This window comes from Kineococcus gynurae (genome assembly GCF_042433995.1).
Lineage (GTDB): Bacteria > Actinomycetota > Actinomycetes > Actinomycetales > Kineococcaceae > Kineococcus > Kineococcus gynurae.
Genome location: NZ_JBHLUI010000008.1, coordinates 944,885 through 1,002,555, shown reverse-complemented (window position 1 = coordinate 1,002,555; position 57,671 = coordinate 944,885). Strand labels below are relative to the sequence as shown.

Genomic DNA, 57,671 nt, shown 5'->3' with positions numbered 1-57,671 from the left:
AGTCGATCCGCCGCGGCCCCGCCCGGCTGCCGAGCGTGCTGACCCCCTCCGTCCTGGGGCTCGGCGTCGCCGGGGTCGGCGCGGTGATGCTGGTGGCCGGGCACCTGCCCGGCACCCGCGGCCTGGACCTCTCCTCGATCACCATCGGTCTCGCGGGTCTGGCCGCGCTGCCCCTGGCCCACGGCCTGCACCGGCGGTTGAAGGGCGCCTGGGCGGCCACCCTCGGGCTGCTCGGCCTGGTCACCATCGTGGCCGCCGGTCACGGTGACGTCGCCATCGCCCTGGTCACCGCCGGCTCCGCCGGACTGCTCCTGCTGGCCCGTCCCGCGTTCTACCGCGGGGTCCTGCTGACCTGGCCCCGCGACCGGGTGTCGCCCGTGGTGGCCGTGGTCCTCGTCGGGGTCTCCCTGTGGTGGCTGGAGCTGAGCGGGTTGTGCGCCCCGGGCGACCGACCGCTGTGGGCCGCCTCCATCGCCGCGCAGACGTCGGGGCCGGACCGGCTGGCCATCCTCGCCGGGATCGTGGGCATCGTCGTCGGCGGACGCTGGATCGTCTCCCCCCGCGCCCGGACCGCCCCCACCACCGACGGCGAGCAGCTGGCCCGGGTCGACGACATCGTCGCCCGCTCCGGCCGGTGCCTCTCCCACCTCGCCTTCACCGGTGACAAGCAGTTCCACTTCAGCCCGACCGGCGGCGCGTTCCTGATGTACCAGGTCGAGGGCCGCAGCTGGGTCGTCATGGGCGACCCGGTCGGCGAACCCGACGACTTCCGCGATCTCGTCTGGAGTTTCGTGGACGAGGTCGACCGCCACGGCGGGCGGCCGGTGTTCTACAACGTGATGGCCGACCACGCCGAGCTCTACCGCAGCTGCGGGCTGAGCCTGGCCAAGCTCGGTGAGGAGGCGGTCGTGCACCTCGAGCCGTTCTCGTTGGCCGGCAAGGCCCGCATGGGTCTGCGCAACTGCCGCAACAAGTCCCAGAAGCTCGGCCTGACCGTCGACTTCGTCCCCGCCTCCGACGTCGACCCGCTGCTCCCGGAGCTGCGCGAGGTGTCGGCCGCCTGGCTGGAGCACCGCAACGGCAAGGAGAAGCGCTTCTCCCTCGGCGCCTTCGACGACGAGTACGTCCGCCGGTTCCCGCTCATCGTCGTCCGCCAGGAGGGTCGCGTCATCGCCTTCGCGACGCTCTGGATCGACGCCGACGACCGCGAGGTCCAGGTCGACATCATGCGGCGCCTGCCCGACGGCCCCCGCACCGTCATGACGTACCTGTTCGTGGAGTGCATCCTCTGGGCCAAGGAGAACGGGTTCAGCGCGTTCAACCTCGGCATGGCCCCGCTGTCCGGTCTGCGGACCGACGCCACCGCCCCGTTCTGGGACCGCATCGGCAACCTGCTCTGGAAGCACGGCGAGCAGTTCTACAACTTCAAGGGGTTGCGGACCTTCAAGCAGGGTTTCGACCCCGAGTGGCGCACCTGCTACGTCGCGGCCCCCGGCGGCCCGGCGCTGCCCACCGCCATGATGAACGTGGCGACCCTCGTCGGCGGCGGGATCCGCGGGGTCGTCCGCGGCTGAGTCCTCGCCGGGGCACCCCGGGATCTCCCCGGGGTGACCCTGCGGTGGGTCGGCCTGGCGTCGGGTCACGACCCGACCAGCGAGGACCCCATGCCCGACACCTACGACGTCACGAGTCTGCCGCGCCGCGCCCCGCGAGAGGGGGCCGTCGGCGGCGCCGGCTTCTCGTGGCGCGCGGGTTCTGCCTCGCGCTCGCAGTCGTCGTCTGGTGGTGCTCCTCCGCGTGCCGTCCGGCGAGGACGTCCCGGTGGGCGACGGCATGATCGATCTCGTCCCGCCCACCAGGGCCGCGCCGGCCGTGGAACCCCGCGTCGCCGCGACGGGCGCGCCGGCCTGCAGCACCCGACCCGACGGGCGCGACGACGCCGGCACGCCGGTCTCCTACCCCGCCTCGGCGGTGCTCGACGACGCCGCGGTCGCCCAGACCTTGACCGACGGCACCCGGGACCTCCAGCTCCTCGACATCCAGCCCCGTGAGGTGACGGTCGTGCGACTCCGCATCACCGGCACCTACCCGGGTCCCGCCCCCTCCGACCAGGTCGCGATCAGCACCCTGCACCTCGGCTCGGGGGACGACGGGCAGGTGCCGCTGCTGCCGACGCGTCCCTGACCCCACGGGTCATCCCACGACGAGGACGAGGTCACCGCCCTCGACCTGCTGGATGCCGCCGAGGGCGAGCCGTTGCACGGTCCCGGAGATCGGGGCGGTGATCGCGGCCTCCATCTTCATGGCCTCGATGGTCGCGACGGTGTCACCGGCCTCGACGGCCTGCCCCTCCTCGACCGCGACGGTGACGGCGCCGGCGTAGGGGGCCGGGACCTGCCCGGCCACGGAGGGATCGGCCTTCTCCGCGGCCTTGACGGCCACGTCGATGCTGCGGTCGCGGACCCGCACCGGGCGCAGCTGCCCGTTGAGGATGGTCATGACCGTCCGCTGCCCGCGTTCGTCGGCCTCCCCGATCGCCTCCAGCTCGGCCAGCAGCGTGACGCCGCGGTCGAGGGTGAACACGTGCTCGTTGCCGGCCCGCAGGCCGTAGAGGAAGTCGCGGGTGTCGAGGACCGACACGTCGCCGTAGGTCTCCCGTACCTGGGCGAACTCCTTGGCCGGGCCGGGGAACAGGAGTTCGTTCAACCGGCGGCGACGCGCGAGGCCGCTGCCGGCCAGCACGGAACGGTCGTCGTCGGTGAGGTCGGCCGTGGGCGCGGGCCGGCGCCGTCCCTGCAACGCCCTGGTGCGGAACGGTTCGGGCCACCCGCCGGGCGGGTCGCCGAGGTCGCCGGAGAGGAACCCGACCACGGAGTCGGGCACGTCGTAGTCCTGCGGGTTGTCGGCGAACTCGCCCGGGTCGGCGCCGGCGGCGACCAGGGACAGGGCCAGGTCCCCGACCACCTTGGAGGAGGGGGTGACCTTCACCAGCCGGCCGAGGATCCGATCGGCCGCGGCGTACATGTCCTCGATCAGCTCGAACTTCGACCCCAACCCCAGCGCGATGGCCTGCTGACGCAGGTTGGACAGCTGCCCGCCGGGGATCTCGTGGTCGTAGACCCGCCCGGTCGGGGCGGGCAGACCGGACTCGAAGGGGGCGTAGACCTGACGCACCGCCTCCCAGTAGGGCTCCAGGTCCATCACCGCCCGCAGGTCCAGACCGGGGTCGCGGTCGGTGTGCTGCAACGCCGCCACCAGCGAGGAGGCGGGCGGCTGCGACGTCGTCCCGGCCATCGCCGCGCTCGCGACGTCGACGGCGTCCACCCCGGCCGCCGAGGCCGCGAGCAGCGTGGCCAGCTGCCCCCCGGCGGTGTCGTGGGTGTGCAGGTGCACCGGCAGGTCGAACCGTTCCCGCAACGCCGTCACCAACCGCACCGCGGCCGGGGCCCGCAACAACCCGGCCATGTCCTTGATGGCCAGGACGTGCGCGCCGGACTCCACGATCTGCTCGGCCAGGCGCAGGTAGTAGTCGAGGGTGTACAACCGCTCCTCGGGCGAGCTCAGGTCCCCGGTGTAGCAGAGGGCGACCTCGGCCACCGCCGACCCCGTCTCCAGGACCGCCTCGACCGCCGGGCGCATCTGCGAGACGTCGTTGAGGGCGTCGAAGATGCGGAACACGTCGATCCCGGTCCCCGCGGCCTCGGCGACGAACGCCGAGGTCACCTCCGTCGGGTAGGGGGTGTAGCCGACGGTGTTGCGCCCCCGCAGCAGCATCTGCAGGTTGGTGCGCGGCATGGCCTCCCGCAACGCCGCGAGCCGTTCCCACGGGTCCTCACCGAGGAACCGCAGGGCCACGTCGTAGGTCGCCCCGCCCCAGCACTCCACGCTCAACAGTTCCGGCAGCAACGCGTCCACGTGCGGGGCCACCGCGAGCAGGTCCCGCGTCCGCACCCGCGTCGCCAGCAGCGACTGGTGCGCGTCGCGGAACGTGGTGTCGGTCACCGCCAGCGGGGTCTGCGCCCGCAGTCGCGCCGCCCACGCCGCCGGCCCCAGCTCCCGCAGGCGTTCCCGCTGCGTCCCCCCCTCGACACCGCGCCGCGGACCAGCCCCCGTCCCTGTCCCCGGCCCGGGCAGGGCCGGGAGTTTCACCGCCGGGTCGATGAGGGTCCGGGCCGGACCGTGGGGTTCGTTGACGGTCACGTCGGCCAGGTAGCGCAGCAGTTTCGTACCCCGGTCACCCGGGGTGCGGGCGGTGAGCAGGTGCGGCCGTTCCTCGATGAACGACGTCGCGACGTCACCGGCCGCGAACGCCTCGTCCTCCAGGACCGACTGCAGGAACGGGATGTTGGTCGACACCCCCCGGATGCGGAACTCCGCCAGCGCCCGCGAGGCCCGCCGCACCGCCAACGGGAAACTTCGCCCCCGGCAGGTCAGCTTCACCAGCATCGAGTCGAAGTGCGCCGAGATCTCCGCGCCCGTGTCCGCGGTCCCCCCGTCCAGGCGGACCCCGGCCCCACCCGCGGTGCGGTAGGCGGTGATCCGCCCCGTGTCCGGGCGGAACCCGTTGGCCGGGTCCTCCGTCGTGATCCGGCACTGCAACGCCGCGCCGTTCACCCGGATCCCGGCCTGCGACAGGCCCAGGTCGGCCAGGGTCTCCCCCGCCGCGATCCGCAGCTGCGACTGCACCAGGTCCACGTCGGTCACCTCCTCGGTGACCGTGTGCTCGACCTGGATGCGCGGGTTCATCTCGATGAACACGTGCTGCCCGGCCCGCTCCCCCGTCGTCTCGACCAGGAACTCCACCGTCCCCGCGTTCACGTAACCGATCGAGCGGGCGAACGCGACCGCGTCGGCGGTCAACGCCTCCCGCAGGCCCGGGTCGAGGTTCGGCGCCGGCGCGATCTCCACGACCTTCTGGTGCCGACGCTGCACCGAGCAGTCCCGCTCGAACAGGTGCACCGTCTCCCCGGCCGCATCCGCCAGGATCTGCACCTCGATGTGACGGGGCCGCAGCACCGCCTGCTCCAGGAACACCGTCGGATCCCCGAACGCGCTCTCGGCCTCCCGCATCGCCGTCGCCAACGCCTCCGGCAACGCGGCCGCGTCATCGACGCGGCGCATCCCGCGCCCGCCCCCACCGGCCACCGCCTTCACGAACACCGGGAACCCGATGCCCTCCGCCGCGGCGACCAACGTGTCCACGTCGTCCGACGGAGCGGAGGAGGCCAGCACCGGCAAGCCCGCGGCCCGCGCCGCCCCGATCGCCCGGACCTTGTTCCCCGCCAGTTCCAGCACCTCCGGCGGCGGCCCCACGAAGGCGATCCCCGCCTCCGCGCACGCCTGCGCCAACCGCGGGTTCTCCGAGAGGAACCCGTACCCCGGGTACACCGCGTCCGCCCCCGCGTGCCGGGCCACCCGCACGATCTCGTCCACGTCGAGGTAGGCCCGGACCGGGTGCCCCTCCTCCCCGATCAGGTAGGACTCGTCCGCCTTGATGCGGTGCACCGCGTTGCGGTCCTCCACCGGGAACACCGCGACCGTCCGCGCCCCCAGTTCGTACGCCGCGCGGAACGCCCGCACCGCGATCTCGCCCCGGTTGGCCACCAGCACCTTTGCGAACACGACCTCGCCCTCCGTTGGGATCAGTGGGCGGCAACGTACCGGTTCTCGGGCCCCGGGCGGGACCCAGGTGCGCGAGCGCGACGTCGACGCCGTGATCGGGGCCCCGCCCGTCCGGGCGCGGTCGGACGCGGAGCAGGAGTCGTCATGAGCTCGTCCAGCACCATCATCGCCGTGCAGATCGTCGTGGTCGTCCTCGTGATCGCCGTGGTCGTGGGCCTGCTGCTGCGGCGTCGGCGGCGCTGACCCGGGCGTCGTCGTGCGACTGTCGGAGGTCCTGGCCGGGCTCACCGACGATCTCGAGCTGCGGGCGCTGGTCGCCGACCTCGGCATCCTGCCGCCGCGCTTCCTGGACCTCGACGGCCTCCGTCGTCGCCGCGCCCGGAACCTGACCCCGCGGGAGGCCCTCACCCTGAGCAGGCGCGGGCATCCCGCCCTGCTGCTCACCTTCGGCCTGTGCAGCGGGCTCACGGTGGAGCAGCTGGCCGCGCTTCTCGCCGCCCCCGAGGTCGCCGGGGCCGCGGCCGTCGGCGAAGCGGACCTCCGCCTCTACGGGCGTGCGGCCACCCGGGTCGTCGTCGTCTCGCTTGCCTCCTGGGACGGGTGAGCGGTTCCCCGTCCGCTTCCCGGAGCCCCCTCCCCCGTCGGATCCCCGACGACCCCCACCGGCTCGGGCGGTACGCAGAGGGCCGCCACCCCCCATCCCCCCGTGATCAAGGAATTTCCCTGCACGCCCCACGCCCCAGGGTCTGTCGGCCGGGTCGGGCGGGCGCCACGACCACGCGAGAACCCGCATCCGGTCTTGACCGAACCCCCCGATCGTCCGCACACTTATGGAGCGCGCAAGTTACTTCCATACTGTGAAACTACGAAGGAGTAGTCCATGACCACCGTCGCCGTCCTCGGCCTGGGTGAAGCGGGCACCCTGTACGCCCGCGCGTTCCTCGACGCCGGCCACGACGTCGTCGGCGTCGACCCGGCCGACGTCCCGACCCCCGACGGGGTCCGCCGGTCCCCGTCGCCGGCCGCCGCGGTGGCCGGGGCCGACGTCGTCCTCTGCCTCACCGGCGCCCGGCACGCGCAGACCGTGCTGGAGCAGGCCCGGTCAGGGCTGCGACCCGGCACCGTCGTCGCGGAGATGAACTCCGCCTCGCCCGAGCTCAAGGAGCGCCTGGCCGACGTGCTCGCGAGCAGCGGTGCGCTGTTCGGCGACGTCGCGGTCATCGGTTCCGTCCCCGACCACGGGGCCCGCACCGCCCTCGTCGTCTCCGGACCGGGGGCCCCGGTCACCGCCGAGCTGTTCCGTGGTCTCGGGGCGTCCGTCGAGGTCCTCGACGCTCCCGCGGGCGCCGCCGCCCGTCGCAAGCTCCTGCGCAGCGTGTTCCTCAAGGGACTGGGGGCCCTGATCGTGGAGACCCTCGCGGCCGGGGACGCGGCCGGGGACCTGGACTGGGTCCACGGGCAGGTGTCCGCGCAGCTCGCGGGGGGCGGGGCCTGGACCGACCGGCTGGCCGCCGGCACCGTCAAGCACGGCCTCCGGCGCAGCGCGGAGTCGCAGGCCGCGGCGGAGATGCTGCGCGCCCTCGGCGTCACCCCGACCATGACGCTGGCCGCCGCCGACGTGCACCGGACCGCCGCGAGCGACCCGGGTCTGCTCGAGGACGAGCTCCTCGCGGCCTACGCCCGCGTCCCGGTCGCCAACGTCGGTGACGCCCGCGAGCGCACCGGTGTCCTGGCCGGTCGGATCCGGGCCGTCTGGCCCGGGGCCACCGTGGTCGGGCGGGCCCTGCCCGTCTACTGCAGCCAGGGCGAGAACAGCGGGATCCACGCCGCCCTCGACCGGGCCCGCCCCGGTGACGTGCTCGTGATCGACGGTCACGGCGACCCGGACCGGGCGCTCATGGGCGAACTCATCGCCGAACGGGCCAAGGCCCTCGGGGTGCGCGGCATGGTGATCGACGGGGCCGTGCGCGACGTCGACGTCCTGCGGGAGATCGGATTCCCGGTCTGGGCGATCGGTTCCTCGCCCGCCGGGCCGTACAAGCACGGCCCCAGCCGGGTCGGGCGTCCCGTGTCCGTCGGCGGGGTCGTCGTCACCGCCGGGGACCTCGTGGTCGCCGACGCCGACGGCGTGGCCATCGTCCCCGCCGCGGAGGCCCGGGCCACGCTGGAGGCCGCCCTCGCGATCCAGGCCGACGAGACCCGCCGTCGGCAGCTCATCCTCGACGGGGCGGTGGCCCGGTGATCGCCATCTGGGCCCTGCTGGCCTACATCACCTCGATCATCGTGTGGAACGCGGTGCTCAAGCGGAACATCGGCGAGGCCATGATCGTCGGGCTGCTCGTCAGCGTGGCCTTCGCCGGGGCGCACGCCCCCGCCGTCCTGGTCGAGTCGGTGAGCGAGGCCATGCAGGAGCAGGTCACCTACGCGGCGATCGCCTTCGTCGTGGCCAGCCACCTGATGGGGCGGACCCCGCTGCTGACCCGCCTCATCGACATCCTCAACTCGATGCTCGGACGGGTCCGCGGCGGCCCCGTCTACACGTCCATCCTCGGCGGCGGCGCGTTCGCCTCCATCGCCCACATCGGGGCCGCGGTCACCGCCGCGGTCGGCTCCATCACCGTGCCGTGGATGAAGCGCTCGGGCGTCAGCCCGGCCATGTCGGCCACCGTCGTCGCGGGCTGCGCCGGGATGGGGATCACCTTCCCGTTCAGCGGCACCATGTTCATCCTGGTCGGGTCGGCCGGTGTGTCGCAGCTGATGTCGGCCGAGGAGATCGTCATCCCGCTGCTGGTGGCCGGACTCTGGTGCCTGCTCTACCGGTTGGTCGCGGCCTTCATCATCGTGCGTCGGCACGGCATCCAGGCGATGGACCCGGCCGACCTCCGACCCGCCCGGCAGACCTTCCGCGCGGGCTGGACGTCGCTCCTGCTCCTCGTCGCCATCGCGGTGCCGGTGCTTCTCACGCTCGGGCCGACCGGTCGCGCGCTGGCCGGGTGGGCCGGGGTCGACGTCGCCGACAGCGTCAGCCTGGTCGTCTGGATCCCCGTCCTGCTCGTCGGCCTCGTCGCCTACCTCGGCCGCGACGTCCTGCCGAAGCGGCCGGCGCAGTGGTGGTCGCTGCTCGGCAGCAGCGCGCCCCGCATCGGTGTCGTCGGGGTGACCATCGTCGGCGCGTTCTCCGCCTCGGAGGCCCTGGCCGCGCTGGGCCTGCCCGCCCAGCTGAGCTCGCTGCTCGGTCGGATCGACGCCCCGCTGTGGTTGCTCGCCCTCGCCGTCGGCGTCCTCGTCGTCGCCGTGGCCATCCCGCTGACCGGGTCTGCGACCATGGCCGCCATCGGCCCGGTCGCCGTCGCCACCCTCGTCGGGGCCGGCGTGCCCGCGCCGGTCGCGGCCTCCGCCGTCCTGGTCTTCGCCTCCACCGAGGGCGCCTCGCCGCCCTCGGCCGCGCCGATCTACGTGGCCAGCGGGATCGCCGGGGTCGACCCGGCCAAGACCTTCAAGCCGTTGATCGGCTACTTCTGCCTGCCGATCCTCGCGATCGGCGTGCTCATCACCCTCGGCGTCCTGCCGGTCTGACCTCCGCCCCTCTTCTCGAAGGCGAGAAACCCATGAGATCCGTCGTGCAGTTCATCTTCACCCTGTCGGTCGCCCTCCTCCTCCTCGGCGGCGGACTGATCGTCGGCAGCCAGGTCGTGGCCCTCGTGCTCGGGCGCGGCGAGTGGCTCGCCACCGTCTCCGACACGATCGGCCCACCCACCTTCGTCGCGGCGAGCATCGCCGGGATCCTCGCGTTCGCCCTCAGCTACCGGGGCGGATCGGGGCACGACGAGGACGCGCAGGAGGCCACCGACGCGACGACCACCGGCGGGGAGCCCGGCCCGCGCACGGTCGAGCACGGTGCGGGCCCGGACGCCCTCACCCCGGGCGGTTCGCGGCGGCCGGGGGCCTCACCGACCGCGTGAGTGCGACTCCGCGATCGCGTAGGCCGCCCGGTTAAGCTCGGCGGCCCGGCCGCGGAGTTCCTCCACGTCGACCGCCTCCTCCGGCGCCGCCACCGACAGCGCGCCCAGGAGTTCTCCGGCGGGGGTTCGTACCGGCACGCTGAGGGCGACCACACCGACCGCCCGCTCCCCACTGCTGATGTGGTAGCCGTTGCGCCGCAACGCGTCGAGATCGTCCACGAGGGCTTCGCGGGAGAACGGGACGCCGCTGGGGTCCGGGTGGCGGCCCAGGTGGTCGGCCAGACCCACCAGACCGTCCTCGTCGAGGTCCACCGCGATCGCCTTGCCCGCCCCGAGGTGCAGCGGGAGTCGCCGGCCGATGGGGAGTTCGTAGCGCAGCGGGGCCCGGCCGTCGACCCGCGCGACCAGGACCCGGTCGAAACCCACCCGCTCGTAGAGCGAGGACGTGAGCCCCGTGCTGGCGGAGAGTTCCTGCATGACCGGGCGGGCGGCCGCCACCAGGGGGTCGCTGATCAGGAAGGAGTGGGCCATCGCCAGGACCGAGGGCCCGGGGCGGAACCGTCGCCCCTCGGCCGCGACGTACCCGCGCGCCTGGAGGGCGGCGAGGATGCGGGAGGCGGTGGGGAGCGTCAACCCGGCCCGTTCGGCGACGTCGCTGAGCCGCAACGGACCTCCGGCGCGTTGCAGCACGTCGAGCACGTCGAGGCTGCGGTCCAGGGACCGCATGGGGGAACTCGCGTCGGGCATGCCCTGATCCTCCCCTACCCCCGGTCCACGGGATCAGCGGCCGTAGAAGACACGTTCCACCACCCCGCGGCACCGTCGAGTCGTCCGCAGGTAGGTCTCCTCGAAGTCCGCCGCCCGCCCCGGCTCGGAACCCATCAGGCGCGAGACCCCCTCCAGGTCGCGGTACTGCGTCGGCAGCGAACCGGCGGAGCGCCCCTTCCACAACGTGACGGCGTTGCGGGCGCGGGATACGAACTCCCAGGAGGACACCAGGACCTCACCGTCCTCGGCGGCCAGCAGCCCGGCCTCCACGGCCGCGAGCAGCACCTGGCGCGTCGAGGGCGAACGCAGCGCGGGGTGCGCCGCGGCGTGCTGCAGCTGCAGCAGCTGGGCGGTCCACTCCACGTCCGACGTGCTGCCCGGGCCGAGCTTCAGGTGCCGTTTCGGGTCCGCGCCGCGCGGCAGCCGTTCGGCCTCGACGCGCGCCTTGATGCGCCGGATCTCGCGCAGGTCGCTCTCGGACAACCCGTCCGCGGGCCAGCGCAGCGGGTCGACCAGGCGCAGGAACCGGGCGGCGAGAGAACCGCCGTCCCGACGGTCGGGGTGGTCCAGGAGGTCCCCCGCGACCGGGCGGGCGCGCAGCAGCGCCTGCGCCTCCCAGGGTTGCGACCACCGCTCGTAGTAGGCCTGGTAGCTGGCCAGGGAGCGCACGAGCGGGCCGTTGCGGCCCTCGGGACGCAGGTCGGCGTCGACCTCGAGCGCGGGTTCCGGACCGGAGGCCGCCAGCTGCCGACGCAGCTCTCCGACGACCGCCAGCGCCGCCTTCTGCGCCTCGGTCTCGTCCACCCCCGGCAGGGGGTCGTGCACGAACAGGACGTCGGCGTCGGAGCCGTACCCGGTCTCCCGACCGCCGAGCCGTCCCATCCCCACGACCAGCAGGCGGGTCGGCAGGGGGGCGCCGGTCTCCCGTTCGACGACGCCCGTGCTCACCCGCAGGGCGACCTCCAGCACGGCCTGGTCGGCGTCGGCCAGCGCGTGCCCGACCCCCGGCAGGTCGCGGACCCCCACCAGGTCGGCCACGACCGTGCGGAACAGTTCCCGGCGGCGCACGGCCCGGGCCGCGACCACGGCGGACTCCGCATCGGTGCGCCGGTCGGCGGCCATCGCCGCCGACTCCAGGATCTCGTCGACGGAGTAGGGAGCCAACCGGTCGTCGTCGGCCAGGACCGCGACCGCCTCCGGGCTCTTCAGCAGCAGTTCCACCGGCATCCGGGCGGCCGAGAGGACCATCGCCAGGCGTTCAGCGGCGACGCCTCCGTCGCGCAGCATCGTCAGGTACCACTGCGTCCCGGCCAGGGCCTCCGAGACCTGCCGGTAGGCCAGCAACCCGGCGTCGGGGTCGGCCCCGTCGGCCAGCCATCCGAGCACGACGGGCAGCAGGGTGCGCTGGATGCTGGCCCGTCGCGAGACGCCCGAGGTGAGGGCCTCGAGGTGGCGCAGGGCACCCTTGGGATCGCGGTAGCCGAGCGCGGCCAACCGCTCCCCCGCCGCAGCCAGGCTCAACCGGTCGTCGAGGCGGGCCTGGTCCTGCGGCAACCGGGCGACCGCCGACAGCAGCGGCCGGTAGAACAGTTTCTCGTGCAGGCGGCGCACGTCGCGCCGGGTCGAGCGCCACACCTCGTCGAGCGCCTGCACCGGGTTCTCGCGCAGCATCATCGCCCGGCCCAGCCGCCGCAGGTCGCTCTCCTTCGTCGGCAGCACGTGCGTGCGCCGCATCCGGTAGACCTGGTTGCGGTGCTCCAGGGCGCGCAGGGTCCGGTAGTGGTGCTCGAACTCCCCGGCGTCCTTGCGCCCCACGTAACCGTAGGCGGCGAGGATGTCCAGGGCGTCCAAGGTGTTCGCGCTCTCGCGCAATCGGGGATCGCTGCGGCCGTGGACCATCTGCAGGAGCTGGATGCTGAACTCGACGTCGCGCAACCCACCCCGACCGAGCTTCAGCTGCCGGTCGGCCTCCTTGGACGGGATGAGGGATTCCACCCGTCGCCGCATGGCCTGCACGTCGGCGACGAAGTTCTCCCGTTCCCCCGCGCTCCACACCAGCGGAGCCAGCGCGTCGACGTACGCCCAGCCGAGTTCCAGGTCCCCCGCGACGGGCCGGGCCTTCAGCAGCGCCTGGAACTCCCAGGTGCTCGCCCAGCGCCGGTAGTACTCCAGGTGCGAGGCCAGGGTGCGGACCAGCGGCCCCGCCTTCCCCTCGGGCCGCAGCGCCGGGTCGACCTCCCAGAGGCTGCCCTCCGCGGTCGGGGCGGAGCACACCCGCTGCAACCCCACCGCGAGTCTCGTCCCGGTGGCCAGGGCGGCGTCGACCGCGGCGTCCCCGGCCGGTTCGACGACGTAGACGACGTCGACGTCGGAGATGTAGTTCAGTTCCCGCCCACCGGTCTTGCCCATGGCCACGACCACCATGCGGGCGTCGCGGCCGTGGTCGGGCTGCTCGGCGCGGGCGACGGCCAGCGCCCCCTCCAGGGCCGCGGCCGCCAGGTCGGCGAGCTCGCGGGCGGTGACGTCGAGCACGGCCGCCGGGTCCGGGGCGGCCAGATCCCGCCCGGCCAGCCCCAGCAGCCGCCGGCGGTAGGCGATCTTGAGGGCGTCCGCGGCGTCGGCCCCGGAGGTCACCGCCGCAGCGGCGCTCGCGACGGCGGCCGGGACGGCGACCGGGGCGGCGACCGGGACAGGGTCCGACGGGTCGGCCCCGACGGCCCGCAGCAGCTCCGCGCGCAGCTCCCCGGCGTCGGGGGCGGTGGCGGAAGCCAGCACCGTCCAGTGCCCCGGGTGGCGGGCGAGGTGGTCGCCCAGTGCGACGGACCCGCCCAGCACCGCCAGCAGCCGGGTCCGGGTGCCGACGCCGTCGTGGTGGTCCCCGCCGCGGACGAGGTTGACGGCCGCGGCCAGGTTCTCGACCTCGACGGGGGCCGACCCCCGGTCCAGCCCGGCGCCCAGCGCCTCCAGCCACCGGATCAGCCCGAGCAGGGCCCGGTCCGGGTCGGCCGTGCGACCCAACGCCTTGACCAGCCCGGTCCGGACCGTCGACGGGTCCGCCCCGAGCACGTCGGTCAGCGCGCGGTCCTGCAGCAGCCGTTCGGCCCGGGCCACGTCGGTGAAACCGATGCGGGCGAGCAGCCCGGGCAGCGACTCCCGCCGCCCCGCCGTCGGTTCCGGGCTCATCGACCCGCCTCCCCGCCGTCTCCCCGGGCGCGGGCCGACCCGGGCTCGCCCGACCCGCCCGTCCCCGTCGGCTCCCCGTGGCCGCGCACGCCCGCGCCCCGTCCGCTCAGAGGAGGGGGAGGTACCGCTGGAGCTCGAACGGGGTGACCTGGGCGCGGTAGTCCGCCCACTCCTGCCGCTTGTTGCGCAGGAAGAAGTCGAAGACGCCCTCCCCCAGGGTCTCCGCGACCAGCTCGGAGTCCTCCATGATCGCGATGGCGTGCTCCAGGCTCTGCGGCATCGGCTCGATGCCCATCGCGCGACGCTCGGCGTCGGTGAGCGCCCAGACGTCGTCCTCCGCGCCGTCGGGGAGCTCGTAGTTCTGCTCGATGCCGCGCAACCCGGCGCTGAGCAGCACCGCGAACGCGAGGTAGGGGTTGGCCGAGGAGTCCAGCGCGCGGTACTCGGCGCGCACCGACTGGGCCTTGTTCGGCTTGTACATCGGCACCCGGATGAGGGCCGAGCGGTTGTTGTGCCCCCAGCAGATGTAGTTCGGGGCCTCGCCCCCGGCCCACAACCGTTTGTAGGAGTTCACGAACTGGTTGGTCACCGCGGTGATCTCGGGGGCGTGGCGGAGGATCCCGGCGATGAACTGCCGCCCGACGGTGCTCAGCTGGTACTCCGCCCCGGCCTCGTAGAAGGCGTTGGCGTCGCCGTCGAAGAGCGAGAGGTGCGTGTGCATGCCCGAGCCGGGCTGCCCCGGCAGGGGTTTGGGCATGAAGCTCGCGAACAGGCCCATCTCGCCGGCGACCTCCTTGAGGACCGTGCGGAACGTCATGATGTTGTCCGCGGTGGTCAGGGCGTCGGCGTAGCGGAGGTCGATCTCGTTCTGCCCCGGACCGCCCTCGTGGTGGCTGAACTCCACCGAGATGCCCATGCTCTCCAGCACCGAGATGGCGCTGCGCCGGAAGTCGTGGGTGGTCCCGCCCGGGAAGTTGTCGAAGTACCCGACGTAGTCGACGGGCACCGGCTCCGCCCCGCGCTGCAGGGGCCCCTCGAACAGGTAGAACTCGATCTCGGGGTGCGTGTAGAAGGTGAAGCCGTGCTGGGCCGCGCGGTCGAGCGCGCGCTTGAGGACGTGCCGCGGGTCCGACCGGGCCGGCTGACCGTCGGGGGTGAGGATGTCGCAGAACATCCGGGCGGTCCCCTGGTGCTCGCCGTCGCTGCGCCAGGGCAGGACCTGGAAGGTCGAGGGGTCCGGCTGCAGCAGCATGTCGGACTCGGTGACGCGGGAGAGCCCCTCGATGGCGGACCCGTCGAAACCGATCCCCTCGCTGAACGCCTGCTCGAGCTCGGCGGGGGCGATCGCGACGGACTTGAGCGTGCCGATGACGTCGGTGAACCAGAGCCGGATGAACCGGATGTCGCGCTCCTCGAGCGTCCGGAGCACGAACTCCTGCTGGCGGTCCATGAACACCCTTCCCGTCGCTGGTCGAGCCTGCTCCCGCACGCGGGACCGGCGGGCGTCGCTCCGGAGCCCGACGCGGGCGGCCCGCACCGGGCCGGATCGGGCCCTGCGGGCATCCTCGCGCATCGCGCCCCCGGGGCGCGTGCCGGGGCGGGGGCGGGTCGGCGACCGGGGACCGAGGGGGTGGGTCGGGTCCCGGGTCTGGTCGCCGGGTCTGGTCGCCGGGTCGGGTCGCCGGGCCGGGTCGCTCGGTCCGGTCGCGAGGTCCGGTCGCGAGGTCCGGTCGCTGGGTCGGGGTCGTGTCGGGGCCGCGCCCTAAGGTGGCGCCATGCCACAGCTGCGGGTCGCCCTGTCCCAGATCGACACCACCGTCGGCGACCTCGACGGCAACGTCCGGGTCCTGCGCGAGCAGGTGGGCGCCGCGGCGCGGGCCGGGGCCCACCTGGTCGTCTTCCCCGAGACCGCCGTCACCGGCTACCCGGTGGAGGACCTGGCGCTGCGCAGCAGTTTCGTGGACGCCTCCCGGGCCGCCCTGGGCCGGTTGGCCGCCGAGATCGCCGACGACGGCCACGGTGACCTGACCGTCGTCGTCGGCTACGTCGACCGCGTCGAGCGGTCCGAGCGGACCCACGACCGGGCCCGGGCCGCCGAGCGCGGCCCGCGCAACGGAGGCGGGCGGGACCTGCCGCAGAACTGCGCCGCCGTCCTGCACGGCGGCCGCGTGGTCGGCCGCTACGCCAAGCACCACCTGCCCAACTACGGGGTCTTCGACGAGTACCGGATCTTCGCCCCGGGCGACGAGCTGCTCATCGTGCGGGTGCACGGGGTCGACGTGGCCGTCGCCGTCTGCGAGGACCTCTGGCAGGACGGCGGGCCGGTGCGCAGCGTCGGCGACGCCGCCGCGGGCCTCCTGCTGGTGCTCAACGCCTCCCCCTACGAGCGCAACAAGGACGACGTGCGCCTCGAGCTCGTCGCCCGCCGGGCCCGGGAGGCGGGTTGCCCCGTCGCCTACGTGAACGCGGTCGGCGGGCAGGACGAGCTGATCTTCGACGGCGACTCGCTGGTGGTGGGTGCGGACGGCGGCGTGCTGGCCCGGGGGCCGCAGTTCGTCGAGCACCTCCTCGTCGTCGACCTCGACCTGGCGACCGCCGACACGGCTCCCAGCTGGGAGGAGGGGGTCCGCCGGGTCGTCGTCACCCCGGACGCGGTGGCGCCCTACGAGGCCCTCCCGGCGCCGCTGTCGCACCCCCTGCCCGACGTCGCCGACGTGCACGCCGCCCTCGTGCTCGGCCTGCGCGACTACGTGCGCAAGAACGGGTTCCGCTCCGTCGTGCTGGGGTTGTCGGGCGGGATCGACTCCGCGCTGGTCGCCTCGCTGGCCGTGGACGCCCTCGGCGCCGAGAACGTCCACGGGATCGCCCTGCCCTCCGCCTACTCCTCCGAGCACTCCCTCGGTGACGCCGCCGACCTCGCCGACCGGACCGGTCTGCACTACCGGGTGCAACCGATCGGGCCGATGGTCGAGGCGTTCCTGGCCAACGTGCCGCTGCACGGGGTGGCCGAGGAGAACCTGCAGGCGCGCGTGCGGGGGACGACCCTGATGGGGCTGGCCAACCAGGAGGGGCACCTCACCCTGGCGACGTCGAACAAGTCCGAGCTCGCGGTCGGGTACTCGACCCTCTACGGCGACTCCGTCGGGGGTTTCGCCCCTCTCAAGGACGTCCCGAAGACCCTGGTGTGGGAGCTGTCCCGCTGGCGCAACGCCGACGCCGAGGCGCGCGGCGAGGTCCCCCCGATCCCCGAGAACACCATCAGCAAACCCCCGTCGGCCGAGCTGCGCCCCGGCCAGACCGACCAGGACTCCCTGCCCGACTACGCCGTCCTCGACGCGATCATCGAGGACTACGTCGAGGGCGACCGGGGTCGCGCCCAGATGCTCGCGGCCGGCTTCGACGCCGAGACCGTCGACTCGGTGGTGACGCTGGTGGACCGGGCCGAATGGAAGCGCCGTCAGTTCGCGCCCGGCCCCAAGATCTCGTTCAAGGCGTTCGGCCGCGACCGTCGGCTGCCCATCTCCAGCCGGTGGCGCGAACCCGCCGCCGCGGCCGACCCGGGTTCGGCCCTGCTGGTGGAGGACCCGGAGGTGCAGCGGTGAGCGTCACCCCGCCCGCCCCTCGGCGTCGGACCCGGGTCCACCACCTGCAGGAGATGACCGACCGCGGCGAGAAGTGGTCGATGCTCACGAGCTACGACGTGCTCACCGCGCAGGTGTTCGACGAGGCCGGTGTCCCGGCGTTGCTGGTCGGCGACTCGGCGGGCGGCACCGTCTTCGGGCACGCCACGACGCTGCCGGTGACCGTCGACGACCTCGTCCCGCTGGCGCGGGCGGTCGTGGTCGGTGCCCCGCACGCCCTGGTCGTCGCCGACCTCCCGTTCGGTTCCTACGAGGCCTCCGACACCGACGCCGTGGCGGCCGGGGTGCGCTTCCTCAAGGAGGCCGGGGTGCACGCCGTCAAGCTGGAGGGCGGGGTGCGCAGCGCCTCCCGCATCCGTGCCCTGGTCGATGCCGGGATCCCGGTGATGGGCCACATCGGGTTCACCCCCCAGGCCGAGCACGCCCTCGGGGGGTACCGCGTGCAGGGTCGGGGGGACGCCGCCGACGCGCTGCGCGCCGACGCCGTGGCCGTGCAGGCCGCCGGTGCGTTCTCGGTGGTGCTCGAGATGGTCCCGGCCGACCTCGCCGCCGCGGTCACCGACGAACTGCGGATCCCCACCGTGGGGATCGGCGCCGGCGCCGGGACCGACGCCCAGGTGCTGGTCTGGCAGGACTTCGCGGGCCTCACCGGCGGGCGGACCCCCCGCTTCGTCAAGCGGTACGCCGATCTGCGGACCACGCTCGGCGACGCCGCCCGCGCCTACGCCGAGGACGTCCGGGCCGGAACCTTCCCGGGGCCCGAGCACTCCTTCTGACCCCTCGGCCCGCGCCGGCCCCCTCGCACGAACCACCCTCGACAGTCAGGACACTTGTATATTCAGGCTGATTGACTATAGTTCCGATCATGCCGCCTCCGGAGATGCGCGAACCGACCTTCCTCCTGCTGACCGCTCTCGCCGGCGGGCCGCAGCACGGTTACGCCTTGCTGACGGAGATCGAGAGGCTCTCCAACGGTCGGGTGCGCCTCAAACCGGGCTCTCTGTACGGAATCCTCGACCGACTCGCCGAAGAGGGATTGATCGCCCGGCACAGCGAGGAGGTCGTCGACGGCCGGCTACGACGGTCCTACGCGTTGACTCCGGCCGGAGTTCAGGGGCTGCGGGTCGAGACGGAACGTCTGCGCGCCAACGTCGCCGCCGCCACCCGCCGCCTCCGCACCCTTGCCCGCCCTCAGGAGGCGACCCCGTGACCAGCCTTCCCGCCTCTGGGGGGACGCACCCCGGCGACGACGCATGGGCGGCCCGGTGCCGTCTGCTGCTCAGGTGCTACCCGAGACGGTGGCGCCACGACCGGGAGGAGGAGATCCTGGCCGTGCTGTACGACGTGCGCGACGCCTCGACCGGCCCCGGAAGGCTTCCCCCGCGAACCCTGCAGCTGAACCTGGTGACCCAGGGCTTGGCGACGCGCTGGGAGTCGATGTTCGCGGTCTTGCCGACGGGGGTGCGTGACCGGATCGCCTATCTCAGCGTCCTCCTCGGTGCGGTGGTCAGCACCGTCGCGCTGGTCTTCGGCGAGATCGCCTGGCCCGGCCGTGCCATGCCTTCGTTCGGCGGACCGGACACGTCAGGTCCACCCCTGCTGCAGACCGCAGGGATCCTCCCCTACGGAGCCTGGATCCTTGCCCTCGTGGCGGTCGTGGCCGGGAGAGCTCGGTGGGGTCGCCTGTTGTCCGCCGCCGCTGCCGGCACCATGATCGTTCTCGCAGTCGCGCGCGTCGTTCCCCACCCCCCTGTCTTCGTCCTGGCCCCCCTCAGCGTTGCCGCCATCCTGTCGACCATCGGGCACCCCTCGCGCCGGCCGGGCCCCCGGGGGTGGCTTGTCTTCGGCTGGGTTCTGCTCGTGGGACTTCTGGGCGGCATGCAGGCGCTGAATTCGTCGTCCGCGTCGCTCGACCCGACCACCTACTTCTACCGTTCCGACGGTCTCACCCTCCTCGTCTCGCAGCTGCTGCTGCTTATCGCCGTGGCCTGCCTGGTGGCAGTAGGTGCTGCCTTCACCGGAAGCAGCTGGTTGCTCGCCCTGGTCGTGAGCGCCTACCCCTACGCCGCCCTTCTTGCCCTCAGCACGGCGGTCGGAGACCTCCCCCAAGCCCTCCTCGTCGTCTCCGGCCTGATCGGGATCCCGCTCCTGGTTCTGCTCGGTCTCACGCTCGGTCGGCGCTCGGCCTCGGGGTCGGTGTCCACCTGAGAACTGCTGGGACGACCGGGGGCTGTGGACGCTGTCGGGTTCATGTCGGAGGCGGGTGGGACCATCCCCACGGAGCCACTCCACCCGCAGCCAGAACCGTTGCCCCGCAACGGAAGAACTACCTTCCGGTGATTCCCGCCGGCCTTCCGACGGCTACGATCATGGGTATGGACACCGCCCCCATCGCCCCCCAGCCCACACTGGGTGACGCGCTGCGGGCCCTCGCCGACGAGCTCGACACCACCGAACCGTGGCAGCTGGACGACGCCGGCAAACTCGCCCGCCACGCCACCCTCCGCGCAACGATCGCCCGCCTCGAACACCACGACACCACCCTCATCGCCGACATCGAGGCCACCGGCGCCGCACGCCGCCTCGGCCACCGCGACACCCGCACCTGGCTCACCACCACCGGCACCAGCCCGGGCGAGGCCAAAGCCACCCTCGCCGTGGCCACCGCCCTCACCGCCGGAGAACTCACCGCCCTCGCGACCGCCTGGGCCGCCGGACAGGTCCACGCCGGCCACGCCCGCATGCTGCACCGCTGCCTCACCGGCCTGCGCGCCCACGGGGCCGACCCCGCCTCGCTGCAGCAGGCCGAGGAGATCCTCACCGCCCAGGCCCACCACCTCGACCCCCACGCCCTGGCCCGCGTCGCCACCCACCTGCGCCTCACCCTCACCCCCACCGACACCCACCGCGCCGACGACCCCGACACCCGCACCCTCACCCTCGCCCTCGCCCTCGCCCTCGCCCAGACCACCGGCGGCATCAGCGTCCTCACCGGCGAACTCGACACCGAAGGCGCGGCGATCCTCACCACCGCCCTCAACGCCTTCACCGTCCCCGACGACCCCGACGGCCCCGACAACCCCGACGAGCGCCTGAGTCCGGCCCAGCGCCGTGGACAGGCCCTCGTCCGCATGGCCCAGACCGCGATGGGCGCCACCACCACCCAGGGCTCCCCGACCACCCTCCTGGTCACCATCGCCTGGCAGGACCTGAAGAACGGCACCGGAAGCGGGGCCACGGAGTGGACCGAGGACCTGCCCATCACCACCGTCCGCCGGATGGCCTGCGACGCGGGCCTCGTGCCCGCCGTCCTCGCCGGCTCCGGTGAACCCCTCGACCTGGGCCGCACGATCCGCGCCGCATCACCAGGACAACGGCGGGCCCTGAGGGTCCGTGACGGGGGCTGCGTGTTCCCCGGCTGCGACCGGCCCCCCGCCCACACCGAAGCCCACCACATCCGGCACTGGGCCGAAGGCGGTCCCACCGACCTGGACAACCTCGTCCTGCTCTGCTCCCGCCACCACCACGACGTCCACGCCCGCGGCTGGACCGTGACCCTCGACGAGCACAGGATCGCCTACCTCACCCCACCCACCCGCATCGACCCCCGGCAACGACCCCGCTACCACCACCGCTTCCACGACAGGCGCCGACGACGACCCGAGGCGGCGTGACCCCGCCGTCCCCCCGTCCCGCGACCCCCAGAACCTTTCCAGGACGAGCAAGGAGACGAACCGTGGAAACCCCGTTGCTCGACGCGCTGAACGATGCCGCCATCAGGGCCTACGAAACCCACGACGCGGCACGACCCGTCGGCCTGCGGCACCTCGGTGCGGTCCTCTCCCTCCACGGGATCTCGCTGAACGGCGGTCTCGTCGGGGGCGGCGTCGAGAACCTGTTCTTCGACGACCGTCTCGACACGCTCGACGACGCGGTCGACGGCTTCCGGTGGCTGGGGCTCGACGACGCGGCCGACCTGGTCGTCCGGGCGCGCGAGGCCTACCTGCGCTTCCGTCCGACGGGGTACGAGGAGCTCTCCGATGCCGACGCGGAACTCTGGGATGAGTTGGACCGGGAGTTCTTCGCGACCGCCGGGCAGGAGCGTCTCGAGGCCGCGGTGGCCCGGCGGCAGACCGAGATCGTGCCTGCCGGGTGAACGCACCCGGAGGTCGATCTCCGGACTCGTCGGTTCAGCGCAGGGTGGCGGCGCGGACGGCGGCGGCGATGCCTACCCCGAGCCAGCGCGACGCACCACGGCGGGGTAGCGAGGCGATCCGCGGGGCCAGCCCGGGCAGGCGGTCCGTCGTCCCGGCCACCGTCGCCCCGGCGACGAGGATCGCCGCCCGCTGATGCGCGTCCAGGGCGCTGTGCCCGGTGTCCGCCAGCGGCACCAGGACGCCGTGCGGGGCGAGGTCGACGATGCGCTGCGCCACGGGCCGCGGGGTGCGCAGGTCGCGCTCCCCGCTCAGGACCACCACCGGCCAGTCGAAACCCGGCAGGGCGGAGGCGAGGTCGAACGGCTCCGCCTTGAACGCGGGCCAGGATCCGCCGCCGGTCAGGCTCGCCTGCGGGTCCAGGGGCAGGCCGTCCGCCGGCAGGCCGAACCCGAGCTCACGGAAGGCGATGTCGCGCACCAGGTCCGGTTCCATCAGGTAGGGGACGCCGGTCCCCTCGACCTCCTCGACCCCCAGGCGGGCGAGTCCCCGCCACAGCCGTCCCGCTCGTCCGCGAGCCCGGGCCTGCAGAAGACGGAGCAGGGCCTCCGGCCCGGCGAACTCGTGGGCCACCTGCACCACGTGACCCACCTCCGCCGCGGGGACGCCCGCGCGGATCAGGTTCCGGACAGCCTCGGCCACCCGGCGCGTCGCCGGCGTCCCACCGTCCCAGAAGGCCCGGCGCCGGAACGCGCGGTTCAGCGCCAGGTCGCCCTCGACACCCAGGATCGGCGAGTCGAGCACCATCGCCGCCACGCGGGCCGGGTGGCGGACGCCGAAACCCTGCGCGAGGTACGTCCCGTAGGAGGATCCGTAGACGACCGCCTGGGCCACGCCCGCGTGGTCGAGGACCGCCGCCAGGTCGTCCACGACGTTCGCCACCGTGACCGCCTCGACGGGCAGGTCCCGCCCCCCGTGGTCCCGGCGCGAGAGCCCGACCCCGCGGTGCTCGACCATCAGCACGTCCAGCCCGCGACGGACCGCGGCCCGACGGAACCCGCGGTAGGGCAGGAACGACGCGAGACCGGGACCGCCCGGGACGACCAGCACGGGCAGCCGGCCGCGGGGCCCGGTGCGGACGTAGTGCAGCGGGAAGGAACCGTGCCCGCCCGGCTGGACGGGGCGGTCGACGACGTGGCCGTCCCGCCCGATCAGCCACTCCATCGGCACCCGCGCTGCTCGATCCACGTCCACGGAACGAACCGGTCGCGGCCTCGATTCCAGCAGCGGGCGGATGTCCCCCGTTCAGCCGGGGGCCGTCGAGGCGCGAGGTCACGGTCGTCGAGGACGGGCGCGATCGGCGTCCCCGACCCCGGGCCTCAGCCCGTCGTCACCCTGGGCGGGCTCAGGCGGAGCTGCAGCGCGTGGGCGCGGACGAGGTCGAGGGCCCGCTTCACCGCCCCGAGCGCCACGACGTCCGGGCCCAGGTCGGAGGTGACGACGCGCGGCAGCGGCGGGTCGAGGAAGCGGGAGAGGTTCTCGGCCGCGCGCTCGACCACCGAGGTCGCCGACCCGGCGACGGCCCCCGCGACGATCACCAGGTCGGTGTCGAAGAGGGAGGTGAGGGTCGCCAGCACGCGCGACAACCGGTCGGCCACCCCCGCCGTGGCGGCCAGCGCGTCGGGATCACCCGCGGCCGCGGCCCGCAGCACCGCCTCCACGTCGGGATCACGCCGCCCGGCGGCGACGAGTTCCTCCCTGAGCACCTTGGCGATCCCGTCGGGGCGCCCGACCCCGGCGACGATGTCGAGCACGCGCATCTCGCCGACCCCGCCGTGCGCTCCCCGCAGGACCCGTCCCCCCTCCAGGACCCCGGCCCCGAAGCGTTCCCCGGCGAGCAGGGTCACCGAGTGCCGGCTGCCGCGGGCGTGCCCGGTCCAGTGCTCGGCCAGCGCGGCGAGGTTGGCGTCGTTGTCGACGACGGTGCGCCACCCCCGTTCGGCCAGCCGCTCGGCGAGGTGGGGGTTCATCACCTCCCAGTAGGAGTTGCCGCGGAAGGCGGTGCGACTGTCCTCCCCCACGGGCGCGGGCACCCCGACGGCCACGGCCAGGGGGGACAGCGGGACGGGCGCCAGCGCCCGCTCCACGCACTCCGCGACGATCCGCACCCGGTCCTCGGCGTCGAGGGGACGCCGGCGCACGGAGACGGCGGGTGCGACCGGGCGCCCGCGCAGGTCCACGACGTGGGCGGCGACCCGGTGCTCGCCCGCGTCGACCCCGACGACGATGCCGGCCGAAGCCGCCAACCGGTAGCGCCGCGGGGGCCGGCCCTGGCCACGACCGGGTTCCGGGGTGCGCTGCTCGTCGAGCCACCCTGCCCCGAGCAGCTCGTCGCAGACGTCGTGGACGGTGGCCCGGGACAGACCCGTCGCCCCGATCAGGTCCGTCGCGGTGACGGCCGGGGACTCGTCGTCGGCGTCCTGGGCGTCCTCGGCGGACCAGATGTGGTCGAGGACGGCACGGGCGTTGGCGTCGCGCACGCTGCGCGCGCTCCACGGGACCGCCTTCGGGGTGACGGCGACAGGCTCCCCGTTGACGCCCTGGATGGTCACGGGGTTAGTCTAGGCACGGTTAGATTCAACCGCTGAACAATCCCCCCGAGACCGGTCCCGCAGGACCCGGAAGGACGCCGTGAGCACCGTGCAGAACCCCGACACCGTGGTCGGCACGACCGACGCGAGCAAGGACGCCAACTGGTGGCGGCAGGCCGTCGTCTACCAGATCTACCCCCGCTCGTTCGGCGACGACAACGGCGACGGCATCGGTGACCTGAAGGGCATCACGTCGCGGGTCGGCTACCTGCAGCGGCTGGGTGTGGACGCGGTCTGGCTCAGCCCGTTCTACCCCTCGGCCCTGGCCGACGGCGGTTACGACGTCGACGACTACCGCGACGTGGACCCGAAGATCGGCACCCTGGCCGACTTCGACGAGATGCAGGCCGCGCTCAAGGCCGCCGGGATCCGGCTCATCGTCGACATCGTCCCCAACCACTCCTCCGACCGGCACGAGTGGTTCCGGGCCGCGCTGGCCGCCGCCCCTGGTTCGCCCGAGCGCGACCGCTACATCTTCCGCCACGGCCGGGGCGAGAACGGCGAGCTGCCGCCCACCGACTGGACCGCGATGTTCGGCGGCCCGACGTGGGAACCGGTCGGGGACGGCGAGTGGTACCTGCACATCTTCGCGCCCGAGCAGCCGGACTGGAACTGGGACAACCGCGAGGTCCGGGACGACTTCCTGAAGACCCTGCGGTTCTGGTCCGACCGTGGCGTCGACGGTTTCCGCGTCGACGTCGCGCACGCGCTGACCAAGGACCTCAGCGAACCGCTGCCGGAGACCATGAACTACGAGTCGCACACCGCCCCCGACGGTGAGCACCGCATGATGGACCGCGACGAGGTCCACGAGATCTACGCCGAATGGCGTCAGGTGTTCGACGAGTACGACCCGCCGCGGATGGCGGTCGCCGAGGCGTGGGTCCCGGCGCACCGCCGGCCCCGCTACGCCTCCCCCGAGGGGCTCGGTCAGGCGTTCAACTTCGACCTGCTCGAGGCCTCCTTCGACGCGTCGCAGTTCCGCACCATCATCGAGGAGAACCTCGACCTGGCCGCGCGCTCGGGGGCGTCCTCGACGTGGGTGTTCTCCAACCACGACAAGATCCGGCACGCGAGCCGCTACGCCCTGCCGGCCGACGTCGACGAGAACGACTGGCTGATGAGCGGGGGGACCGACCCCCGTCCCGACGACGTGCAGGGGCTGCGTCGGGCGCGGGCGGCGACCGCGCTCGCACTCGCCCTCCCGGGCAGCACGTACCTCTACCAGGGGGAGGAGCTCGGCCTGCCCGAGGTCGCCGACATCCCCGCCGACGACCTGCAGGACCCGACCTGGCTGCGCACCGAGGGCAAGATCAAGGGTCGTGACGGGTGTCGCGTCCCGCTCCCCTGGACCACCGAGGCGGGGTCCTTCGGGTTCGGCGGGACCCCGCACCTGCCGCAGCCGGAATGGTTCGGCCGGTACGCCGCCGCGTCGCAGGACGCCGACCCGACCTCGACCCTGTCCTTCTACCGCGAGGCGTTGGCCCTGCGGGCGAAGCTGCAGACCTCGGAGCACCTGGAGTTCCTGGAGACCGCGGGCGACGTCGTCGCGTTCCGTCGCCCCGGCGGCTGGGTGTCGGTGACCAACTTCGGCACCGGGCCCGTCGCCCTCCCCGAGGGTCGGGTCCTGCTCGCCAGCGGCCCGTTGGACGCCGCGGCCGGCGACCTGCCCGGCGAGACGACGGTGTGGCTGCAGGAGACCACCGCCTGAGTCCCCCGGGGGGTCACCCCGATTCGCCGACGACGAAACGGTGCTCGACCCGACGGGTCGGGCACCGTTCCGTCGTCCCGGATGCCGACGCCCGCCCCTCGGCCAGGGCGAACACCTGCTCCAGGGCGACCGTCGCGACCTCGGCCATGTCCAGGGCCAGGGTCGAGGGCCGCGGGGTGACGTAGCGGCCGATGGTCAACCCGTCCACCCCCACCACCCGGACCGACTCGGGCACGGCGACCCCGGCCTGCCGGAGTTCGCGCAGGACCCCGAACGCACCGACGTCGTTGAAGGCGACCACCGCGTCGCTCCCGGCGGGGGTCGCGGTCCCGGCCGGGACGACCCGGACCGGGATCCCGGCGGCCGCGAAGGCGTCGCGGAACAACCCGACCCGGCGCGACGGGGTGCTCCGGCCCCGGGCCTCGTGCAGGACGGGGGAACGCACCCCGGCCGCCACCAGGTGCGCGACGGCCGCGTGCACGGCCGGGGCCAGGTCGAGGCGGACCCGGGCGTGGCGGGAGGTCGGGCAGCCCGGGCAGTCCGCCCGGTCGGGTTCGACCCCGACCTCGACGACGGGCAGGTTGGGCGCCCCGCGGGGGGCGACGAACGCGCGCCCGGTGAAACTCAGGACCGCGTCGACCCCCGTCTCCACGACGTCGCTGGTACCTGGTTCGGCCAGCACCACGTGCCACCCGGCCGCGCCCGCCTCCCGCAGCACCCGGGAGGCCAGTTCGGGGTAGTAGGGGTTGGCCAGGTCGGCCACGAGCAGGCCGAGCGTGCGGGCCCCCGGCTTGACCAGTCCCCGCCCGAAACGCGAGGGGCGGTAGTCGAGCTCGGCGGCCGCCGCGAGCACCCGTTCCCGGGTGGCGACGGCGATGCCGGGCATCTCGTGCAGGGCCCGGGTCACCGTCTGCCGCGAAACGCCCGCGGCGGCGGCGACGTCGAGGATCGTCGCCGCCCGCCGCGGGGCCGGGTTCACGCCTGGTCCCGACCCGTCTCCAGGTCCAGCCAACGCACCTGCTCCGGGGTCAGCTCGACCCCGAGGCCGGTCAGCGACGAGCGGGTCTCGGCCACCGTGCGGGGCCCGAACAACGCGAACGTGGGGAACGGCTGGGCCAGGACGAAGGCCAGCGCCACCGCGGTCGCCGGGACGCCGAGCTCGGCCCCCAGGGCCCGGGCCCGACGCAACCGCTCGAAGTTCTCGGGGCTGTAGTAGCAGCGCACGAGTTCGGCGTCGCTGCGGTCGGCCTCGTCGGCGCGGGCGAAGAAACCCCGGGCCTGCGACGACCACGGCAGCAGCGGGATGCCGCGCTCCACCAGCCACTGCTTGTCGGCGGGGTCGGTCATGTGCCGGCACCCGGCCCACGGCACGTCGTAGGCCTGGGCCAGCCCGAAGTGATTGGACAGCACCGAGAAACCCTGCCGCCCGTTCCGCCGGGCGTACTCGTTGGCCGCGTCGAAACGCTCGGCGCTCCAGTTCGACCCTCCGAACACGGTCATGCGGCCGGCGCGGGCGTGCTCGTCGAGCACGTCGACGAACTCGCCGACCGGCACCGACTCGTCGTCGCGGTGCATCATGTAGATGTCGGCGTGGTCGAGACCCTGCCGCTCCAGGGACTCCTGGAACTGCCGGGACAGCGACTCCGGGTCGCAGTAGGGCGTGTGCGCCCCCTTGACGATGACGACGACCTCGTCACGGATCCCCCGGTTGGTGAGCCACCGCCCGAACCGCTGCTCGTACTCACCCATCCCGTAGATCCAGGCGGTGTCGAAGGTGTTGCCGCCGGCCTCGACGTAGGCGTCGAAGACCGCGGAGGCGTGGGCGAGGTCGGGCTGGTTGTCGCACCCCATGACCAGGCGCGAGACGGGCTTGTCCAGGCCGGGGATGCTCCCGTAGGTCATCACCGCGGAGTCGCTGCGCCGCAGGGGCGCTCCGGACACGGTCGGGATGTCGGCGGTCTCGGCCTCGAACGGGTAGCGCAGCTCGATGGCGGCGCGCCAGCGGTCGAGGACGGCCGCGGTCGCGAGGGAGTCCTCCAGCGAGAACGGCGGGGTCGCCGCGAACAGGTCACGGGCCTCCAGCGCGTAGGGCAGGTTCTCCGGGGCCTCGGGGTCCCAGGTCTGCACGACGGGGTCGGTCCCGACCACGGCCACGGTGAGGGTCGGTTCCAGCCGTACCGTCCACGGGTCGGACAGCGTCAGGGATCCCTTGCTGCCGTGCACGACCAGCGTGTGCGGGTCGTGGGCGCGCACCCCGCAGCGCACATGGGCCGAGATCCCGCCGTCCAGGGTGAGGCGGGCGGCGGTCCACTCGTCGACCCCGGTGGGGCCGAGGGTGCCGACGGCCTCCAGGCCGCGCACCTCCGCGGGTCGGCCGAGCGCGGCCGCGGCCACGGCGCGGGCGGCCGAGACCGGGTACCCCCCGACGTCGAGGATCCCGCCGCCGGCCACGTCGACGTCGAACAACCGACCCTCCCGGCTGCCGGTGTCGAAGGCGAAGCCGGCGTCGACGTGCTGCACCGTCCCGACGGTGCCCGCGCGGACGTGCTCGAGCAGAGCCTGCATCTGCGGGTGGTGCAGGTACATGTACCCCTCGACCAGCGTGACCCCGGCCCGGCGCGCGGCGTCGACGACGGCCATGGTCGTGCCGTGGTTCGGGCTCATCGGCTTCTCGCAGAGCACGTGCTTGCCGGCCTCGATCGCGGCCAGGACCAGCCGGGCGTGGGCGGTGTGCACGGTGGCGACGTAGACCGCCTCGACCTCGGGGGAGGCCAGGACCTCGGCGTACCCGCCGACGACGGCGTCGGGCGTCGCGAACTCGGCGGCGAACTCCCGGGCCCGGGCGGCGTCCGAGCTGCCCACCCCCACCAGGCTCGCCCCGGGAACGGCACGCAGCTGGGTGGCGAACCGACGGGCGATCGCGCCGGGTCCGAGGACGGCCCACCGGGACGGCCCCGGGCGGGCGGGGGCGGACGGGGTGGTCACCGGGGACTGCTCGGACACGGAGGCTCCTTCGCGACGTGGACCGTGAACGTTCACGACGCTACCCGACGCACTCCCGGGACGGCACCCCGGCGGGGGCCGGACCACCCGCTCAGCGCTCGAGGCCGCCCTCCACGCAGCCCAGCAACCAGGCGGCGATCTCCTCCCCCGCCGCGGCCCCGGCCGCGGCGGTGAGCTCGCTGCCCGCGACGTCGGCGCCGGTCAGGAACAGCTCGCCGTGGCGCGGTCGGCGCGAGGCGCGGGCGGCCCGGAGCAGGTCCACGTCGAGCAGGGAGTCCCCGGCGGCCACGAACCCCGCGGCCCCGCAGCGGTCGACCAGCTCGCCGACCGCGGCCGACTTGGTCACCCCCACGGGGACGGCGTACAGCTTGCGCCCCTGCAGGGAGCAGGCGTAGCCGAGGTCCAGCAGCTCAGCGGTGAGCTCTCCGAGACGGGCCCCTTCCAGCACGGGGCGCTGCCCCTCGCGCAGCACGGCGTAGGCGAACAGCCCCGGCACGACCCGCACGGTGGGGTCCGCGGAACCGGGGACCGCGGCCTGCAGGTCCGCCGTCAGGTCGCGCAACCGCCCGGCGACCTCCTCGACGGGGGCCCCGGCGCCGACCCGGGCGGTCACCGCGGCGGTCCAGTCGGGGTCGGGGACGCCGTGGCGCAGGATAATCCCGCCGTTGGCGGTCACCGCGTGCTCGGGGGGCCGCCCGGGCCAGCGCACCCGCAGGTACTGCTCGGGCGTGCGGGTGGTCACCGGCACGAACCGCCCGGTGCGCACGAGAGCGGCCAGCGAGTGCCAGGCGGTCGGGGTCACCCAGGAGATGTCGGCGTCGCGGTAGCGCTCCACCGGCACCAGCGAGCGGGTCTCGGCCCGGGCCGAGCGCGACGAGAAGATGAGGGTCTGGTCGAGGTCGGAGGCCGCGAGCAGCATGGTTCTCAGACCGCCTTCCCGTCGGCCCCGGTCGCCCCGCGCGTCCAACGGGGGTGGATCAGCCCCACGGCCGAGTAGGCCAGACCCGGGACCTCCTCGACCGCGACACCGCGCTGCTCGGCCAGCAACCGCACGTGGGCGAGGTCGTCGGGGGCGTCGAGCTCGGCCTCGGGACGCACCAGCACCCGCCAGGGGATGCGCCGGAGCAGGACGCGGGTCGTCTCCCCCACCCCGGGTTTCACCAGGTTCACGTCGTCGATGCCGTAGACCGTCGAAATCCTTTCCACCGCGACCCATCCCGAGAACGTCGGTTCCCGCTCAGCGCGTTGCACGGCGTCGGCCGCCGTGGCCGCCTCGGCCGCGACGGCGTCGAACTCGGCCGCGACGGCGTCGAGGAACGCGACCGAGACGTCCACCGGGGCGAGGTCGGCGTAGAACTTCGCCCCGTGGAACTGCCCGGGGCGCAGGAGGTCCGTGTTCAGCACGGTCCGCGACACCAGTCCCGACACCGTGGAGTTCAGGCAGGCCGAGGGGATGAGGAAGTCCGCCCGCGTCCCGAACGTCCGGACGCAGTGCCCGGGGTCGGCCAGCACCGCGAGGTCGTCGGAGAAACCCGGGATGCCCGAGGCGTCGAGGGCCGCGGAGAGTTCGCGCACGATGGCGCCCTTGCCCGTCCAGCCGTCGACGAAGACCACGGCGGTCGGGTCGTGGTGGGCGGCCAACCACCGCAGGGCGACCTGGTCGATCCCCCGACCGCGGACGATCGAGACCGAGCGGTGCGGCCAGTCCAGGCGCCACCGCTCGGCCGCCCACCGGCGCAGCAGGATCCCGACCGGGGTCCCGGCGCGGGCGAGGGAGGCGAGCACGAGCTGCGGCCCGCGTTCGCGGGCCAGCAGTTCGGCGACGACCCCGACGGCGAGCGCCACGCGCCGGGCGCTGCGGCGCAGGGCGTCGGCGAACAACGCCTGGTACGCCTCGCTCGGTTGGTACTCCACCGGGAGCGACTCGGCGTAGTGCGCGCCCCCGGACTGGATGGCCTCCTCCCGCTCCTCGGCGGGCGCCTCGAGGGCGGCGTCGGAGAGGTCGGTCAGCAGCCACTGCACGTCCGCGGCGGGGTAGCTGCCGAACGTGGGGCCGGTCAGTGCGGGCGGCAGCCCGTCAGGACGAGGCATGGAGACCTTCCGGGGTGTCGGGCAGGACGAGGAGGAGGACGCGACCGGCGTGGCGTCGCAGCGCGGCGAGCGGGCCGTCGGGGGCGATGAGTGCGCCGGGGTCGTGGCCGGGGTCGACGACGAGGACGATCGTGGGCCACCCCCCGGGCCGGGGGACGTTGTGCGCGTACCGGGTCCCCGGACCGTCGATGGTGGCGTCGGTGCTGGCGAAGGCCACCGAGGACCGCAGCGCGTAGCCGGGGTCGGCCACGGTGAGGACCGGCGAGCGGGTCGTGGTGGAGAACCGCACCGGGGCGTCGTGCCGACGGGCCAGCTCGGTCGCGAGGACCAGGGGCGCGTGGATCAACTCCTCGCTGCCGAGGACCAGCACCTCACCGCTCCCGACGTGCCGGTGCAGCTCCTCGGCCCATCCGGGCGCGGCCGCGAGCAGCGCCCGCGCCGACCCGGCGCTCATGCCGGCGCGGCCGGAGAGCGGGCCGGACCCGCTGCGCGGCAGCTCGATCCGCTCCCCCAGCGGCTCCCGCTCCGACGGGGTCCCCTGCGCCGGGTCGGCGTGCGGGACCGGTGCCGGGTCGGCGGCGGCGAGCACCTCCTCCGCGCGAAGGACGACGTCGTCCGGCAGCTCCACCCGGATGCGGGCCAGGCTCACGACGTCGATCCGGGTGCCGAGCTCGGCGGCCAGCGCGGCGGTGCCGGCGACGTCGGCCGGCCCGCGGGCGTCGACGAGGCCGGCGACGACGTAGCGCCGTCGGGGGGTGAGGGCGTGCAGGGCGCGGACGGTGTTGGCCACCGTCCGGCCGGTGGTGAGCTCGTCGTCGACGAGGACGAGCGGCGTCGACGGGTCGGCCAGCGCCGCGAGGACGTCGGGGTCGGTGGGTACCAGCCGGTGCCCCGTCGCGTGGGAGTGCTCCTCCTCGAAACCCGTGTACCCGGGCCCGCGGCTCGCGCGCCGGGTGGAGTGCAGGACGGCGCAGCCGAGCGCGTCGGCCACCCCGTGCCCGAGACCGGTCGCGGTCTCGGCGAAACCCAGCACGAGCGCCTCCGGGACCGCCGGGGCGGGACCGGCCTCGACCGCCCGCAGGACCTGCTCGGCGGCCGCGGCGTCCCCGGCCAGGGCCCTCGCCCAGGACCCGGGCGGGACCGGCCCGGACTCCCCGCGCGGGTCGGTGTCCCCCGTGAGGGCCCGGGCCACGCACCGGCCGAGCCGGAGCGCGGCGGCCCGCACGAGGCGCGGATCGGTGGGGACGTGCTTGCCGAGGACGCGGGAGACGAGCAGGTGCACCCGGCGGGGGTTGCGGCGCAACGCGAGTCCGACGAGGTCCTCGGCGGCCAGACCGTCGACCCCCGGGCCGTCGGTGGTGACGCGGATGCCCACGCGGTCCCGGACCCAGCTGCCCGACCAGCCGGGCTCGGCGCTCATCGCCACGGGGTCCGGCCCGGCCGGGGCCGCCGTGCTCACGCCGGCACCACCGGGTCGGCCCCGGGGACCCCGAGGGCCTCCTCGAACTCGTGCAGGATCGAGACGTACGTGACGTCCTCGCGGGCCACCCCGAACGCCTCGGCCCGGGCCAGCACGCGCAGCGCCCACGCCCGGTGCGGGCCGGCCTCGTTCATCTTGTTGCGGTAGGCCGAGGGCATCACGCCGCCCTGCCCCGCGGCCACGATGTCGCGGGCGTCGCTGAAGTCCTCGTGGGACACCACCGACAGCGCGTGCACGAGTCCGACGTGGGAGGGGTGGATGACGGTCTTGCCCTGCAGACCGTTCACCTGGTCCAGCAGCACCTCGCGGACCAGCCCGTCGAGCCCCCGCTCCAGCAGGCGCACCCGCAGCTCCTCGGCGCCGGCCTCGGTGAACGGGCTCGCGGCCAGGGCGCTGCGCAGCACCCGGTCGCCGGAGGGGAAGTGCTCGAAGACGGGGGCGGTGATCGGGTAACCGCTGCCGTCGGCCCGACCGAGGACGTTGACGACGTCGCCGAGCACGTCGGCGACGACCCGCACGTCCCAGACCGTCAGTCCGCGCGGTCGCCGCAGCCCGTAGGCCGCGGACAGATCGGTGGCCCCGGTGCGCACGGCGAGCACGTGCTCCTGGTGGGCGTCGAGGACGGCCCGGACCTGCAGCAGCGCCTCGCGCCGGGTGTCGAGGTGGGCGATCTCGGCGCTCTCCAGGACCGGCATGGCCCACAACCGGCGACCGGCGAGCTCGGAGGCCTGGCGGACGGCCCGCATCCAGTCCTGGGGGTCGGGACGGCCCCGCCCGCCGAACTTGGGCAGCACGAACCCCTGCAGGCAGTGCAACCCCTCGCCGGAGCGGCGGACGACGTCCAGCAGCTGCTCGGGAGTCCGGGTCCGCACGAACAGCAGCAGCGGCGGCCCCTGCTGCCAGCCTCGGTCGGTGCTGAGCGCGCGCAGCTCGCGCACGAGGGTCTCCTCGGCCGCCCCGACCTGGTCGTCGGCCACGGAGTCCTCGAGGCAGGCCACGGCGGAGACGACCCCGCGCCGGGCCAGGCGGTCGAGGTCGGCCGCCAGCCGCTGCCGGGTCGCCGGGCAGTAGAGGGTAGCCCCGAGCGCGCCGGCGACGACCTCACGACCGGCGGTGGGGTCCAGCTCGGCGGGGGCGCGGTGGAAGAGGCGCTCGCGCTGGTCGTCGGCGAGCGCGCAGAAGTGACGCACGGGTCCTCGGGTCGGTCAGAGGACGCGGGCCACGGCGGGCACCAGGTCCCGGATCGTGCGCCCCGAGGCGGGGGCACCGATCGCGGTCATGGTCCAGCCCGAACCGTCGCGGGTGAGGGAGGCCATGATCTGGGCGGTGTGGGTGCCCGACCCGCTCAGGGAGTAGCGGGCCAGCTCGGTCTGGGCCGGGCCCGCGGCGTCCACGAGGCGGCAGAACGCGTTCTCGATGTGGGAGAAGTCCTCACCGGTGAACGAGCTGACCGTGAAGACGAGGGTCTGCACACCCGCCGGGACCGCGGTCAGGTCGACGACGATGACCTCGTCGTCGCCCTCGCCCTCCCCGGTGCGGTTGTCGCCGTGGTGCTGGACCGAACCGTCCTTGCTGCGCAGCTGCTGGAACCAGACGGTGTCGACGAGCTTGCCGGAACGGTCGAGCAGGAGGCAGGAGGCGTCGAGGTCGACGTCGATCGACTTCTTGCGCAGGAAACCGCGGCGCACGGCGTCCCAGCCGAGGCCCATGAAGACGCGCGTGAGCGAACCACCGCCGGACTTCTCCAACGACAGCTTCTGTCCCTTGGCCAGGTCGACCGCCATGGACGGACCTCCGGTTCTTCGAGGGTGGACGGGGGTGGGTGGGGGTGGATCGGACGATGCGGGTGGAGCGGGCGTCCCGGGGACGCAGGCGCCGGGGGCCGGCGCGGTCAGGGCGAGCGGGGGGTGCTGCCGTCCGGCGCCCACGGCAGGTCGGCGAAACCGTAGTCGTGGGCCAGCGTCCGCTGGTCGGCGACGAGGACGTTCTCGCGTCGCACGACGAGGTCGCCGTCGACGTCGTGCAGCGAGGCCAGCAGCACCACGCGGGCCCCCGCCGCCCCCGGGCGGGCGTCGCCGCCGGCGGTGGGCGTCGGGTCGGCGCAGGTGAGCACGACGCGGCCGCCGTCGCGGCTGCGGAGGCTGAGCCGGGGGGCCAGGGTCAGCGGGTCCAGGGCCGAGGAGCGGGCGTAGGCGTAGAGGTAGACCCGCCGCAGCACGTCGAGGTGCTTGCCGTCGGCGAGGATCTCCTCACCCTCCTCGCTGCGCGGTCCGAGGCGCAGCACCTGGCGCGCCCCGAAGCCCGGGGCCATGAGCCGATCACCGAGGGACTGGACCACGCCCGAGTGACGGTCGCGCGTCTCCCAGAGGCATCCCAGGTGGATGTCGGTGGAACGACGCAGTCCCGTGCTGGTCACCGGACGGTCCCACTGCAGCAGGATGCGCAGGGTGGCGCCGGTCCGTTCGCCGGCGCGCACGGTCATGACGGGCCGCTCGCCGTCCAGCTCCAGCACCCGCTCGCCGGGCCGGGCCGAACCCACCGCGACCGTCGGGGTCGGCGGCGGGGTCGGGGTCGGGGTCGGAGGGCGCGACGGGGTCGGCGGTGCGGGCGGACCCGTCGCGGCCCGTGCCGTCGGGGGGAGCGGCGGGCGCAGGTGGTCGCCCAGGGTGCGCGTGGACCGGCGCGGACCGGGCCGGCCGAGGAAGTTGTGGACCTCCTCGGCCGGTCGGGCGGCGGTGCTCACGCTGGTCCCCCCACGACGTCAGTGCGCCTCGGCGTGCTCGACACCCACGTGGGAGTCGACCTCGGGGTGCTTGCGGTTGTACGCGATCGAGCTGATCAGCGCCGCGATGATGAAGGCCAGCCCGATGAGACCGGTGACGACCTCGGGGACGTGGACCTCGATGGAGATGATGAGGATCGTGGCCAGGGCCCCGATCGCCCACAGCGCGCCGTTCTCCAGGAAGCGGTACTGCTGCAGGGTGCCCTCGCGGACCAGGTGCACCGTCATCGAGCGGATGTACATGGCCCCGACGCCGAGGCCGATGGCGATGATGATCGGGTCGGTGGTCACCGCGAAGGCACCGATCACGCCGTCGAAGGAGAACGACGCGTCCAGGACCTCGAGGTAGAGGAACAGGAAGAACGCGGCCTTGCCGGTGGCCTTGGCGACCTGGGTCGGGCCCGAGGACCGCTCCCCGGGCACCGCGTGACCCTCGGCGCCGACGGCACCCGACGCGTGCTCGTCCTGGTGCTCGAGGTGCTCCTCGACGTTGAACAGCTCACCCAGCCCGTTGACGACCAGGTAGGTCAGCACCCCGGCGAGGCCGGAGGCGAGGACGGTCTGCGCGTGGTCGGCGGCGAAGGTCTCGGCGGCGACGAACAGGACGATCCCGGCGACGATGACCTGGACGCTCTCGAGCTTGCCGACCTTCTCCAGCGGGCGCTCGATGAACCCCAGCCAGTGGTTCTCCTTCTCCCCGAAGATGAAGTTCAGGAAGAGCATGAGCAGGAACATCCCGCCGAACGAGGCGATCGTCGGGTGCGCCTCCTGCAGCTCGTAGCCGTAGCTGCCCGGCGTCTCCGGGTCGCCGCGCTCCAGGGCGAGGTTGACCGTCTCGATCGGGCTGAGCCCGGTGGTGGCGCTGACCAGGACGATCGGGAAGACGAGCCGCATCCCGAAGACGGCGATGATGATGCCGACCGACAGGAAGATCTTCTGCCAGAACTCGCTCATCCGTTCGAGGATCGTCGCGTTGACGACGGCGTTGTCGAAGGAGAGCGAGATCTCCAGGATGCAGAGGATCACGACGAGCAGGAGGGCCTGCCCGAGGCCCAGGTGGGCGGAGAGCCCGTACCAGCCGGCCAGGACGAGGCCGAGGACGGTCACCCCGAAGGACCAGCCGTAGGTCTTGAGAATCACGCGGTTGTCCGTTCAGCGAGACAGCCCCCCCGGGGATCGGGCGGGCACGACCTCAGCACCCTGTCAGGTCCGGCCCGCTCGTCCAAGTGCGACGCCGAGCCGGGCCGCGGCGGGGCCGGGCCGGGGGCTCCCCCCGGCCCGGCCCGGCGACGTCGTCAGACGCTGACGCCGAAGTCGGTCGCGATGCCGCGCAGACCGTTGGCGTAGCCCTGGCCCACGGCGCGGAACTTCCAGTCCGAGCCGTTGCGGTACAGCTCGCCGAAGACCATCGCGGTCTCGGTGGAGGCGTCCTCGGAGAGGTCGTAACGGGCGACCTCGGTACCGCCGTCGGCGTTCAGGACGCGGATGAAGGCGTTGCGGACCTGGCCGAAGGACTGCTTGCGGGTGTCGGCGTCGTAGATCGCGACGGTGAAGACGATCTTCTCGATCTCGGCCGGGACCCGGGACAGGTCGACGTTGATCTTCTCGTCGTCGCCGTCACCCTCACCGGTGCGGTTGTCACCGGTGTGCTCGACGGACCCCTCGGGGGACTTCAGCTGGTTGAAGAAGACGAAGAACCCGTCGTTGGGGACCTTGCCGTCGGCACCGACCATGATCGCCTGGGCGTCCAGGTCGAACTCGGAACCGGTGAAGCTGTTCGCGTCCCAGCCGAGGCCGATGACGGCCCGGGTCATCCCCGGCGCTTCCTTGGTGAGGGAGACGTTGCCGCCCTTGCTGAGGCTGACGCCCATGTCCATCGCTCCTGTCTCGTGGTGGTCGTGCAGTCGGTCCAACGACCGAGGTCACGCTGCAGTGCCCGCCGAGTCTGGCAGGTGCCCCCGGGGACGACCGCGGCACCCGCGACGATCGGGTGACAGGCGGTCGTGCGGGGTCAGGTCGGCCGTCCCGGGTGCCGACACACCGGACATGACCCGAACGGCGCCCGTGAACCCCGGCGTGGCCGACCCGCACGTCCGCGCCGTGTTCGTGGCGACCCACAGCATCGGCAACGCCCTCGTGCTGACCCTGGTGACGGCCCTCGGTCTCTCGGCGGACCCCGTGGCGGTGGCGGTGCTGCGGTCGGTGGCGCTGGCCCTGCTGGTGCTCGGGGCCCTGTCGCTGGTCCGCGGGTCGGCCTGGCGACCGCGCTCCTTCCACGTGGTCACCGTCGGCCTGGACGGGCTGATCCTCGTCGCCGTCCTCACCTGCACCTCCCCCGTCCACGCGGTCGTGCTGGCCTCGGGCTACGGCCTCGTCGGACTCACCGTGATGTTCCTGGCCCCGTCGCGGCGGGCCGTCCCCCAGGTGCTGCTGGCCGGGGTGCTCGCGCCGGTCGCGCTCGGGCTGCGACCCGACGTGCCCCTCGTCGTCGTGGTCGTCGTGTCCGCGCTCTACGCCGCGACCGTGCTGACCGTCGCGGCCGTGCTCCGGATCGCCGTCGACGCCTCCTACGACAGCCTGACCGGCCTGCTCAACCGCCGCGGTTTCGAGACCCACCTCGAGACCCGTCTGCACGGGCTGCCCCGGCGGGAGCCGCTGGTCGCCGCGTTCGTCGACGTCGACTTCTTCAAGACCGTCAACGACGGTCAGGGCCACGCCGCCGGGGACGCGCTCCTGCAGGCCGTGGCCGCGCAGTGCGCGGCGGCGCTGCCGGCGGGGGCGGTCGTCGCCCGCCACGGCGGCGACGAGTTCGCCGTGCTGCTGCCCGGGCACGACGGCGAGCAGGCGCTCGCGGTCCTCGACGAGGTCCGGCGCGCGGTGACCTGCACGACCGTCTCGGTCGGGCTCGCCGAGCGGGCCCCGGACGAGGACGCGACCGACCTGCTCCGACGTGCCGACCGGGCGCTCTACACCGCGAAGCTCACCGGTCGCGACCGCTGCGTCCTCGACGACCTGGACAACGTCGACCTCACGCGCGACCTGGCCCGGGCCCTGGCCGCCGGGGAGGTCCGGGCGTGGCTGCAACCGATCGTCTCCCCGCAGGACGGCTCGGTCAGCGGCTGGGAGGCCCTGGCCCGCTGGGAGCACCCGACCCGGGGTCCGGTGCCGCCGAACCGCTTCATCCCGCTCGCGGAGTCGACCGGGCTGATCCACGAGCTGGGCTCCGCGATCCTCGCCGACGCCTGCCGGGCGGCCAACCAGATCCGGCTGGCCTGGCGGCGGGAGTTCCTGCTCACCGTCAACGTCTCCGGACGCCAGCTCACCGCCCCGGGGTACGCCGAGGGCCTGTTCGAGATCCTGCGCGAGACCGGTTTCCCGGCCGACCTGCTCGTCGTCGAGGTCACCGAGAGCCTGCTCGACGGGACCTCGCTGGAGGCCCTGCGCGCGTTGGAGGCGCTGCGGCGTCGCGGGGTCTGCGTCGCCATCGACGACTTCGGGACCGGCTACTCGGCCTTCAGCCGCCTCGACGTCCTGCCCGCCGACTACCTCAAGCTGGACCAGGAGTTCATCGCCGGGATCACCACGTCCCCGCGGCGCGCGGCCATGCTGCAGGCCCTGCTGCAGCTGGCCCACGCCCTGGGCATCGCGGTGATCGCCGAGGGCGTGGAGACCCGCGAGCAGGGCGACATGCTGGCCGGCTTCGGCTGCCCCCTGGTCCAGGGGTACCACTTCGGACGGCCCGTCGACCCGGCCGACGTCCTCGACCAGGGTCCGAAGGCCTCCGACGCGTCGGTGCAGGCCCTCACCCTGGCCGCCGCCCGCTGGGCCGCCCGCGCCTCCTGGGACGACTGAGCGCACCCCCCACCCCGCCGTGATCGAGGAATCGGCGGGGTCGGGTCGGGGCGGGGTCGGGTCAGTCGCGGGAGCCGGAGAACAGCCCGCCGAGCGCCCCCATGCCCTGCTGGTCGGGTTTGGTCGCGTTCTTCACCAGGGCCTTGGCCAACCCCTCCACGGTGACCGACTGCAGGATCACCCGACCGTTGCCGCGCAACGTCGCGAGCGTGAGGCCCTCACCGCCGAAGACGGCGTTCATGATGCCCTGGCGGTTCAGCCGCCCGACCGTCTCCACCCCGTAGCTGATCCGGTCGTCCCAGGCCACGATGCAGCCGGTGTCGACGCGGATGGTGCCGCCGTAGTCGGCCGGGTTGAGGTCGATGAAGTCACCGGCCCCCGCGACCAGCAGCGATCCCCTTCCGGTGAACTTCTCGAGGATGAACCCCTCCCCGCCCATCAGGCCCTGACCGAGGCCCGAGAAGGCGATGTCGAAGTGGACCCCGGCCTCGGCCGCGACGAACGCGTCCTTCTCGGCGAACCAGGTCCGCGTCCCGTCGAGCTCGAGGTGGCGCATCTCCCCGGGCAGGACGCCGGCCAGACCGAGCAGACCGTCACCGCCGCGGGTCCGGAAGTGCTGGAAGGCGAAGGACTCCCCCGCCAGCATCCGCTTGCCCGCCGCGGCCGCCCCGCGCAGCAACCCGCCGAAACCTCCGCCACCCCCGGCGGCGGTGTTCTGGTTCGGGTCCGTGGGCGCGCTCAGCTTCGTCTCGATCTCCACGTCGCCGGAGGAGAACAGGAACTTGCCGGCCTCGCCGTAGACCACCTGGTTCGGCTTCAGGTTCACGATCGCCATCTGCGTCGTGGTGCCGACCAGTTGCACGTCCAACGTCATCGCGACGACTCCTCGGGTGGCCGGGTCGGGGTGGGGGTCACAGGTCCAGGTCGCTGCGGCGGAACTTCGCCTCGAGGAACCGGCTCTGCTGCAGCTGACGGTCGACGTCGGCGTCCAGCACCGCGTCGCGCAGGTCGACCACCCCGTCGTGCAGCAGGGTGAGCTGCGAGCGCAGCTCCTGCACCGCCGTCGTGCCCGCGGAGGTGACGTGCTCCCGGGCGTAGTCGGCCGGCAGCGCGAGGAAGGTCTCCACCGTCGCCGGGAGGTGGTCGGTGGCCAGCGTCTCCAGGTCGTGCCGGACACGGGCGTCGGCCCCGGGCTGGGCGACCTTGTGCAGCAGCGGGGCGAGGACGTCGGCGATCTCGTTGACCAGGACGACGTCGCGCCGCTCGAACCGGTCGGAGCGCTCGACCCGCGTGACCGCGCGCAGCAACGACCGCTCGGCCTCGGTCACCCCCGACCCCGTCCGGGGGACCGCGGCCGGTGCAGGTGCGGGGGCCCGCGACGAGGGGGCGGGGCGGAGCGCGGCGGGAGCGGGGGCGATGTCGGCGGGCGGACCACCCAGCGCCTCCAGGCGCAGGGCGCGCAGTTCGCGCTTGCGGCGCATCCGCCCGGCCTTGCTCGCGTTGTCGTAGGCCCGGTCGGCCCCGATCCAGATCCACATCGCGATGAAACCCCACCACCACTGCCCGCCCAGGAGACCTGTGAGGGAGTACAGCGTGATCCACACCCCCATGCCGGTCCAGCGCAGGACCTGCCAGGTGCCGTCGCCGAGGAACGGGCCGTTCGGCAGCTGCACCCCCAGCGGGGTCAGCCGTGACTCGTCGACGGGCGGGTCCGCCTTCTCCAAGCGCTTGTCGCTCACCGCGTCGGGGTTCTCCCGGACCAGCCGGACGAGTTCGGCCCGTTTGTGGTCGCCGCCAGAACCCCCGTCGATGGCCCGCACGATCTCGCGGTCGATCGCGGCGCGGACGTCACGGTCGCGCGCACCGCGATCGCTCCCGTACCGCTCGCGGTCCTCGTCGGAGGAACCGGGTTTGGAGAGGTCGACCCCCACGGCGGTGATCCCTTCTCAGAGGTCCAGGTCGGAGCGGCGGAACTTGGTGTCGAGGAACCGGCCCTGCACGGCGAGCTGCTGGGCGTCGTGGTCGTAGACGGCCTGCTGCAGCTGCCGGGCACCGTCGAGCAGGAGGCGCAGCTGGTTCAGCAGTTCCTCGGCCGGTGTGGCCCCGCCGGACCCGCGGTGGGTCAACGCGTACTCCTCGGGCAGGTCCAGGTACTTCTCCAGGGCACCGGGCAGGTACTCCTGCACGATCGCCTCGAGGTTGTGCACCTCGGCCACGTCCGCCCCGCGCCGGTCCACGTAACCGAGCAGGGGGCGCAGCACGTCGTCGATCTCCCGCACGGTGGGGACGGCCCCGTCGGGCAACCGGTCCCCGTGCCGGTGGGCGAGGGCGACCACCTCCGCGAGCCGGTGGCCCAGCGCGGCGACCGGTTCGAGGACCGGGTCGGGGGCGGGGGCCGGCGGCTCGGCGGCGGGCAGCGCCTCCCCGTTCCAGGCGGCCTTGATCCGCAACCAGCGCGAGTTCGCCATGACCGAGTGCACCACTCCCGTTCCCCAGGTCCCCAGCAGCAGGAACAACCCCAGGACGATCTCCCAACCACCCTGGCCGATCAGGCCGAGGGCGGCGCCGGTGCTGACGAAGTACGCCACCGCCGCGACGACCCACCCGGGTCGACCCGCCCGCAAACCCATGTACAGGAACGAGACCCACGGCAGTCCGACCGCCGGGACGGCCAACCACCAGGAGTTGGCGACCCGCCAGGTGCGGCTGCGCAACCGCCGGGAGACCAGTTCGGGCGGCGCCTGGGCCGGCCGCACGCCCCCGCCGCGACGCACGGGCGCTCCCCCGCCGTCCCGGCGCACCTGGCGACGCAGGGACCGGGGCGCCCGTTCGGCCACGGGAGCGGTCACCGCCCCGGACCGGGCAGCGGCGGCGGCCCGGTCTCCGAACCGGACTCCTGGCTGCGGGCCCGTTCCAGGTAGGAGCGCGACCGCTGCACCTGACCCTCGAGGGCGTCCACGGTGCGACCCATGCTGATGACCGACTGCTGCTTGAACGTGTCGATCGCGTCCATGGTCGCGAACACGTTGTCGAACGCCTTCTGCAGGGTCTCCACGTCGACCATGGCCGTCGAGGCCTGCTCGTGGATCTGCCCGGTCTGCTGCTTGAGCATCTCCGAGGTCGACAGGATCATGGCGTTGGTCGTCGTGTTGAGGGCGTTGATCTGGTCCAGCACCAGCCGCTGGTTGGCCAGCGCCTGGGCCACGATCACCGCGGTGCGCAGCGCCGCGACGGTGGTCGTCTGCGCGCGGTCGACCCCCTTGATCAGCTCGATGTTGTTCTTGCGCACGAGGTCCAGCGCCAGGTAGCCCTGCACGCTCACCGCGAGCTGGGTCAGCAGGTCCTGGTGGCGCTGCCGGATCGGGAACAACGCGTCGGAGGTGAGGGCGTCGGCGGTGGTCGGGTCGGTGACCCGGACCTCCTCGATCTTGGCGACCGTCGCTGCGTCGAGGGCCTTGGCCAGCGTCGCGTACTCGGTCAGCTTGCCCATCGTGGTCCAGAGGTTCTGCTTCTCCTGCTCGATCGACGCGTTGTCCTTGCGCAGCTCGTCCTGCCCCGAGGCCAACGCCTTGATGATGGCGTCGAGCTGGCTCTGCGCGTCCTGGTAGCGCTCGAAGTACTGCTGGATCTTGTTGCCGAACGGGATGATCCCGAGGAGCTTCTTCGGACCCTTCAGGTCCGCCCGGCCCGGGTCGAGCAAGGTCACGGTCTGCCGCAGCTCCAGCAACGTGTTCGCGACCTTGACCTGGGCGTCGGCCCCCGGACCTGCCGCCTTCTGCCCCTTCGCCCCGGCCAGCGAGGACGCCGGTCGTTCCAGCATCCGGTTGGACACCTGGGCCGAGGACCGGATCTCCTGCTCACCCATCCGCGTGATGTCGTCGATCTTGCGCTGGAACGCGGGGCTCTTGGCGTCCTGCGCCGCGAGATCGGCCACGAACGCCTGCGCCTTGTGTCCGAGCTCGGCCCGGGTCGCCTCGTCCAGCGGGATCATCCCGGCGGCCTGGTCGTCGGCGACGACGGGCACGGGCGCTGGCGGGGTGAGCTGGAGGTCGGTCTGCGGAGCCACGGCCGGCTGGGCGGGCGGGCTCAACGGCTTCGACAGGTCCAGTTCCGACATCTGCGCTTCCCCCTCGTGGTGGCGTACGGCACCGCCATCGTAAGGAGGCGCCCCGCGCCGCCGTCATCCACCGTGCGGTGGAGGTTGGACGAGAGGTTCGAGGGGGGTCGCAGGGTCACTCCTCGGCGCGACGGTCCTCCTCGTCCCAGGCCTCGGTCCGCTCGCGGGCCTTCTCCAGCGCATGGGCGGCCTCCTCGCGGGTCGCGTACGGGCCCATCAGCTCCTTGGCCTGGCCCCGCCTCTCGACCTCCTCGACCGCTCCGGTGCTCACGTTGTAGAACCAGCGTCCCTCGCTCATGACCTCATCCTCGCGCCGATGATCGTCGGGCGCACGGGAACCCCGCCGCGGCGTCGCGCCCCCCCGTCCGCCTCCTAGGATCGGGGCCATGACAGCGCTGACCTCCGCCCCTCTGGGCACGCTCACCCCGGGCCGGATCAGCCCCCGCCGACCGGTCCCCGCGAGCATCGCGCGCCCCGAGTACGTGGGGCGACCGGGCCCCGCCCGGTGGACCGGGTCGAACGTCGTGGACGCCGAGGGGATCGAGCGCATCCGCCGCGCGGGCCGCCTCGCCGCGCAGGCGCTGGCCCTCGTGGGCGAGCACGTCGCCCCGGGCGTGAGCACCGACGAGCTCGACCGCGTCGGCCACGAGTTCCTCTGCGACCACGGCGCCTACCCCTCGACCCTCGGCTACCGGGGTTTCCCGAAGTCGTTGTGCAGCAGCGTCAACGAGGTCATCTGCCACGGCATCCCCGACTCGACCGTGCTGACCGACGGGGACATCGTCAACATCGACGTGACCGCCTACCTGGACGGGATGCACGGGGACAACAACGCCACGTTCCTCTGCGGCGACGTCGACGAGGAGTCCCGGCTGCTGGTCGAGCGGACCCGGGAGGCCACCCGGCGCGGGATCAAGGCCGTCGCCCCCGGCCGGGCGATCAACGTCATCGGGCGGGTCATCGAGGCCTACGCCCGGCGGTTCGGCTACGGGGTCGTGCGCGACTTCACCGGGCACGGCGTCGGGCCCGCGTTCCACACCGGCCTCGTGGTCCCGCACTACGACGCGGCCCCCGAGCACGCCACGACCCTGGAGGTCGGGATGGTGCTGACGATCGAGCCGATGCTGACCCTGGGGACCCACGACTACGACATGTGGGACGACGGCTGGACCGTCGTGACCAAGGACCGGCGGCGGACCGCGCAGTTCGAGCACACCCTCGTGGTGACCGACACGGGCGCGGAGATCCTTACCCTCCCCTGACCTCGTGGACCGCTCCTCCCGGGCGCCCGGGGATCCCACGGCCGGGGTGCGGCACGCGGGGCGCTGCTCGATCGTTGGTCGCCACGACGACCCGCCGCGTCCCGCCCGGGACCGAGAGACGAGGAACCCCATGAACGGACTGACCCGACCGCAGAACGGCAAGATCATCGCCGGCGTGTGCGCGGGGCTGGCCCGCCGGTTCGGTTGGTCCCCCACCCTCATGCGAGCGCTGTTCCTGGTGTCGTTCCTGCTGCCCGGCACCCAGCTCCTGGTCTACGTCGTGCTGTGGATCATCATGCCCAAGGACTCCTCCCGCTGACGCGGGACACCTCGATCGTTAGCATCGGCGCGTGACCCCGACCACGCCCCGCGCCGCCGTCCGCACGAGCACCGGCCGTCCCGCTGCCGCCACCGACGGGGACGGCGTCGAGGCGCCCCCGACGACCGATCCGGCCGCGGGCAGCACCCCGTCGCAGACCGTGCCCGCGGCGGGGACCACCGCCGGGACGACCGCGCGGCGCACCCCGCGCCGGACGAGCCGCCCGCGCGTCCCGCAGACCGCCTTCGGGATCGACATCGGCGGTTCGGGTATCAAGGGATGCCCGGTCGACCTCGTGGCCGGGCAGTTCGCGACCGATCGGCAGCGGTTCGACACCCCGCAGCCCTCGACCCCCGCCGCCGTGGCCCCCGTCGTCGCGCAGCTGGTCGAGAGTTTCGGCGCGCAGAGCGACGCGTTGACCGGCGACGGCCCGGTCGGGATCACGTTCCCGGCCGTCGTCCAGCACGGGATCACCCGGACCGCGGCCAACGTCGACGACTCCTGGATCGGTTTCGACGCCGAGACCCTGTTCGCCGAGACCCTGGGCCGCCCGGTCACCGTCGTCAACGACGCCGACGCCGCGGGGTACGCGGAGGCGGCCTTCGGTGCGGCGAAGGGGGTCAAGGGGGTCGTCGTGGTCACGACGCTCGGCACCGGCATCGGCAGCGTCCTCATCGTGGACGGCAAGCTCGTCCCGAACACCGAGTTCGGCCACCTCGAGATCGGGGGGCACGACGCCGAGAAGAAGGCCGCCGACTCGGCGCGGGAACGGCACGACCTGTCGTGGTCGCAGTGGGCCAAGCGCCTGCAGCGCTACTACTCCCACCTGGAGAACCTGCTCTGGCCCGACCTGATCGTCGTGGGTGGCGGGGTGAGCAAGAAGCACGAGAAGTTCCTGCCGCTGCTGGACCTGCGGACGCCCATCGTCCCCGCCCAGCTGCGCAACGACGCGGGGATCATCGGCGCCGCGATGCTCGCGGCGACCGCCGCCGGTCAGGCGCGCTGACCGGCCCCTCCCCGGGGCCGGGTGCTGATCCAGGAGCGGCCCGCGGCCACGGTCGTAGGGTCGGGGCATGACCGATTCGACGACGTCCGGACATCCGCTCCGCCTCGGCCTGTTCGTCCCGCAAGGCTGGCGCCAGGACCTCTCCGGGATCGACCCGGCGCAGCAGTGGGACGCGATGCACGGCGTCGCCGCGCACGCCGACGCCGGGGACGTGTGGGAGTCGGTGTGGGTCTACGACCACTTCCACACCGTCCCCGAACCCACCGACCAACCGACCCACGAGGCCTGGACCCTGATGGCCGCGCTGGCCGCGTCCACCTCGCGGGTGCGCCTGGGGCAGATGTGCACGTGCATGGGCTACCGGAACCCGGCCTACCTGGCGAAGGTCGCGGCGACCATCGACGTCGTCTCGGGTGGACGGGTCGAGATGGGCATCGGGGCCGGCTGGTACGAGCACGAGTGGCGGGCCTACGGCTACGGGTTCCCCCGGGCCGGTGAGCGCCTCGCCCAGCTCGACGAGGGCGTGCAGATCATGGCCGAGCTGTGGCGGACGGGGACCTCCACGTTCCAGGGTGGGCACTGGAGCACCGACGGCGCGATCTGCCGGCCCCTGCCGCTGCAGGAGAACGGCATCCCGCTCTGGGTGGCCGGCGGCGGGGAGAAGAAGACCCTGCGCATCGCCGCCCGGCACGCGCGGTACACGAACTTCTCGGGTGTCCTGGAGGAGTTCCAGCACAAGTCGGAGGTCCTGGCCGGGCACTGCCGCGACCTGGGCCGCGACTACGCGAGCATCGTCCGCAGCGCGAACTACAACGTGGCGATCGGTCGCGACGAGGCCGAGGTCGCCGACCGCCTCGCGTTCCGCCGCGACCAGCTCGCCCGGCACGTCTCCCCCGCGGCCGTGGACCGCGAGATGGGCGCCATCGCCCCCGACCTGCCCGGGGTCGGCACCCCGGAGCAGATCGTCGAGAAGCTCACGCCCCTCGTGCGGGCGGGCATGAGCTACCCGATCCTCTACTTCCCCGAGGCCGCGACCGACCGCAGCGGGATCGAGCTGTTCGAGCGCGAGGTCGTCCCTGCCCTGCGCGCCCTCTGACCCGACCGCCCCGCTCCACCTCCCCCCCTCCACTCCCCCGTGATCAAGGAATCCCGTCTCTGGATTCCTTGATCACGGAAGGGTGGGGTGGGGCGGGGGCAGGTGGGAGCGGCGGGCGGGGGTCAGGCGAGGGGGTCGGCAGCGGCCGCGCAGCGCTGGGCCAGTGCGGTGCCGGCGACCTGCAGGTCGGGGTTGCGGACGGCGACGGTGGTCGGGTCGACCGCGGCGAGCAGGTCGGTCCGGACCCCGTTCTCCGCGGTGGCGATCCGGGTCGCCAGGTCGGCGATGGTCGGGTCGGCGGAGCGTTCGGCGACGGTGCGGGCGGCCACGACCTGGACACCCAGTCCATGACCGGTGACCACGGTGTCGGCCCCGCCGACGACCGCGCCGATCGCGCTCGTGGTGGCCGTGATCGTCGCGTCGAGAGCCGTGCAGGCCTCGGCCGCGGCGAGTTTCGCCGGGGTCGGGCTGGGGGTGGGCCGTGGGGTGGGCGTGGTGGTCGGGGTCGGGGTCGCGGTCGAGGTGGTGGCCGTCGTCGTGGTGCCGGTGGACGAACCCCCGGAACCGGTCGTCGGCGTCCCGGTCGAGCCGGTCCCCGTGCTTCCCGAACCGGTGCTGCCCGACCCCGAGGTTCCCGCGGTCGACCCGCCACCGGAGCCGGAGGCGACGAACAACCGCTTGGTGCTGGGGGCGAAGGGCGAGGTCGTCGCCGTGGTGAGCACCGGCGTCGGTGTCGCCCGCAGGGCGGAGGTGACGGCGAAGGTGTCGTCCGCGCTGCTCGGCGGGGAGGAGATCCACAGGAATCCGACGACCCCGGCGCCGAGAACCGCGAGGGCGGCCGCCGCGGCGATCACCTGCTGGCGACGCCCGCGGCGCGGGTCGGCGTCGGTGAGGTCGTCGAACTCCTCGACCTCGGGGGTCACGGGGAGATCGGGCTGGTCGGTCACGAGATCGCCTCCGTCGGGTCAGCGGTCGCCACGGGGATGGAGCTCACCGACGGGGTCGCCGGGGCGTAGTCGCCCGCGGTCGCCGTCGGGACGGCGGCGGGCGAGGTCGTCGGGCCGGTCGCCGCCGCGGTGGGGTTCGCGGTGGGGTTCGCCGTGGGGTTCGCGGTGGGGTCCGCGGTGGCCGCGGCCAGTCCGGCCGCGTCGGTGAGGACGAACACCTTGCCGGTGATCGTCGTCGTCAGGTCGCCGGAACCGGTCGCGGCGCTGGCCGAGACCTGGACGTCGGAGACCAGGAAGTAGCGCTGCATGTCCGCCTGCAGGTTCTTCAGGAACACCTGGGTCTGCGGGAAACCCCCGGCGACCACGAGGGACAGCGGGATGTCGACGATGCCGGTGAGCGAGGTGTCGGTGCCGGAGTAGGCCTCCGGGGTGCCCGGCGTGACGCTCATCAGGGTGACCCCCGCGGTCCCGGCGTAGCCCTCGACCTGGCGCAGCAGGGTGGGGACGTCGGCGGAGGACGGCAAGGTGCTGGTGATCGCGGCGATCTCCGCGCGGTCCTGGTCCAGGGTGGCGAACTGGGACTTGAGCAGCGCGGTCTTCTGCGCGAGCGCGTCGTTGCTCTGCCGCAGCGTGGCCGCCTGCTCGGTGCTGTCCACGACCGAGGCGCGGGCGGGCGACACCACCAGGAGGTAGGTCCCGGCCGCCAGGACGAAGGCGATCACCGAGGCCACCACGATCGCGAGCGTGGTGCGGTTGATGGTCACGTCAGCTCCGGGTCTGCGAGGGGGCGGGGGCCGGCGCGGTCACTGCTTGTCCAGCAGGACGGCGTCGGTCAGGGTGGCGGTGGCGTTGAACGTCAGGGTCGACGAGGCCGGGTCGAACGTGCTGCTGGTCAGCGTGGCCCCGGCGATGCCCGGGATCCCCGCCATCGCGTCCATCCAGGACGCGACCTGGGCCTGCGTCTGCGTGGTCCCCGTGACGGTGAGGTTCCCGATCCCCTGGACCGCGAGCGGGTCGGCCGTGGCCGCGGAACCCGTCGCGGCGGTCGCCGCCGGCGTCGGCTGCACGGACAGACCCAAGGACGTGAAGGTCACACCCGCCGGCGTCGCGGTCGAGATGCGGTTCAGGTAGGCGTACCAGGGCACCGCGTACCCGCTGACGTCGGACTGGATCTTCTTGGCCTCGGCCACCTCGGCCAGCACCTGCGGGACCTCGGCGTAAGGCGCCTGCTGGGCCTGCAGCGCCGAGGTGCGGGTCTGCTCGTCCAGCAGGGAGTTCTCGGCCCCGTGGGCCTGCGAGGTGGCGAGGAACCCCGCCCCGAGGCAGGCCGCGGCCACCACGCCCACCGCGGTCGCGAGCTGCAGCCGCAGCCGACGCTCCTGGCGGGCGACGGCGAACTCGGTCGGCAGCAGGTTGACGCGGACGACGCCGCTGCGGGTCCGGACGCTGTCCAGGGTCAGCAGGCTCATGACAGCACTCCGAGGGCGAGCCCCACCGGGACGGCGGCGAGGTGGCGGGCGGTGAACAGCTGGACGTCGTCCAGGCCGGTCTCCCCGATCGTCAACGACGACAACGGGTCGGCGGCGACGACGGGACGGCGGGTGGCCGCGGCCAGGCGGTCGACGATGCCGTCGAGGAGGGAACCCCCGCCGCTGACGACGATGCGTTCGACCGGGAACCCGGGGTTGGCGGCGGAGTAGTAGTCGATCGAGGAACGGATGTCGTCGCAGAACACCTCGGTCATCAGGTCGACGGCCGACGCGGCCAGCGACGCCTCCGCCCCGGACAGTTCCGAGCTCAACCCCCGCTTGACGACCTCGGCCGCGGCCACCGGGATGCCGATGCGCTCGGCGATCGCGTCGGTGACGTCCTGCCCGCCCGAGAGCAGGATGCGGACGAACCGGGGGCGACCGTCGGAGTGGATGACGAGGTTGGAGACCCGGGCGCCGATGTCGACGAGCGCCTCGGTGGCCACCTGCTGGGAGTTGCCCAGGGAGCGGAGGACGGCGAAGGACGTGAGGTCGACCGAGCGGACCCGCAGCCCGGCCGCCTCGACCGCGGCGACGTTGGTGGTCACCATGTCGCGCAGGGCGGCGACCAGGAGCCCGCGCAGCTGCCGCTGCTCGCCGAGATAGATCTCCTCGGTCACGTGGAAGTCGAGGATGCTGTCCTCGACGGCCATGGGCAGGTACTCCTGCACCAGCAGGGGCAGGGACGTGCGGAGCTCGCTGGCCTTCATCCACGGCAGGTCCACCTGCCGGACGACGACACGCTGGTTGGCGACGCCGAGGGCGACGTCGCGACCGCGGAAGTTGCCGCGGCGCATGAGCGTCTTGATGGCCTGCACCACCGGCGCGGCCTGGACGACCTCGCCGTCGCTCACCGCCCCGTCGGGCAGCGCGACCTGCGCGAACCGGTCGAGCACGACCCCGTCGCGGCCCGGGCTGAGCTGAGCCGCCCGGATGCCGGAGGTGCCGATGTCGAGACCGATGACGGCGCGTCGGGCCACGTCATCCCCCATTCCTCGCTCGGGCCGTTCCGGCCCGGGTGTCCATTACCCCTACTGATCGGATGCGCTGCCGGGCAGCTGAAGCGCGAACGGGTGAATCAGCCGCGTCGCGTCTGGACGGGACCGGGTCAGACGGTCGCGCCGAGCCCCATCAGCCCGAGGTACCAGGCGGCCAGCACCGGCCCCGCGAAGAGCGCGAGGAAACCCCCGGCCAGCATGGCCGGGCCGAAGGCGAGCCGCGTCCGACGGCCGGCCCGACCGCGCAGCAGCAGTCCCACCCCGGCGACGCCGCCGAGGACGAACATCGCGAAGGCGCCGACCAGCAGGACGTCCCAGCCCCACCAGGCCAGGTAGAGGCCGAGCAATCCGGACAGTTTGACGTCGCCGAGACCGATCCCGCCGGGCCGCACGATCCAGATCAGGGCGTAGAGGGCGAACAGCGCCGAGCCGCCGAGCAGGGCCCGGACGAAGGCGTCCCCGGAACCGCCCGTGACGGCCGCGGTCCCCAGCAGCAGCAGGGCCACCGGGTAGGAGGGCAGCACGATGACGTCGGGCAACCGGTGCACGTCGAGGTCGATCATCGTCAGCGCGACGGCGATCGCCGCCAGGTAGAGGTGGGCGGGCAGGACCCACCACTCCCCCGCCCGCCCGACCCAGAGGGTGACGACGGCGAACAGCAGCCCGGTCGCGAGTTCCACCAGCGGGTACCGGGCGCTGATCGGCGCCGCGCAGGACCGGCAGCGTCCGCGCAGCAGCACCCAGGACAGGACCGGGACGTTGTCGTAGGGACGGATCCCCGCCCCGCAGCCCGGGCACCGGCTGGGCGGGGAGACGACGGACTCCCCCATCGGGACCCGGTGGATCACGACGTTGAGGAACGAGCCGATCAGCAGTCCGGTGATCCCCGCGACGGTCACGAGGACGGGCAGGGCCTGGGTCAGGAGATCAGGAACCGGCACCGGTGAGCTCCCGGGTGTCGGTGAGCGTGGCGGCCGTGAGACCCGCGTCGGCGTTCCACTTCTGGTCCGAACCCCCGGTGCAGGGAGCGGCGACGATGGTCGACCACTTGACCCCGTTGTTCGCCGGGACCTGCTTCGGCCCGATCGCCAGGCAGCGCCCGTACGTGTCGCGGAACGTGTAGCTGGCCGCGTAGGCCGTGGTCACCCGGCTCGTCCGGACGAACTGCTGGGACGCGTCGCTGCTGCACGGGGTCGTGAAGGTGACGTAGGCGGGGCTCGTCCCCGGGGCGGGCGTCTTGAGGCAGTACCGCGTGGTCGCGTCGTTGTTCACCAGCACCGAGATCTGGGTGGTGGCCTGCGTCGACGGGGCCTGCGGCTCGGTGTAGGCGAACTTGTGGTTCCAGGCCAGCTTGGTCCCGCCGCTCGGATCCTGCTTGCAGGGGTACACGATCATGTAGGACGAGGCCACGTTCTGGTTGGTGACGTCCATGCAGCGGCCGAACTCGAGGTAGTTGACGATCTGCGTCGTTCTGACCGACGCGGCGCCGGCGCCGACCTTCGGGTCCGGGCTGAACGATGCGTACTCGCTGTTGCCGTCGCACGTCGTGGACGTGACCAGCACGCCCCCCTGGAGGTCGCCGCGGGAGGCCGTCCCCAGGCAGGAGGAGCCGTAGGTGGACTGGTTCGCGGTCCCGTTGTTCGGGGCGGAGACCTGGTTGCGGAAGTTCGCCCCGCCCTGGTAGCTGTACTGCTGCCGGACGTCGGTGGCGTCGCAGGTGGCCAGCGTCGCGGTGCCCGAGGGGTTCGCGGCGGAGATGCACAACGGCGTCCCGGCCACGACCGCGGAGGCGAGCTTGAGGGTGTAGTCGGTGTCGTAGACCCAGGTCTGCAACGAGTCCCCGGACACGCAGTTGGCGGCCGCGGTGTAGGTGATGGTCGCCCCGGCCGCGACGGAACCGGCCTGCAGGCAGTACTGGGAGTTCACCGACCACATGAGCCCGCCGGGGACGTTCTGGTTCTTGACCTGGAACGTGTAGAGCGACTGCACGGTCCGGTTGCCGGCGGAGGCGGTCAGCCCCACCGGGGCGCTGCCCGAGGCGGCGGAGACGATGAGCGCGTAGCGCGGGACCACCGTGGTGCCCGCGCCGTCGGTGCAGGCGATCCGGTGGCTCGCCCGGTCGGTCGCCGACAGCGGGACGGGGTTCGCGTTGTAGTACGTCACGGTGGCCGAGAAGGCGGCCGCGTCGCCGTTCTGCCCCACGGTCCCGCTGATGCGGCAGGGCAGGAGCGCCGGGTTGCCGAAGACGTTACCGGCCACGTTGGCGCTGCCCTGGGCGGTACGGATCTGGGTCAGCACGGCGTCGACACCGGCCTGGGCGGCCGAGATGGTCCGGGAGGTCTTCTGCTGCAGCGAGGTGGGGCGCGCCTGGTTCACGACGATGGCCAGCAGCAGCAGGCTGAGGCCCGCGACGATGGCCATGGTCAGGACGACGAGCAGGAGCGCGACCCCCGCGTCCCCGTCCCGCCGCGCCCGCTCGCGCAGGTCGTCCAGGATGCGCATGCTCGTCCTCACGATCGGGTGCTGCTCGGGGTGCAGACGGGGTTGTCACTGATCAGGTCGGCGTTCGCGTCGGCGTTGCCGGCCGAGTCGACCCCGGTGTTGGTGGCCACGAACGTCGCGCTGAGCCGGTCGGCCCCGTTGCTCGCGCTCCGGGTGGACATGACGTTCACCGCCAGCTGGGAGTGGACGCGCCCGTCCTTGCCGGCCGGGGTGACGGCGAACACCGGGACGGCTACCCCGTTGGTGGCGGCGGGGGCCGGCTGCACGTCGGTCGCCACCGTGAGCCAGCTCGTCGGGGCGGTGCCCGAGGTGGGCCAGCTGCGCCAGTCCAGGGTCCCGGTCGCGGTCCGGCGCCACTGGTAGCAGGTGCCGACCGCCCCGCCCTGGCCGGGGATGCGGAACTCGACGTAGTCGGTCCCGTTCACCGTCCCGGGGAAGTTGACGGCGTCGGCGTAACGGACCTGCCGGTCCAACCGCAGGAAGCTCGATCGCAGGGCGTCGGCGGAGGCGCCGACCGCCTGCGTCTTCGCGGTGTCCTTGTAGACGACCAGAAGACCGCTGAGGAACACGGTCAGGAGCACGGTGAAGATGCTCATGGCCACGAGCAGCTCGACCATCGTGTACCCGGCGTCGGCGTCACGACGGCAGGCCGGGGGGCGCGGGGTCACGACGAGATCCGCAGGGTCATGGTGACGGTGTCGGACGCCTGACCGTCGCTGTTGAGCAGGTAGTAGCTCAGCGAGTAGCTGCCCAGGTCGTTCACGACCGGCAGGTAGCCGAAGGTGGAACCGCTGCGGTTGGTGGCGGCGTCGTAGGCCTTGCCGTCGATGGTCAGCTGACCGGCACCGCTCCAGGCGGTGACGACGACGACGGTTCCCGGTCCGACGTTGCCCGCCCCGTACATGGGGTTGATGTTGCGCGGCGTCGTGTCCGCGGCATCCGTGCGCGGGGTGACGGTGACCGAGCGGGAGGTCTGCACGGGAGGGGCGGCCACGTTCCACAGCTGGTCGGAGTTGCCGTCGACCAGCGTGGAGACCCGGTACACGCAGGCGTTGTCGACGCAGCCGCTGCCCCCGGTGACGGAGGTCCAGAGAACCTCCACGACGACGCGGTTCTCCCGGACCAGGCCGGTGGGGGTGCTCAGGGGCGCGGAGGCCATCCCGGCCCGGTCGCAGGCCGCGGACCCGGCGCCGGTCGTGCCCGCGGTGCGGGAGCGGAAGCAGACCCCGACGAGCGTGCGGACGGTGTAGGTGACGTTGCCCACCGAGGGCGTCTCGGTGATCGGCAGCAGCAGCGGCCCGACCGGGGTCGCCGCGTCCCAGGTCGGGAGCGTAAGACCGCGGTCGGGGGCGGAGGAGGCGTTCCAGGCGGTGGTGACGTCCGCCTGGGTACGGCCCGAGACGAGCTGGGCCGGGGACAGGGCCCGCGCCCGGTCGATGCCGGAACTGGCCAGCGCGATGGCGGCCTGACGGCGTTCGAGGTTCGAGGTGGTGGTCATGCCCCGGGTGAACAGCACCAGGGCGGAGGTGGAGATGACGGCGAGGAGGGAGAGGGCGATGATGACCTCGAGCAGGGTGAAACCCTCGTCGGTCCGGTTCTCCCGCCGCATCTGTCGCCTCCTCGCTGGTGTGGGTCGCACGTGGGTCAGCACCGGCCCGGAAACCCGGGCCGGTGCCGAAGACGGATCAGCTCGGGCAGACGGCCGCCGCGGCGGTCTGGAAACCACCGGCGAGGCTGTTGTAGACGTAGCTGTTGGCCGCCGTCGCGTCGGTGCCGGTCTTGGTGCCGCCACTGTTGCTGGCCGTGATGCAGTAGCCGCTGGCGTTGCCGCTCGACACCACGGCGGTGGCGGAGGACAGGCGCACCACGGAGATCTTGGTGCCGGTCGACAGGTTCACGCTCTGGCCCGAGATGGTCGTGACCGGGCTGGTCGTGGTGGTCGCGATGGCGACGTAGTCCTGCGCGTCCACCGCGTAGGTCTCCTCAGCGCTGACGATGGCCTTGACGTCGGACTTGGTCGCGGTGTCCGCGGCCTTCTTGCGCTGGTTCAGGAACACCGGCACGGCGATCGCGGCGAGGATGCCGATGATGATCATGACGACGAGGAGCTCGATCAGGGTGAAACCCTGGTCCTTCTCCTGCATGGACTTGCGGATGCGAGCGAGCATGACGTTCCCCTTCGAGATGATGTCGAGCCGCTCGCGCGTCGCGCCCCCCGGACCGGGTGGTGCGGCTCCCTCCACGAGATTCATCGGGCACCGACCCCCGGTACTTGAGGGGTTCGTGACCATGCTCGGGAATTCACCCGTTCGCCCGGGTGTCTCGGGTTGCGACGACGCCGCCGGCCCGTCCCGGTGGGGACGAGCCGGCGGCGTCGGCGCGAGGGATCAGTGGATCTGGTTGAACACCGAGAAGATCGGCATGTACATGGCCACGATCATCGCCCCGATGATGCCGCCCAGGAAGGCGATCATGATCGGTTCGATGAGGCTGGTCAGGGCCTCGGTGGTGGCCTCGACCTCCTGGTCGTAGAAGTCGGAGATCTTGTGCAGCATCCCGTCGAGCGCCCCGGTGTCCTCCCCCACGGCCATCATCTGGACCACCATGGGCGGGAAGATCGCGTGCTGGGCGAGCGGGGCGGCGAGCGAGCGGCCGGAACGGACGCTCTCCTGGACGTCGGTGCAGGCCCGTTCCAGGACGTAGTTCCCGCTCGCGCCGCCGACGATGTCCAGGCTCTGCAGGATGGGCACGCCCGAGCGCAGCATGGTCCCGAGGTTCCGGCTGAACCGGCTCAGCGCGATCTTCTGGGTCAGCATGCCGAAGATCGGGACCCGGAGCTTGAGCGGGTCGACGACCTTGCGGACCCGGTCCTGGTGGCGGATCCGGCTCCACACCACCGAGCCGACGATCCCGACCACGAGCAGGACGGGTCCCCCGGTCCGCATGGCGTGGGACAGCATGACCAGGATGCGCGTCGGCAGCGGCAGTTCGCTGCCGAGCGAGGCGAACATGGTCGCGAAGATGGGGACGATGAACGTCAGCATCGCCGTCACCGCCAGGATGGCGATGACGAACACCACGACCGGGTAGGTCATGGCCGCCTTCACCTTGGCCCGCAGCTTGACCTCCTCCTCGTAGTTGGTCGCGAGCTGCAGCAGGACCTGGTCGAGGAAACCGCCGACCTCACCGGCGCGCACCATGTTGATCATCAGCGGCGGGAACACCCGCGGATGCTTGGCCAGACCCGAGGACAAGGAGTTCCCGCCCTCGACCTCGGCGCGGACCGCGGCCAGGGTCGCGGCGAGCTTCCGGCTCTCGGTCTGCTCGGCGAGGATGCTCAGCGCCCGCAGCAGCGTGAGGCCGCTGGAGATCATCGTGGCGAACTGCCGGCTCATCAGGGCGAGGTCCTTCAACCCCACCCGGCCGGAACCCGGCAGCCGGATCTCCATCTGGAGCCCCTTGCCGGCCTTGCTCTCCACGACGGAGACCGGGACCAGACCCTGGGTGCGCAGCCGCGTCACCGCGGCCTGCGGGTCGTGGGCCTCCAGGGTGCCGTTGGTGAGCTGCCCGTTGCGGTCGCGCACCCGGTAGACGTACGTCTTCGGTCCGGCCGGAACCCGCTGCGCGGGAACGGTCCCGGTCGTGGCGGGCTTCTTCAGGGTGGTGTTCGGCACGGTCGTCACCGCCCCAGCAGGCGGCGGAGGTCGCCCGCGTCGTGGGACTTCTCCAGCGCGTGCTCGACGCTGATCCTGCGGGCTCGCACGAGGTCGGCCAGGTGCTGGTCCATGGTGTTCATCCCGTGCTGGGAACCCGCCTGCATGGCCGAGGCGATCTGGTGGGTCTTGCCCTCGCGGATGAGGTTGCGGATGGCGGGGGTGGCGACGAGGACCTCGGTCGCGACGACCCGGCCCTGACCGTCCATCCGCTTGCACAACGTCTGCGACACGACCCCCTGCAGCGCCCCGGCGAGCTGGACCCGGATCTGCTGCTGCTGGTGCGGCGGGAACACGTCGATGACGCGGTCGATGGTCTGGGCGGCGTCCTGGGTGTGCAGGGTCCCGAACACGAGGTGCCCGGTCTCGGCTGCGGTGAGCGCGACCGAGATGGTCTCCAGGTCGCGCAGTTCCCCGACCAGGATGATGTCGGGGTCCTGGCGCAGGGCGTGCTTGAGCGCGTTGGTGAAGGACCGCGTGTCCTCCCCCACCTCGCGCTGGTTGACCAGGCACCCCTTGTGCCGGTGCAGGAACTCGATCGGGTCCTCCACGGTCATGATGTGGTCGCGCCGGGTCCGGTTGGCGAGGTCGATGATCGAGGCCAGGGTCGTGGACTTCCCCGAACCGGTCGGACCGGTGACCAGGACGAAACCACGCTGGAGCTGGGCGAAGGAGGAGACGACCGCCGGGACGCCGAGGTCCTCGAGGGGTTTGATCTCGTAGGGGATGCGCCGGAAGGCCGCCCCGACCGACTCGCGCTGCCGGTAGACGTTGACGCGGAAGCGGGAGTGCCCGGGCACGGAGAAGGCGAAGTCGAGTTCGAGGGCGGCCTCGAAGTGGTCGCGCTGCTTCTGGGTGAGGATCGCGTAGATCGAGCGCTCCAGCTCGGCCGCGGTGAGGACCGGGAAGTCCTCCATCGGCTCCAGGTCACCGGAGAGCCGGACGGTCGGGCGCGCACCGGAGGTCAGGTGGACGTCGGAGGCCCCGGTCGCGAGCGCCGCGATGAGGATCTCGTGGATGCGGGGGACCTTGCGGTCCTGCTCCCCGATGGTCATCCGCTGCTCGGGGGCCAACCGGTGGTCGGGGGTCACGGCGACGGTGGCGACCGGCGGCGTCGCCAGCCCGGGTACGGTGGTCGGCGCGGTGGTCGGTGCGCTGGTGGGCGCGCCCTCGGCGACCGGCTCGACCGCGGGCCGACGGACCTGGGCGGGCACCACGGGCTGGGCGACCGGCTGGGCGACCGGCTGGGCGACGGTCGGACGGACGACCGCGGCGGCCGCGG

48 protein-coding genes and 1 pseudogene (2 of these 49 running past the window's edge) are annotated in these 57,671 nt (G+C 73.2%); 18 read left to right on the top strand and 31 right to left on the bottom strand.

What is annotated here, in order from left to right; genetic code table 11:
- Both mprF and ACFFKU_RS11050 read left to right on the top strand, forming a co-directional pair.
- Positions 1–1,574, top strand: partial view of a bifunctional lysylphosphatidylglycerol flippase/synthetase MprF gene (gene mprF, locus ACFFKU_RS11055; RefSeq protein WP_380137877.1) — the 3' portion only. Its footprint begins 958 nt before the window's first position; 1,574 of the gene's 2,532 nt are visible here — the last part of the coding sequence; the start codon falls outside the window, past its left edge; it ends in the stop codon at positions 1,572–1,574.
- 208 nt (positions 1,575–1,782) lie between these two features.
- On the top strand, positions 1,783–2,184 hold the full coding sequence (locus ACFFKU_RS11050) for a hypothetical protein (RefSeq protein ID WP_380137875.1): 402 nt from the start codon (positions 1,783–1,785) through the stop codon (positions 2,182–2,184).
- Positions 2,185–2,193: 9 nt separating this feature from the next.
- Here ACFFKU_RS11050 and ACFFKU_RS11045 read toward each other — a convergent pair whose 3' ends face one another.
- Entirely contained in the window at positions 2,194–5,622 is a 3,429-nt protein-coding gene (locus ACFFKU_RS11045; protein WP_380137874.1) for a pyruvate carboxylase, read from the bottom strand.
- A gap of 256 nt (positions 5,623–5,878) precedes the next feature.
- Here ACFFKU_RS11045 and ACFFKU_RS11040 point away from each other — a divergent pair, with 256 nt between their 5' ends.
- The 4 genes from ACFFKU_RS11040 to ACFFKU_RS11025 all read left to right on the top strand — a co-directional run bounded on the left by ACFFKU_RS11040 (position 5,879) and on the right by ACFFKU_RS11025 (position 9,584).
- Positions 5,879–6,226: a hypothetical protein gene (locus tag ACFFKU_RS11040; RefSeq protein WP_380137872.1), complete on the top strand. Its 348-nt coding sequence runs from the start codon at positions 5,879–5,881 to the stop codon at positions 6,224–6,226.
- 276 nt (positions 6,227–6,502) lie between these two features.
- Positions 6,503–7,864, top strand: coding sequence for an RraA family protein (locus tag ACFFKU_RS11035; RefSeq protein ID WP_380137870.1), 1,362 nt, complete (start codon positions 6,503–6,505; stop codon positions 7,862–7,864).
- On the top strand, positions 7,861–9,198 hold the full coding sequence (locus ACFFKU_RS11030) for a TRAP transporter large permease subunit (protein ID WP_380137869.1): 1,338 nt from the start codon (positions 7,861–7,863) through the stop codon (positions 9,196–9,198). Before ACFFKU_RS11035 ends, ACFFKU_RS11030 begins: the two co-directional genes overlap by 4 nt.
- A gap of 32 nt (positions 9,199–9,230) precedes the next feature.
- A complete protein-coding gene (locus ACFFKU_RS11025; protein WP_380137868.1) occupies positions 9,231–9,584 on the top strand; it encodes a hypothetical protein in 354 nt (117 codons plus the stop codon).
- Here the strand turns inward: ACFFKU_RS11025 and ACFFKU_RS11020 are convergent.
- The 3 genes from ACFFKU_RS11020 to ACFFKU_RS11010 form a co-directional block, all read right to left on the bottom strand.
- Entirely contained in the window at positions 9,570–10,331 is a 762-nt protein-coding gene (locus ACFFKU_RS11020) for an IclR family transcriptional regulator (protein WP_380137867.1), read from the bottom strand. The genes ACFFKU_RS11025 and ACFFKU_RS11020 overlap by 15 nt on opposite strands.
- A gap of 33 nt (positions 10,332–10,364) precedes the next feature.
- Positions 10,365–13,535 (bottom strand): bifunctional [glutamine synthetase] adenylyltransferase/[glutamine synthetase]-adenylyl-L-tyrosine phosphorylase, encoded by a 3,171-nt coding sequence (locus ACFFKU_RS11015; RefSeq protein ID WP_380137866.1) that lies wholly within the window; start codon positions 13,533–13,535, stop codon positions 10,365–10,367.
- Between the two features lie 106 nt (positions 13,536–13,641).
- Positions 13,642–14,985, bottom strand: coding sequence for a glutamine synthetase family protein (locus tag ACFFKU_RS11010; RefSeq protein WP_380137865.1), 1,344 nt, complete (start codon positions 14,983–14,985; stop codon positions 13,642–13,644).
- A gap of 325 nt (positions 14,986–15,310) precedes the next feature.
- Between ACFFKU_RS11010 and ACFFKU_RS11005 the strand changes: the two genes are divergently transcribed.
- From ACFFKU_RS11005 to ACFFKU_RS10980, 6 genes are all read left to right on the top strand, one after another.
- Positions 15,311–17,137 carry an NAD+ synthase gene (locus tag ACFFKU_RS11005; RefSeq protein WP_380137864.1) on the top strand — a complete coding sequence of 609 codons (1,827 nt, stop codon included), beginning with the start codon at positions 15,311–15,313 and terminating at the stop codon, positions 17,135–17,137.
- On the top strand, positions 17,065–17,952 hold the full coding sequence (gene panB / locus ACFFKU_RS11000; protein ID WP_380137862.1) for a 3-methyl-2-oxobutanoate hydroxymethyltransferase: 888 nt from the start codon (positions 17,065–17,067) through the stop codon (positions 17,950–17,952). Before ACFFKU_RS11005 ends, panB begins: the two co-directional genes overlap by 73 nt.
- Before the next feature lie 89 nt (positions 17,953–18,041).
- A complete protein-coding gene (locus ACFFKU_RS10995; RefSeq protein WP_380137860.1) occupies positions 18,042–18,386 on the top strand; it encodes a PadR family transcriptional regulator in 345 nt (114 codons plus the stop codon).
- 122 nt (positions 18,387–18,508) lie between these two features.
- Positions 18,509–19,384: a hypothetical protein gene (locus ACFFKU_RS10990; RefSeq protein WP_380137858.1), complete on the top strand. Its 876-nt coding sequence runs from the start codon at positions 18,509–18,511 to the stop codon at positions 19,382–19,384.
- A gap of 167 nt (positions 19,385–19,551) precedes the next feature.
- Positions 19,552–20,850 carry an HNH endonuclease signature motif containing protein gene (locus tag ACFFKU_RS10985; protein ID WP_380137857.1) on the top strand — a complete coding sequence of 433 codons (1,299 nt, stop codon included), beginning with the start codon at positions 19,552–19,554 and terminating at the stop codon, positions 20,848–20,850.
- A 62-nt stretch (positions 20,851–20,912) separates the two neighbouring features.
- Entirely contained in the window at positions 20,913–21,332 is a 420-nt protein-coding gene (locus ACFFKU_RS10980; RefSeq protein WP_380137855.1) for a DMP19 family protein, read from the top strand.
- 34 nt (positions 21,333–21,366) lie between these two features.
- Here ACFFKU_RS10980 and ACFFKU_RS10975 read toward each other — a convergent pair whose 3' ends face one another.
- Both ACFFKU_RS10975 and ACFFKU_RS10970 read right to left on the bottom strand, forming a co-directional pair.
- Positions 21,367–22,554: an alpha/beta hydrolase gene (locus tag ACFFKU_RS10975; protein ID WP_380137853.1), complete on the bottom strand. Its 1,188-nt coding sequence runs from the start codon at positions 22,552–22,554 to the stop codon at positions 21,367–21,369.
- Positions 22,555–22,709: 155 nt separating this feature from the next.
- A complete protein-coding gene (locus ACFFKU_RS10970) occupies positions 22,710–23,942 on the bottom strand; it encodes an ROK family transcriptional regulator (RefSeq protein ID WP_380137852.1) in 1,233 nt (410 codons plus the stop codon).
- A gap of 79 nt (positions 23,943–24,021) precedes the next feature.
- On the opposite strand from ACFFKU_RS10970, the gene ACFFKU_RS10965 reads away from it, so the two are divergent.
- Complete coding sequence (locus ACFFKU_RS10965) at positions 24,022–25,692, top strand: glycoside hydrolase family 13 protein (RefSeq protein WP_380137851.1); 1,671 nt, start codon at positions 24,022–24,024, stop codon at positions 25,690–25,692.
- 13 nt (positions 25,693–25,705) lie between these two features.
- Here the strand turns inward: ACFFKU_RS10965 and ACFFKU_RS10960 are convergent, their stop codons facing one another.
- From ACFFKU_RS10960 to ACFFKU_RS10920, 9 genes and pseudogenes are all read right to left on the bottom strand, one after another.
- Positions 25,706–26,671: a LacI family DNA-binding transcriptional regulator gene (locus tag ACFFKU_RS10960; protein WP_380137850.1), complete on the bottom strand. Its 966-nt coding sequence runs from the start codon at positions 26,669–26,671 to the stop codon at positions 25,706–25,708.
- On the bottom strand, positions 26,668–28,695 hold the full coding sequence (locus tag ACFFKU_RS10955; protein ID WP_380137849.1) for an aldo/keto reductase: 2,028 nt from the start codon (positions 28,693–28,695) through the stop codon (positions 26,668–26,670). The genes ACFFKU_RS10960 and ACFFKU_RS10955 overlap by 4 nt, the downstream gene beginning before the upstream one ends.
- Before the next feature lie 91 nt (positions 28,696–28,786).
- Positions 28,787–29,614, bottom strand: a complete 828-nt coding sequence (locus ACFFKU_RS10950; RefSeq protein ID WP_380137847.1) for an HAD family hydrolase — start codon at positions 29,612–29,614, stop codon at positions 28,787–28,789.
- A gap of 5 nt (positions 29,615–29,619) precedes the next feature.
- Positions 29,620–32,206: pseudogene (locus tag ACFFKU_RS10945) on the bottom strand (phosphoribosyltransferase).
- Between the two features lie 35 nt (positions 32,207–32,241).
- Positions 32,242–33,456, bottom strand: a complete 1,215-nt coding sequence (locus ACFFKU_RS10940; protein ID WP_380137846.1) for an HpcH/HpaI aldolase/citrate lyase family protein — start codon at positions 33,454–33,456, stop codon at positions 32,242–32,244.
- Positions 33,457–33,471: 15 nt separating this feature from the next.
- Complete coding sequence (locus ACFFKU_RS10935; protein WP_380137845.1) at positions 33,472–34,050, bottom strand: TerD family protein; 579 nt, start codon at positions 34,048–34,050, stop codon at positions 33,472–33,474.
- A 107-nt stretch (positions 34,051–34,157) separates the two neighbouring features.
- On the bottom strand, positions 34,158–35,009 hold the full coding sequence (locus ACFFKU_RS10930; protein ID WP_380137844.1) for a hypothetical protein: 852 nt from the start codon (positions 35,007–35,009) through the stop codon (positions 34,158–34,160).
- Positions 35,010–35,027: 18 nt separating this feature from the next.
- Positions 35,028–36,188, bottom strand: coding sequence for a DUF475 domain-containing protein (locus ACFFKU_RS10925; RefSeq protein ID WP_380137842.1), 1,161 nt, complete (start codon positions 36,186–36,188; stop codon positions 35,028–35,030).
- A gap of 155 nt (positions 36,189–36,343) precedes the next feature.
- On the bottom strand, positions 36,344–36,919 hold the full coding sequence (locus tag ACFFKU_RS10920) for a TerD family protein (protein WP_380137841.1): 576 nt from the start codon (positions 36,917–36,919) through the stop codon (positions 36,344–36,346).
- A 175-nt stretch (positions 36,920–37,094) separates the two neighbouring features.
- On the opposite strand from ACFFKU_RS10920, the gene ACFFKU_RS10915 reads away from it, so the two are divergent.
- Positions 37,095–38,900, top strand: a complete 1,806-nt coding sequence (locus ACFFKU_RS10915; RefSeq protein WP_380137839.1) for a putative bifunctional diguanylate cyclase/phosphodiesterase — start codon at positions 37,095–37,097, stop codon at positions 38,898–38,900.
- A gap of 61 nt (positions 38,901–38,961) precedes the next feature.
- Here the strand turns inward: ACFFKU_RS10915 and ACFFKU_RS10910 are convergent, their stop codons facing one another.
- The 5 genes from ACFFKU_RS10910 to ACFFKU_RS10890 form a co-directional block, all read right to left on the bottom strand.
- Positions 38,962–39,774, bottom strand: a complete 813-nt coding sequence (locus tag ACFFKU_RS10910; RefSeq protein ID WP_380137837.1) for an AIM24 family protein — start codon at positions 39,772–39,774, stop codon at positions 38,962–38,964.
- 37 nt (positions 39,775–39,811) lie between these two features.
- Positions 39,812–40,831: a hypothetical protein gene (locus tag ACFFKU_RS10905; RefSeq protein WP_380137835.1), complete on the bottom strand. Its 1,020-nt coding sequence runs from the start codon at positions 40,829–40,831 to the stop codon at positions 39,812–39,814.
- Positions 40,832–40,846: 15 nt separating this feature from the next.
- Positions 40,847–41,749 carry a hypothetical protein gene (locus ACFFKU_RS10900; RefSeq protein ID WP_380137833.1) on the bottom strand — a complete coding sequence of 301 codons (903 nt, stop codon included), beginning with the start codon at positions 41,747–41,749 and terminating at the stop codon, positions 40,847–40,849.
- On the bottom strand, positions 41,746–43,017 hold the full coding sequence (locus ACFFKU_RS10895) for a toxic anion resistance protein (RefSeq protein WP_380137831.1): 1,272 nt from the start codon (positions 43,015–43,017) through the stop codon (positions 41,746–41,748). The genes ACFFKU_RS10900 and ACFFKU_RS10895 overlap by 4 nt, the downstream gene beginning before the upstream one ends.
- A gap of 115 nt (positions 43,018–43,132) precedes the next feature.
- The gene (locus ACFFKU_RS10890; protein ID WP_380137829.1) at positions 43,133–43,315 is read right to left on the bottom strand and encodes an SPOR domain-containing protein; all 183 of its coding nucleotides are present in this window, start codon (positions 43,313–43,315) and stop codon (positions 43,133–43,135) included.
- Positions 43,316–43,403: 88 nt separating this feature from the next.
- On the opposite strand from ACFFKU_RS10890, the gene map reads away from it, so the two are divergent.
- From map to ACFFKU_RS10870, 4 genes are all read left to right on the top strand, one after another.
- Positions 43,404–44,279, top strand: coding sequence for a type I methionyl aminopeptidase (map, locus tag ACFFKU_RS10885; RefSeq protein WP_380137827.1), 876 nt, complete (start codon positions 43,404–43,406; stop codon positions 44,277–44,279).
- Positions 44,280–44,409: 130 nt separating this feature from the next.
- The gene (locus tag ACFFKU_RS10880; protein WP_380137826.1) at positions 44,410–44,598 is read left to right on the top strand and encodes a PspC domain-containing protein; all 189 of its coding nucleotides are present in this window, start codon (positions 44,410–44,412) and stop codon (positions 44,596–44,598) included.
- Between the two features lie 250 nt (positions 44,599–44,848).
- Positions 44,849–45,604 carry a polyphosphate--glucose phosphotransferase gene (gene ppgK / locus ACFFKU_RS10875; RefSeq protein ID WP_380138087.1) on the top strand — a complete coding sequence of 252 codons (756 nt, stop codon included), beginning with the start codon at positions 44,849–44,851 and terminating at the stop codon, positions 45,602–45,604.
- Between the two features lie 67 nt (positions 45,605–45,671).
- The gene (locus ACFFKU_RS10870) at positions 45,672–46,700 is read left to right on the top strand and encodes an LLM class F420-dependent oxidoreductase (RefSeq protein ID WP_380137825.1); all 1,029 of its coding nucleotides are present in this window, start codon (positions 45,672–45,674) and stop codon (positions 46,698–46,700) included.
- A 122-nt stretch (positions 46,701–46,822) separates the two neighbouring features.
- Here ACFFKU_RS10870 and ACFFKU_RS10865 read toward each other — a convergent pair whose 3' ends face one another.
- The 11 genes from ACFFKU_RS10865 to ACFFKU_RS10815 all read right to left on the bottom strand — a co-directional run.
- Positions 46,823–47,647: a hypothetical protein gene (locus ACFFKU_RS10865; protein WP_380137823.1), complete on the bottom strand. Its 825-nt coding sequence runs from the start codon at positions 47,645–47,647 to the stop codon at positions 46,823–46,825.
- The gene (locus ACFFKU_RS10860; protein WP_380137822.1) at positions 47,644–48,411 is read right to left on the bottom strand and encodes a type 4a pilus biogenesis protein PilO; all 768 of its coding nucleotides are present in this window, start codon (positions 48,409–48,411) and stop codon (positions 47,644–47,646) included. Before ACFFKU_RS10860 ends, ACFFKU_RS10865 begins: the two co-directional genes overlap by 4 nt.
- A gap of 39 nt (positions 48,412–48,450) precedes the next feature.
- The gene (locus tag ACFFKU_RS10855) at positions 48,451–49,116 is read right to left on the bottom strand and encodes a PilN domain-containing protein (RefSeq protein WP_380137821.1); all 666 of its coding nucleotides are present in this window, start codon (positions 49,114–49,116) and stop codon (positions 48,451–48,453) included.
- Positions 49,113–50,156: a type IV pilus assembly protein PilM gene (gene pilM, locus ACFFKU_RS10850; RefSeq protein WP_380137819.1), complete on the bottom strand. Its 1,044-nt coding sequence runs from the start codon at positions 50,154–50,156 to the stop codon at positions 49,113–49,115. Before pilM ends, ACFFKU_RS10855 begins: the two co-directional genes overlap by 4 nt.
- Before the next feature lie 128 nt (positions 50,157–50,284).
- Positions 50,285–51,115: a prepilin peptidase gene (locus ACFFKU_RS10845; protein ID WP_380137817.1), complete on the bottom strand. Its 831-nt coding sequence runs from the start codon at positions 51,113–51,115 to the stop codon at positions 50,285–50,287.
- Positions 51,102–52,676, bottom strand: a complete 1,575-nt coding sequence (locus ACFFKU_RS10840; RefSeq protein ID WP_380137815.1) for a hypothetical protein — start codon at positions 52,674–52,676, stop codon at positions 51,102–51,104. The genes ACFFKU_RS10845 and ACFFKU_RS10840 overlap by 14 nt, the downstream gene beginning before the upstream one ends.
- Positions 52,677–52,684: 8 nt before the next feature.
- The gene (locus ACFFKU_RS10835; RefSeq protein WP_380137814.1) at positions 52,685–53,344 is read right to left on the bottom strand and encodes a prepilin-type N-terminal cleavage/methylation domain-containing protein; all 660 of its coding nucleotides are present in this window, start codon (positions 53,342–53,344) and stop codon (positions 52,685–52,687) included.
- Positions 53,341–54,285: a type IV pilus modification PilV family protein gene (locus ACFFKU_RS10830; protein ID WP_380137812.1), complete on the bottom strand. Its 945-nt coding sequence runs from the start codon at positions 54,283–54,285 to the stop codon at positions 53,341–53,343. The genes ACFFKU_RS10835 and ACFFKU_RS10830 overlap by 4 nt, the downstream gene beginning before the upstream one ends.
- Positions 54,286–54,361: 76 nt before the next feature.
- A complete protein-coding gene (locus tag ACFFKU_RS10825; protein WP_380137811.1) occupies positions 54,362–54,844 on the bottom strand; it encodes a type II secretion system protein in 483 nt (160 codons plus the stop codon).
- Between the two features lie 219 nt (positions 54,845–55,063).
- Positions 55,064–56,350, bottom strand: coding sequence for a type II secretion system F family protein (locus tag ACFFKU_RS10820; RefSeq protein WP_490054858.1), 1,287 nt, complete (start codon positions 56,348–56,350; stop codon positions 55,064–55,066).
- A 5-nt stretch (positions 56,351–56,355) separates the two neighbouring features.
- Positions 56,356–57,671: the 3' portion of a type IV pilus twitching motility protein PilT gene (locus ACFFKU_RS10815; RefSeq protein WP_380137809.1), read on the bottom strand. 163 nt of this gene lie beyond the right edge of the window; the window shows 1,316 of its 1,479 coding nt (coding positions 164–1,479); its start codon lies beyond the right edge, outside the window; it ends in the stop codon at positions 56,356–56,358.

Coding starts and splice junctions, on each gene's coding strand:
- ACFFKU_RS11035 (WP_380137870.1), top strand. CDS start 6,503: ATGACCACCGTCGCCGTCCTCGGCCTGGGTGAAGCGGGCACCCTGTAC.
- ACFFKU_RS11025 (WP_380137868.1), top strand. CDS start 9,231: ATGAGATCCGTCGTGCAGTTCATCTTCACCCTGTCGGTCGCCCTCCTC.
- ACFFKU_RS11020 (WP_380137867.1), bottom strand. CDS start 10,331: ATGCCCGACGCGAGTTCCCCCATGCGGTCCCTGGACCGCAGCCTCGAC.
- ACFFKU_RS11015 (WP_380137866.1), bottom strand. CDS start 13,535: ATGAGCCCGGAACCGACGGCGGGGCGGCGGGAGTCGCTGCCCGGGCTG.
- ACFFKU_RS11010 (WP_380137865.1), bottom strand. CDS start 14,985: ATGGACCGCCAGCAGGAGTTCGTGCTCCGGACGCTCGAGGAGCGCGAC.
- ACFFKU_RS11005 (WP_380137864.1), top strand. CDS start 15,311: ATGCCACAGCTGCGGGTCGCCCTGTCCCAGATCGACACCACCGTCGGC.
- ACFFKU_RS10995 (WP_380137860.1), top strand. CDS start 18,042: ATGCCGCCTCCGGAGATGCGCGAACCGACCTTCCTCCTGCTGACCGCT.
- ACFFKU_RS10985 (WP_380137857.1), top strand. CDS start 19,552: ATGGACACCGCCCCCATCGCCCCCCAGCCCACACTGGGTGACGCGCTG.
- ACFFKU_RS10975 (WP_380137853.1), bottom strand. CDS start 22,554: ATGGAGTGGCTGATCGGGCGGGACGGCCACGTCGTCGACCGCCCCGTC.
- ACFFKU_RS10950 (WP_380137847.1), bottom strand. CDS start 29,614: ATGCTGCTCGCGGCCTCCGACCTCGACCAGACCCTCATCTTCTCGTCG.
- ACFFKU_RS10935 (WP_380137845.1), bottom strand. CDS start 34,050: ATGGCGGTCGACCTGGCCAAGGGACAGAAGCTGTCGTTGGAGAAGTCC.
- ACFFKU_RS10920 (WP_380137841.1), bottom strand. CDS start 36,919: ATGGGCGTCAGCCTCAGCAAGGGCGGCAACGTCTCCCTCACCAAGGAA.
- ACFFKU_RS10915 (WP_380137839.1), top strand. CDS start 37,095: ATGACCCGAACGGCGCCCGTGAACCCCGGCGTGGCCGACCCGCACGTC.
- ACFFKU_RS10910 (WP_380137837.1), bottom strand. CDS start 39,774: ATGACGTTGGACGTGCAACTGGTCGGCACCACGACGCAGATGGCGATC.
- ACFFKU_RS10895 (WP_380137831.1), bottom strand. CDS start 43,017: ATGTCGGAACTGGACCTGTCGAAGCCGTTGAGCCCGCCCGCCCAGCCG.
- ACFFKU_RS10890 (WP_380137829.1), bottom strand. CDS start 43,315: ATGAGCGAGGGACGCTGGTTCTACAACGTGAGCACCGGAGCGGTCGAG.
- map (WP_380137827.1), top strand. CDS start 43,404: ATGACAGCGCTGACCTCCGCCCCTCTGGGCACGCTCACCCCGGGCCGG.
- ACFFKU_RS10880 (WP_380137826.1), top strand. CDS start 44,410: ATGAACGGACTGACCCGACCGCAGAACGGCAAGATCATCGCCGGCGTG.
- ACFFKU_RS10870 (WP_380137825.1), top strand. CDS start 45,672: ATGACCGATTCGACGACGTCCGGACATCCGCTCCGCCTCGGCCTGTTC.
- ACFFKU_RS10855 (WP_380137821.1), bottom strand. CDS start 49,116: ATGAGCCTGCTGACCCTGGACAGCGTCCGGACCCGCAGCGGCGTCGTC.
- ACFFKU_RS10840 (WP_380137815.1), bottom strand. CDS start 52,676: ATGCGCATCCTGGACGACCTGCGCGAGCGGGCGCGGCGGGACGGGGAC.
- ACFFKU_RS10830 (WP_380137812.1), bottom strand. CDS start 54,285: ATGCGGCGGGAGAACCGGACCGACGAGGGTTTCACCCTGCTCGAGGTC.
- ACFFKU_RS10825 (WP_380137811.1), bottom strand. CDS start 54,844: ATGCTCGCTCGCATCCGCAAGTCCATGCAGGAGAAGGACCAGGGTTTC.